The sequence below is a fragment of the Klebsiella sp. GL120222-02 genome (assembly GCF_003097195.1).
Classification (GTDB): domain Bacteria; phylum Pseudomonadota; class Gammaproteobacteria; order Enterobacterales; family Enterobacteriaceae; genus Klebsiella; species Klebsiella variicola.
The window spans coordinates 249188-305866 of the sequence record NZ_QEQO01000007.1 but is presented as its reverse complement, the minus strand read 5'-3'; the positions used below and the strand labels follow the sequence as shown (position 1 = coordinate 305866).

Below are 56679 nucleotides of genomic sequence, written 5' to 3'. Positions count from 1 at the left end.
TGCCGAGATAGTGGCCGAAGAACGATTTGAAGATGGCCACCAGGGCGATGATCGACGCGCCATACTCCAGCAGGGTGGCGAACGTGGATTTGGTGCCCGACATCGAGGCAAAGTGGTTCGCCAGATAGGAGAGCACCGGGATATTCTGCGCCTTGGCGTCCGCCATGTTCTGCGGCGAGAGGGTAAACAGGCAGCTGAAGGCGAAGAACATCACCACCGCCACCATCAGCATGCTGGCCCGGGAGATGATCTGTGAGCATTTGCGTTCGGTATACTCCCGGCCAAACTGCGCTTCATACTCTTCGCGTTTGGAGACCACAAATGAGGAGACGATCGGCGAGAAGTTAAAGGAGAACACCATGATGGAGATGCCCAGCCATACCGTCACCAGAATGCCGTCGTGACCGGTTAAGGCGATATCGCTGAGGTTGACCTGGTCAATCACCGCGCTATTCCAGTAAGGGATCAGGGACAGGGAGATCACCACCAGGCTGGCGATAAACGGCCACACCAGATAGCTCATCACCTTGACCATCAGGTCTTTACCAAACCAGATGACAAACGCCATCAGCAGCAGCAGGAGCAGCGCCACCACCCCGCGGTTGAGGGCCGGCATCTGCAGCTGGTTCTCCCAGAAGGTCATAAAGGTATTGGTGATCGTGACGCCATAAATCCACAGCAGCGGGCAAATGGCGAAGAAGTACAGAAAGGTGATCACCACCCCGCCGGTTTTGCCAAAATGCTCTTCCACCGTTTCGGTGATATTGCCGGAGGGGTTAGCCCCCGACAGGCATAGCCGGGCCAGCGCCCGATGGCAATAAAAGGCGATGGGATAGGCCAGCACCAGCATCACCAGGATCGGGATCAGCCCGCCGAAGCCAGCGCGAATAGGGAAAAACAGCACCCCGGCGCCGATAGCGGTGCCAAACAGGCCCAGGGTCCAGGTGGTGTCAGATTTACGCCAGGACGAAAGGCTTGTCTGGCTGGATGCAATGCTCTCAGTCGTACTCATATCCTGTCCTCACTTATGTATTGAATTAAGCGTCAACAAAACCCGTAATTTGCGATACCCGCGAGAGATCGATATTGCCCCCGGAAATCAGGCTGACCGTTTTGCGGTTCTGGATATAGCTGTCTAGTTTGCCGCTTAATAACGCGGCGCAGGCCAACGCCCCGGCCCCTTCGGTGATCACTTTATTGCGCTGAATTAAGGCGACCATGCTCTGGCGAATGTCGTCCTCACTGACCAGGACGATGTCATCCACCAGCTGGCGGGCGATTTCATAAGTCAGTTTCCCTGGCCGGGCGACATCGCAACCATCGGCTAAGGTGCCGGCGTGGCGATGGCTGGTGATCTCCCCGGCATACCAGGAGGCGGCCATCCCGTGAACATTTTCTGACTGCACGCCAATAATGCGGATCGTCGGGTTAATGGATTTAATCGCAATCGCGATGCCGGCAATTAATCCCCCGCCGCCAATCGGCACGATGACATTATCCACGTCATACAGATCTTCTAATATTTCGAGACCAATCGTTCCCTGCCCGGCAATAACCTGCGGGTCGTCATAGGGGGGAATAAAAATACGGCCCTCAAGTTCAACAATATCGCTGGCTTTGGCGAGGGTATCGTTAAAGTTATCGCCATGCAGGACTACCTCTGCCGAATAATCGCAAGTGGCGGCGACTTTCGATTTCGGCGCCCCTTTCGGCATCACCACTTTCCCGTCAATGCCGAGCATGGCGCAGGAGAGCGAGACCCCCTGCGCATGGTTGCCCGCCGAACAGGCCACCACCCCTTTGCGTTTTTCCGCCGCGGTTAAACCGCAGAGCTTATTAAACGCGCCGCGAATTTTAAATGAGCCCGTGCGCTGCATATTTTCGAATTTAAGGAATATTTCCCCCTGGCAGCGTTCGCTAAAATAATTCGAGCGGGGCATGCCCGTTTTATATATTTTTCCCGCCAGGCGTTGCTTCGCCTCGAGAATATCGTCAATGGATACCGGAAGATCGTAGGTAATATGCATGATGGCCTCTGTATCTTAATATAAAGTCAATGACCGGGCGTCATCCTGCTGATAACAGCGAGGACGTGTGTTGGGTTATTTAATCAATATCAGTCAGGCAATTTCTATTGGCTGCCAGTGGCGGTTTCCCTGCCCCGAAGAGTACTGTTTCGCCATCTCCACCAGCGACGCCGCCGCGGTTTTAAGCCGGTAATTCTTCGACCATACCGCCGCATAGCGCGCCACCGGCAAGGCCTCTTTAATGGGGATGGTGACAAACTGGCTCGAGCCGAACGGCGTGGTCATGTCGCAGGGGATCACCGTCAGAAAATCGGCATTGAGTACCAGGTTATAGATCGTCACCACCGAATCGGTATTGACGATATTTTCGCGGCGGATGCCGCTGCGCTGCAGGGTGGCCAGCAGTTCGCTGTAATAGCCCATATTGGTCTCCGGCAGCACCCACTGCTCATGCTGGAGCGAGGCCAGACGGACGGTGCCGTTGCCGATCCGCGCCCGGTTCGCCACCAGCACAAACTCAGACTCAAACAGCGGCTCGACGTGCAGGTCCTGCAGTTTCATCTCATCGCTCAGCGTCCCGATGGCGAAGTCGAGACGCCCGTCGCGGATCGCCGGTAAAAAAGCGGAGAGCTGCGCTTCATACATTGAGACCCGCGCCTTCGGGAAGGTCATTTTAAACTGATGCACCATCTCCGACATAAAGGTAAACCCGACCAGCGAAGGGAAACCAAAGGAGACATCCACCACCGCGCTGTTGGTCAGAGCATTCATTTCATTGACCATATTTTTCATTTCACGGGTGATCGCTTCTGACCAGTTGAGAAATACCTGCCCGGCCTCGGTGAGCGAGACGCCGGTATTTCGCCGGACGATTAATTCGCTGCCAAAATAACTTTCCATGTCACCAATGATTTTACTGACCGCCGGCTGAGTGAGTCCTAACGCTTTTGCTCCGGCCCCGATTGACCCACTGCGGATCACTTCCTGGAAAACCACCAGATGCTGTGTTTTAGGCAGAGAAAAAGTATTCATCGCGTCTCACTTTCATTCCTTTGTTGACGGCGGAAAGTGTAACAAATCGCGATCACCGGGTTATGTGAGAGCTCTCACAAAGGCTCCGCCGCGGAGGATAAGCAGGAGCCACGAGTCAGAATAAGTAAATTAAAATCAACAAATTACAAGCATCATAAACGCTATTTGCGCGCCTTTTACTGTGGTCGAATGCGGGGATAAAAATAATTGATGGCGATAACATCGACAGCGAAATGGCGATAAAAAATACGCCTTTTGTACGTTATTCGACCCGCGTTATCAGGGTGAGAAGAAAGCCGAAAATTAAATTAATGCTGTAAACAATAAAAAGCAGACGTAATAAACGCCGTTATTTAACGACAAGCCGGTCGGGCATCACATTTTATCCCCGGCGGTTGGGCAAAATGCGCGGTCATTATTTACACGATAGAAACATTAAATTCACAATCTTGTTTTTGTTTTGCGGCGGACGGCGCTGCTTTTTCCGCCATATCGCAGGCGGTCATACTTTGATTAAAATCAACCCTGGTAATTTATCTTTTACGGTGGCCAATGGAGAGTCATTTGTGTTGCCGATCACAAATCCATAAAACAACTTCCCGGCCTCTCTTCCATAGCAACTGATTAACCAGCTTTTCACTATGCAAATGCAAATAACGTATTTGCCCTCCCCGCAGGCGCTCTGTAGTTTGAGCCAGGATCCCGGCGCCACTTTATCCGGGTCAGGACTTTATTATTCAGAGTGTTGAATTCCGCCATGATTAAATTAACGCATCTTTTTAAAACCTATCCAGGCAGCGCCCAGCCGGCCATTCGCGACCTCAGTCTGGATATTGATCATGGCGAATTCTGCACCTTCGTCGGCCCGAGCGGCTGCGGAAAAACGACTATCCTGCGCATGATTAACCAGCTGGATATTCCCGACAGCGGCGACGTCTATATTCAGGGGGTCCGCCTCGCTGACGCTGATATTATCCAGATCCGCCGCCAGATCGGCTTCGTGATGCAAAGCGCTGCGCTCTTTCCCCATCGTACCGTGGCGCAAAATATCGCGACCGTGCCGCGGCTGGCGGGCTGGAGCAAAGCGCGCATCCGCGCGCGGATTGACGAACTGGTGGCGCTGATGTCGCTCGATAGTCATCTGCTGCACCGCTATCCGCATCAGCTCTCCGGCGGCCAGCAGGGGCGTGTGGCCATCGCCCGCGCTATCGCCGCCGACCCGCCCATTTTACTGATGGATGAGCCCTTCGCCGCCATCGACCCGGTGGTCCGCGAACGCCTCCAGGATGAGCTCTTGCTTCTGCAGCAGCGGCTGCAGAAAACCATTGTATTAGTGACCCACGACATCAATGAAGCGATCCGCCTCGGCGATAAAATCGCCATTTTCCAGGAAGGCGGCGTGCTGGCGCAGTTTGATACTCCCGACCGTATTCTGGCCCACCCGGCGAGCGAGTTCGTGCGCCGCTTTATCGGCCCGGAACCCAATCTGAAGCGGCTGGGCATGATACAGGTCGGCCAGTTGCCGCGTCACGATGTCCCCCTGCTCGACGAAGCGCTGACGCCGATCGCCAGCGCCCATCCACCGCTGGCCAGCCCGTTGCGTCTGGTGCTTGACCGCCAGCGACGCCCGCTACACTGGTTCGATCCGCAGCGGGGCCTCACCCTGCCGGTGGAGCGCCCGCTCGCCAGCAGCCACAGCCTGCGTTTTGCCTATAGCGCGCTGCTCGACGTGGCGACCGGCGTGCTGGTGCATGTGGATGACGAAGGACAATACCAGGGGGCGGTATCCCACACCCTGCTGCAGCAGGTGCTCGACGGCGCGGTGGGGGTGCGATCTCATGATTGACTGGAGCTGGGTTATCGATAACCGCGCGATGATCGGCGATCTGCTCTGGCAGCATGCGCGGATGGTCCTGCTGGCCCTGCTGTTCGGCTCCCTGCTCACCGGCGGCCTGTTAGCGGTGACCTTACGCTGGCCCGCAACGGCGCAGCCGCTCATCACCCTGTGCGGCGTGCTCTTTACCATTCCCTCGCTGGCGCTGTTTATTTTATTGCTGCCGTTTACCGGGCTGTCGCTGACCACCTCGCTAATTGGCCTGACGCTGTACTCCCTGCTGATCCTGCTGCGCAACGTGCTGGCCGGCATGGAGAAGCTGCCGCAGGCGGCGCTGGAGTCCGCGCGGGCGCTCGGCTATACCCGCGGGTTCCGCTTCTTCGATATCGAGCTGTGGCTGCTACTGCCCTCTCTGTTTGCCGGGCTGCGCATTGCCTCGGTGACGCTGGTCGGCCTGGTCACCGTCACTGCGCTGATCGGCCAGGGCGGGCTGGGGCAGCTACTGCTGGCGGGTTTTAATCAGGACTTTCTAACGCCGATAGTCGTTAGCCTGGTCCTGAGCCTGCTCCTGTCGCTGGTCTTTGACGGGCTGATTGCCCGTCTCGGCGACTGGCTAACGCCGTGGACGGAATGATGACCCTGCTTCTTGCTACTTTTCACTGGCTAACCCAGCCGGAGCACTGGCTGGGTGACGAGGGCATCTTGCTGCGCCTGGGCCAACACCTTTATTACGTGCTGGTCAGTATGGCCGTGGCCTGCGCCATTGCCCTGCCGCTCGGCATCGCGCTGGGCTACTGGCGCAAAGGGGCCTTTGTGGTGATCAACCTGTTTAATCTCGGCCGCGCCATTCCGTCGTTAGGGCTGATTTTATTATGCATCATCGTTTTTGGCTTTAACGATATCCCGGTGCTGGCGGCGCTTATCGCGCTCTCGATCCCGCCCATCCTCACTAACACCTGGGTGGGGATTTATCACGCCGACCGCCCGCTGTGCGATGCGGCCATCGCGCTGGGCATGACCCCCTGGCAAAGCCTGTGGCAGGTGCGGATCCCGCTGGCGGCGCCGCTGATCCTCGCCGGGGTGCGCACGGCGCTGGTTCAGCTTATCGCCACGGCGGTGGTCGCGGCCTATGCCGGTCTGGGTGGGCTGGGACGATTTCTGATTGACGGCCTCGGGCAGCGGGATATCCCGCAGGTGATCGGCGGCTCGCTGGTGGTTTCCCTGCTGGCGATAGGCGGTGAACTGCTTTTCGCCCGCTGCGCCGGCCGCCTGGTTCATCGCCGTATTGCCGCGCCTTATTAGCGTGAAACTGACATGACCCCAGCGCCTGGGGCTGATTAACCTGAAAATAAAAGAGGTATTATGAAGCAATTATTTGGCAAGGCCGTCACCGCCCGTCGATTTCGTCTCTCGCTGCTGGCCGCCGGGCTCTTCAGCCTGAGCGTTAGCACCTTTGCCGCCAGCGTCACGGTGGGCGGGGCCAATTTTACCGAAAGCTCCATTCTCGCCAACATCTACGCCAGCGCGTTAAAGAAAAACCATATCGAGGCCAACACCCGTCTCAACCTTGGCAACCGGGAAATTATTATTCCGGCGCTGCAGAGCGGTGAGATCGATATCGTCCCGGAATATCTTGGCGCCCTGCTCAATTTCTATAACGGCAAGACCGAGGCCACCAGCCAGCAGGCCGTTAGCGCTGAGCTGGCCCAGGCCCTGCCCGCCGATTTCACCCTGTTGAACCCGGCCCCGGCCACCTCGATCACCGCCTGGGCGGTACGTGCCGAGACCGCGGAGAAATACCATCTGCGCACCCTCTCCGACCTGAAGCCCGTCGCCCCGCAGTTGGTGATCGGCGGACCACCGGAGCTGGCGGTGCGCGCCCTGGGCCTGCCGGGGCTGAAGCGCGTCTATGGCCTTGAATTCAAAGCGGTGAAATCGCTGGACATGGGCGGGCCGCTGACCCGGCTGGCGCTCAATTCGGGCAAAATCGACGTCGCGACGGTCGTCTCCACCCAGGGCAACCTGGCGAAGGAGAAATGGGTGGTCCTCGAGGATGATAAACATGAACAACCGAGTCAGAACGTGGTGCCGCTGGTGCGCAAAGCCAGTCTGACGCCGGAGATCAGCGCCGTGCTCAATGAGGTTTCCGGCAAGCTGGACAATGCCACGCTGATTGCCCTCAACCAGCAGGTGGATCTCCAGCATAAAGATCCGGCAGCCGTCGCCGAGCAATGGGTTAATGCCAACCTCCCCCAACACTGACCGTCACCCCGCCACGGATGGCGTTCAGCCGCGAGTCCACGCTATGTCTACCCGACACATGATCCTGAACCTGTTCTTTTATAACCCGCAGGGGGATTACCGTTTCTCCTGGCGTCACCCTGACGCACCAGAAGCGGAAATATTTACCCTCAACTATTACGCCAGTCTGGCGCGCAAGGCCGAAGCGGCGACCCTCGACGCTATCTTTGTCGCCGACCATATCGCGGTGTGGGATACGGTGCCCAGCGGCCTGACCCACTATGCCAACGCCCGGCTTGAACCCCTGACGCTGCTCTCCGCCCTCGCCGCGGTGACGGAGCATATCGGTCTGATGGCCACCGCGTCGACCTCCTATAACGAACCCTATAACCTGGCGCGCTACTTTGCCTCGCTGGATTTCCTCAGTAATGGCCGGGCCAGCTGGAATGTGGTGACGTCGTGGCTGGAAGAAGAGGCGGCAAACTTCGGTCTGGAGCAGCTTCCCCGCCACGGCACCCGCTACCAGCGGGCCAGTGAATTCATCGACGTGGTCACTCGCCTGTGGGATTCCTGGGAAGATGGCGCGGCGATCTTCGATAAAGCGCACGGAGTATTCGCCGATGCCGGCAAGGTGCATCACCTCGACTATCAGGGCGAGTACTTTCGCGTGCGCGGCCCGCTCAACGTCCCTCGCCCGCCGCAGGGCCATCCGCTGCTGGTGCAGGCCGGCTCTTCAGAGGCGGGAAAAGCGCTGGCCGCCGCCTGGTCTGATATGCACTTCGTGTTTATTCACTCGATCGCCGAAGGGCTGGCCTATCGCGAAGAGATGAACCAGCGGCTGCGCCAGCACGGGCGCGATCCGGCCCATTTCAAAATTATCGCCGGGGTCCTGCCGGTGGTGGTGAACTCCAGCGAGGAAAAGGCGGCCCGCCAGCAGCTTAACGAGCAGCTGATGAGCGACCAGATGGCTATCGACCTGCTCTCCTCTTATCTTCGGATGGATCTCAGCACCCTGCCACGGGACCAACCCCTGCCGCCGCTCCCCGATGAAGAGAGCTTTGATGGCATCCGCACGGCGCTGAAGCTTATCCGCCAGTACGATCCGCGGCTCACCCTGCTGGAGTTGGGGAAATTGTTATTACAGAGTTCCGATAGCTGGCTGCTGCTGGGCAGCGCCGAGGAGATTGCCGCCGCCTTAACGGAGACCTGGCAGGCGGGCGCCGCCGATGGGTTCAACCTGATGTTCCCGCTGCTGCCGGGAGACTTTGACCGCTTTGTTGACCAGGTGGTGCCGATTCTGCAGCGTAACGGCGTCATGCGCGATCGCTACCCGCCCGGCACCCTGCGTGAAAAGCTCGGTCTGCCCGCGGTGGAAAACCGCTTCACCGCGCCGTAGCCCGACGTGGCCCGCCCCGGCACAGACCGCTGGCCGGGGCATTTTACCTATAGCTGGCTGACTCCCAGCGCCGCGGCCTCATCCCGCCACGCCAGCAGCGGCGCATAGGCCTCCCGCGGCATATCGCTATAGCCGCAGATCAGCAAGGCATCGCACAGGGGACGATAGCGCGCATCGCTCACTAACTGCTGGAGCGCCTCGCGCAGGCTATTCAGCGTCGCCGCCGGAGTGGCGCCGGCGGTGATCAGCGGCAGCCCTGGCGCGGCCGGGCTCCAGCCGATCGCCACCAGGCCTGCCAGGGCCTGCGGCTGATGGCGCTGCAGCAGCGCGTAGGTCACGCAGTCGATGGCGGCGATATCGGCGTTTTCCTGCTGCAGCTCGCGCAGCGACTGCCGATGGCTGCCGCTGAACACCACCGCCGAAAAAAATCGCCCCTCCCGGGAGAGCGGCGCGACCATTTTACGCAGCACGTTGTAGCCGGACTGCGAGTGCTCGGCATTGCACGCGGCCCGACGGCCAAAAAAGTCCCCCAGCATCCGATGACTATCCGCTTCGCGGGCCACCAACAGGCTGCGGTAGCGGCGCCCTTCACAACCGGGCGCGGCGTAGTGGAAACAGCCCACCGTCTGCACCTCCGGCAGCTGGGTCACCAGCGGGTAGCCGCAGGTCTGGCTCAGCAACAGCGTCGGCTGGCGCCAGTGGTCCAGCAGCTCCTCGGGGTCAGCCGCCGGAGGATCTCCCGTCACGGTCACGCCGCGTTCGGCCAGCAGCGACTGCACCGCCTGCCACAGGGCCTGGGTCTGTTGACGGTGGATGGCATACATCGGAAAGGTCATGCGTTCAGCCATGTTCTCCTCCCGCTTGCGCCTGCTCGCCAAAGCCCGGATGGGCGTTCACCGCCACCGCCCGGCGGCCAAAATGGCGTCGCCACTCGCCGTACCCACGCACCAGGAACCCCTGATTACGCTGCAGATAAGCCGTCTGGCGATGCAGATACAGCTGACGTAAAGCGTACCAGGGGACCCCTGGCAGGTCATGATGCACCGCATGGTAGTTGAGATTGAGGAACAGCACCCGCCAGGGGAGCCCGGCCTCGTTGATCACCGAGCGGGCCAGCGGGTCATCCGCGGCGCGGTGTTCGAGAAAAGAGCGCACTTTGGTCAGGGCCAGCGCCGGGTAGCTCACCGCCAGCACAAACCACAGTGGGGAAAAACCCTGCGCCGCCATCCAGGTCAGCAGGCCCGTCAGCAGCAACAGATGCAGACTCCACATGGCGATAGCGCGGCGGTCGCCCTCGCGGAAAGCCCGCAGCGCGCTGTTCAGGGTGTGAATAATATCCATCAGCGGCGCCAGCAGCAGACGCCCCCAGAAGGTGTTGCGCAGGTGGATAAGACGGCGCTGCCAGGCTGAGAAGCGCTGCCAGCTTTCCGCCGTCACATAGTACGATTCGGGGTCGTCCTCGGGGTGCGTCAGCAGATGGTTGCGATGGTGCGCCAGGTGGCTGTCGCGGTAGATGCCATAGGGATACCAGACCGCCAGCGGCAGCGTCCCCAACAGCTGGTTAAACCATGCCAGCCGGGTGGGATGCCCATGGATAAGCTCGTGCTGTAAGGACATATACCAGGTGGTAAACCAGATCAGCAGCAGCGTGGCCGGCATCAAACCCAGCGTCTGCCAGCCCGCCACGCAGGCAAACCAGCCGCCGTAAACCGTCACAATCAGCAGCCATGTCGGCAGCTCGCTGCGCCACAGCCAGCTGCGCGCCAGCTGGCGGATCAGGATGCGCTGTTGATCATCCACATAGACAGCCGTCTTCTTTTCCGTCACTTCCGATACCTTGCCGTGTTGCCTCATTCCCTCCGAAGATGTGAGATAACACGTTAAATAACAAAGTATTTAATTTACTTAGCTTTGCCAAAAAGCGCGTTTGTATTCACCGCTTTCATCAACACCTGAAACTGCGGATTAAATTCATCAAAGATTGGCAGCGCAGCGGCGCCCAGCGCGGCGGTATCGGTGCCGGTCATCCCCATTTTGACACGCTGCGCCGGCAGGTAACGCCCGCGCACAGACTGATACAGCGGCGGCAGCCGCGCCAGCACTTTCTCCAGCAAGGGGGCGGGCATCATACCGCCCACCACCACCGTCTCGGCATCGAAGACGCACTCCAGCAAATTGATCGCCTGACGCAACGGCGCCAGGATGCTGGTGATCCACTGGTCGAAAAGCGCAGCGTCCACCGACAGCAGATCTTCCGGCAGCGCGCGATAGGGGTCGAGGCCGCAAAACTCATAGGCCGCCTGCAGCGAAACATAGCGCTCAAGGCATCCCTCATTCCCGCAATAGCAAGGGCGACCGTTCGGCGCGACCACAATATGCCCGACCTCACCGGCGTTATGGGCATGGCCGGTATACACATGACCATCGGTAAAAATACCGGCGCCCAGACCGGTGCCAATATAGAGATAGACAAAAGAGTTGAGCTGCCGCGCCACGCCGTGAAAGCGTTCGCCAATGGCGGCCACCGTGGCGTCGTTTTCGAGAGTCACCGGCAGGCCGCTGAGTCGCCCGAGCTCCGCCGCTACATCGACCCCTTCCCAGCCGTTGAGCGTCGTGGGCCCCGTCGACGAGATCCCTTCCACGCCAAAGGGCCCCGGCATCACGACCCCCATCCCCAGCACCCGCGACCAGTCCAGCGTCGGCAGCGCACGGATCTCATCCAGCACCTCGGCGAGGCGGGCAAAGGTCGCACCAGGCTGGGGCTTTTGCACCAGAATGAGTCGGCGAAAATGGACCTCGCCGGCCAGATCCACCAGCACCACAATTAGCGTCTGATGATCAAGATGGATGCCAATTGACCAGGCGCTGGCGGGATTGAGGCTCACCGGCACCGCTGGCTGTCCACGGCCGCTGGCGCGCCGCGGTTGGTGGCTGGTCAGGATATCCATCTGCTCCAGCTCCGCCACAATATTCGACACGGTCTGCGGGGTCAGCGCGGTCAGCCGCGCCAGCTCGGCGCGGGTCAGCTCGCCATGTAAACGCACCGCCTCAATGATCACCCGGCGGTTATGCACCCGGGCATGTTCAAGGTTTGTACCTGATGTTTTCATCGTTTCCCTTCCAGGCTGGACTGGTGAAATTTTAGCCGGCATCACAGATCTGACAACGACCCGCGCAGGCGGGTCTTCGCGATGGCATACCCTTTGCTACGCTTAGTGCTGGGGCCCCTCGGGAGATGTCGCCGATATTGTCGCCCTGATTAAATCAATCAAATTGATTTAATAAATCATAACCCCTTTCAGTACAGCACAGCGGAGAGCAAAGATGAAATACCACAGCGCACTACGGGTCAACGCCTGTCTGCTGGCGATGCTCGTTATCAGCGGGAGCGTCAGCGCAGCGACCCAGATTAATGCCCTGTTCATGACCCAGGCGGCCTATAGCGAAAACGACATTCGCGCGATGACCAGTGACTTCGAAAAGCAACACCCTGACGTGAAGGTCAATCTCGAATTCGTCCCCTATGAAGCGCTGCACGACAAGATCGTCGCCGCCCGCGGCGCAGGGGGTAACGGCTACGACGTGGTGCTGTTCGACGCGATCTGGCCGGCGGAGTTTAGCCGCTTCGATCTGCTGCAGGATGTCTCCTCACGGATTGCCGCCGACGAGCGCGAGAAGATTTTCCCCGGGGCGATGAATACCGTGGTGTATCAAGGCAAAACCCTCGGCATGCCGTGGATCCTCGACACCAAATATCTGTATTACAACAAAGCCATGCTGGACAAAGCGGGGATCAAAACGCCGCCTGCCAGCTGGCAGCAGGTAATGGACGACGCCAAAGTGCTTAAGGACAAAGGGATTGTTAAATATCCTCTGGTCTGGAGCTGGTCGCAAGCGGAAGCGCTGGTCTGCGATTACACCACCCTCGTCTCCGGCTTCGGCGGGAGCTTCTACCAGAACGGCAAGCTCGATTTTTCGACGCCCGCCTCGCTGAAAGCGGTCACGCTGATGAAAACCTCGCTCGATCAGGGGCTGAGCAACCCGGCCTCACGTGAATATCTTGAGGAGGATGTGCGTAAGGCTTTCTCCAATGGCGACGCCGCCTTTGCGCTCAACTGGACCTATATGTACAACATGGCCAACGATCCGAAACAGAGTAAAGTCGCAGGTGATGTTGGCATTGTCCCCGCCCCAGGCGATACCCCGGATAAACCCGGCGCCGTCAACGGTTCTATGGGGCTGGGCATCGCCAAAGCCAGTCAGCATCCGGAAGAGGCCTGGCAGTATATTCACTATCTGACCTCCCAGCCGGTACAGGACAAGTATGCCAAACTGAGCTTGCCGGTGTGGAAAGCCTCGTACCAGGATCCTGCCGTTGCCAAAGGCCAGGAGAGCCTGATCGCCGCCGCCGACAAGTCGTTGAACGTGATGCTCTCTCGTCCCGAAACGGCAGATTACTCGCGCCTGTCAAACACCCTGCAACAGCAGCTTCAGTCGGTACTGCAGGGTAAAGCCACGCCCGACGTCGCCCTCAAGGCGGTCGACACCAGCGCGGCCCGTCTGCGTTAAGGAGGCATGATGCTGAGTCTGCAACGACGCGAGCATCGTCAGGCATGGGTGCTGTTAGCGCCCATGCTTATCGCGATGTTTATCCTCACCGCATGGCCGCTGGCGCGCACGCTGTGGCTGAGTTTTACAGATACCGCGCTGGCGGGAAGCGGCGAGGCGACCCACTACGTCTGGCTGGATAATTATCTTTATGCCCTGACCGACCCGGACTTTCGCGCGGCCTTCGCGCGAACGCTCTATTTCACCGTGGTCTCGGTGGCGATTGAGGGGGCGATCGGCGTACTGGTGGCGCTGTTGTTGAACCAGCGTTTTGTCGGGCGAAATGTCCTGCGGGTGCTGGTGATCCTGCCGTGGGCGTTGCCAACTATCGTCAACGCCATGATGTGGCGGCTTAACTTTAATCCCGACTACGGCAGCGTTAATGCTCTGCTCAGCCAGCTGGGGCTGATTGACAGCTATCGCAGCTGGCTGGGCTCGCCGGATTCTGCGCTGCACGCGGTGATGCTGGCGGATATCTGGAAAAACTACCCGCTGGTCACCCTGCTGGTGCTGGCCGCCCTGCAGTCTGTTCCCGACGATCTGTACGAGGCGGCGCGGCTCGACGGCGCCTCGGCCTGGCGGCGTTTTCGCGCCATTACCTTTCCGGCCATTGTGGGTCCCCTTGGCGTCGCGCTGGTGCTACGCACCATCGATGCCTTCAAAGTGTTCGACATTATCTATGTTATGACCCGCGGCGGCCCGCTCGACAGTACCAAAACGTTGAGCTTTTTTGTCTATCAGGAGTCCTTCAGCTACCTGCGCGCCGGCAGCGGCGCGGCCTACGCCATGCTGATGAGCCTGATGTGCGCCGTGCTGATAGCCCTGTATCTGTTTTTGCTGCTGCGTCAGCGGCGCCGGAGTGTTGATGATGAAGCGTAAAGGGTACATCGTACTGCGTTACCTGGCGGCGCTGGCGGTGGCGATCTCGATCCTCGCCCCGATGCTGTGGCTGTTTTTGATGAGCGTCAGCACCACCGCGGACCTCACCCGCGTCCCGCTGGAGTGGCTCCCGCGGCAGTGGGACTTCAGCCGCTATGGCCATCTGCTGTCGCTGGCCCCTGGCGAACCCGGGGCGCTGTTTCTTCCCGCGCTGGGCAACAGCCTGCTGGTGGCCGCCGGGGCGACGCTGGTGTCGTTGTTGCTGGCGATCCCCGCCGCCTTCAGCTTTTCGCGTTATCCCGGCCGCGACGGCTGGCTGTACGCCGGCCTCGGCATCTATATGGTGCCGCCCGTGGCCTTTGTGCTGCCGCTCTATTTTATTCTTGAACACTTTGGCCTGCTCAACACCCGCAGCGGGCTGGTGCTGGTCTACTGCTCGCTGATCGTGCCGTTTCTGACGTGGATGGTCAAAAACCAGTTCGATACCCTGCCGCAGGATATCGAGCAGGCGGCCCGGCTTGACGGTCTGCGCATCTGGCAGGTCCTGCTGCGCATTACTCTACCGCTGGCGAAACCGATGCTTGGCGCCGCCGCGCTGTTCGGCTGGCTGCTGGCGTGGGACGAGTTTTTCTATGCGCTACTGTTCACCAGCAACCTCGCCGCCCAAACGCTGCCGGTGACCATCGCCGGCTTCACCGCCGGCCGCGCCACCGATGACGGGCTGGTGGCGGCGGTGGGCATACTGGCCTCAGTCCCTCCGCTGTTGATTGCTATCTGGTTGCAAAAATCGCTGGTCAGCGGCCTCACCAACGGGGGAAGTAAAGGATAACTATGAATAACACCAGGACACCTGTGCTCTATATCGTGGGCAATTACAATATTGACTTAGTGATGGGAACCCTGACCCACTGGCCTGCCCAGGGGACTGAGATGATGCTCGAGCACAGCGCGCTGCGGCCCGGCGGCTCTGCCGGCAACTGCGCGCTGGCCGCCGCCGCCATGCAGCTTCCGCACTGCACGGTCGGCTGTCAGGGCGACGACGCGTTTACTCCGTGGCTGGCGGCACAGTTTCCCGGCGGCAGCGCACGCTGGCCGCAGTATCCCTGTGAAACTTCGCTGACGGTGGCGATCACCCATCCCAACAAAGAGCGCTCCTTCCTCAGCAACCACGGACATATTACCCGCCTGACCGCCGGGGATGTGTTGAGCCAGCTGCCGGCCGCCGCTGGCGAGGGCGATATCGTGTTGCTCTGCGGTACCTTTCTCTGTACCGGGCTGCTGTCCGACTATCCGCAGCTGCTCGCCACGCTCCGCCAGCGCGGGTTTACCCTTGCCGTCGATACCGGCTGGCCGCCTCAGGGCTGGAGCGACCCGCTGCGTCATGAGGTCGACCGCTGGCTGGGCGACTGCGACTGGCTGTTGCTCAACGACGTTGAAACCCTGCAGCTGGCCGGCCACCCGACCCTCGCCGAAGCCGCCGCAGCCCTGGCGGCACGGCTCAGCGGCCGCGGCGGGTGCGTGGTAAAGCGCGGCGCCGACGGCGCGGACTGCTGGACGACCGACGGCCATCACCATGCGCCGACCCGGCCAGTCACCGTGATCGATACCATCGGCGCTGGCGACAGCTTTAACGCAGGATTCCTTGCCGCGCTGCTGAGCGGTAAACCTGCGGCAGCCGCGCTGCGCTGGGGAAATACCGTCGCCGCGCAGGCGATCGGCACCTCCCCGCGCCGCTATCCCGACTGGCATACCCTGCAACATCACCTTGAGGAGGCCACCGATGGCCAGTGTTGAACTGATCGATGTCGCCAAGCGCTACGGCAAACAGACGGTGCTCCAGCCGCTGGACCTCACCATCCCCGACGGCAGCTTTACCGTACTGGTGGGCCCTTCCGGCTGCGGCAAGTCGACCCTGCTGCGCCTGCTGGCCGGTCTCGAAACGCTTTCCGGCGGCACCATTCTGATGAACAAGCGGCCGGTCAACGATCTGGATCCGGCCGACCGCGATGTGGCGATGGTCTTTCAGAGCTACGCACTCTACCCCCACCTGACGGTGGCGGAAAATCTCGCCTTTCATATGCAGGTCAAAAAGGTGGATAAGCAGTTACAGAAAAGCAAAGTGCAGCAGGTCGCCAGCCTGCTGGGGATTGATAAACTGCTGGCTCGCTATCCGCGAGCGCTCTCCGGCGGCCAGCGCCAGCGGGTGGCGATGGGCCGGGCCATGGTCAGAAACCCCCAGGTTTTCCTGTTCGATGAGCCGCTGTCGAACCTTGACGCCCAGCTGCGGATGGAGCTGCGCGCGGAGATCAAATCCCTTCACCAGCGCATCAATACCACCATGATCTATGTCACCCATGACCAGGTGGAGGCGATGACCCTGGCCGATCAGATTGTGGTGATGCGCGACGGGCAGATCGTCCAGCAGGGGGCGCCGCTGGCCATTTACGACCAGCCCTGCAATACCTTCGTCGCCCGCTTTATCGGCTCCCCGCCGATGAATCTCCTGCCCGGTCAGCGCGCCGTGCGCGACGGCCAGCCCGGCGTCGCCTGCGGCGCGCTGTGGTTTCCGCTGGCCGAACGCTGGCATCAGGCCGTGGCGCAGCAGGGCGATGCCCCGCTGATTGTCGGTCTGCGCCCGCAGGATATTCTGCCGGATGCGCATGGCGCGCCGGCAACGGTAAACATCATGGAGGTGACGGGGGAATCCACCCTGCTGCATCTCGACTGGCAGGGTTTTCCGGTGCATGTGCAGGTTGCCGGCAGGGTGGCGGTCGCGGCGCAGCAGACGCTGGGGCTGACTCTCCGCCGCGAAAACCTGCATCTGTTTGATGCCGCCAGCGGCGAGCGGCTGGCGGAGACGCGCTAAGGGCGAAGGGAGCCGGTCATCATCCGTGTGGCCGGGCTCCGGGCGAGGTCGTGTTCCAGGGCTACTCCTCTTCCCGCTCCGCTGGGGTCCAGGTCGGCAGCGTCTGGAAGGTGTGCAACAGCCCTTCGGACCACGCCTTGCGGATGCGGTTGAAGTAGGGATCGCTGTCGGTGATGCGATGCTGCCCGGCACTGCTCAGGCTGCCGCTGCGGTAGAGCAGCGTATCCAGCGGCAGGCCGACGGACAGATTACTGCGCAGCGTCGAGTCAATGGAGATCAACGCGCAGCACATCGCCTGCTCCAGCGGCGTATCGATGGTCAGCACCCGATCGATGATCGGCTTGCCGTACTTGCTTTCGCCGATCTGGAAATAAGGTGTGTCGCGGGTGGCTTCAATAAAGTTGCCCTCCGGATAAATATGGAACAGACGATGGGTTTCGCCGGCGATCTGGCCGCCAAGCAGCAGGTTGCAGTTGAAGTTGGTGTTACTGCAGTTCTGCTGGTTGCTGCTGTCGCGCTGGATCACCTCCAGCAGCGTTTTACCGATCAGCATCGCGGCGTCGTAGAGGGAGGTGACCTGCATCAGATTCGGCTCCTGCTGGGTGCGGATGCGCGCGCTGAGCAGGCTTATCACGCTCTGGGTGGTGGCCAGGTTGCCAGCGGATTGCAGCACCAGTACCCGTTCCCCCTCCTGATGGAAAACGTGCAGCTTTTTAAAAGTGGCAATATGGTCGACGCCCGCGTTGGTGCGGGAGTCGGAAGCAAACACCAGTCCATCCGCCAGGCACATGGCCACACAGTAGGTCATTGCGGTTTTTCCCGTATTATTGCTGCTGCGCCTGCTGGCTGTGTTCGCGCACTTCAGCGTTGGTTAACATAATCTCCCCGCCGCCGCCCAGCCGGGTGCCCCGTACCGGGCAGGCGTCGAGATAATCCAGCCCGGTCGCCAGCCGCAAATGCTGATTCAGGCGACGGGTATTATTGGTGATATCAAACGACAGCCAGCGGCCGTCGAGCCAGACTTCCGCCCAGGCGTGCATCGCCACATGCTGAGCGTTATCGCTGTAAACATAGCCGCTGACGTAGCGCGCCGGGATCTCCAGTGCGCGGCAGCAGGCCAGAAAAACATGGGTATGATCCTGGCACACTCCCTTCGCGCGGGCGAAGGCGTCGGCGGCGGAGTCCTGCACCTGGGTCGCGCCGGGGGAGTATGGCATTCTTAACAGCAGATCCGCCATCAGTTGATTCAGACTTTCTTCCGCCGCATCGGGACGATAGAGGCGCTGGGCAAACTCACGGATCGCCGTATCGGCGCGGGTTAGCGGCGTACAGCGCAGAAAAACCAGCGGCGACAGCAGCTCGGCCTCTTCATCACGCGTCTCCTCCCCTTCATCGGCGATATCGACAATCCCGCTGGCGCGGATAGTGATCTCCTTGTGCGGGTTATCCAGCGTCAGCACATGCAGCACATTGCCCCAGCCGTCGGTAGTGGTCACCGCCGCCCCGTCCGGCAGGGTCAGCGTCCAGGCGGTGATGGTCTGCCGGCCGGTACTGCGCGGCGTCAGGCGCAGATACTGGGTGGAAAACTTCACTTCTTCATCGTAGCCATAGCGGGTGAGATGATCGATGACCAGTTTCATAAGGCCTCCAGATAGGTTTGTCTGATGCTGTCGGACAGCGCGTTAATTCTCGCCAGCAGGCCGTTAAGGGTGGTCTGCAGGTCCGCCTGCGCCAGGTCGTCGCGGGTGCTGAAGCGCAGGTCAACGTTGAGCTGATGGGCCAGGCGCAGCGGTTGATAGGAGCGATCGTTGGCGATCTTCTCCAGCTCGCCGACCAGATCGGCAATGCTGGCGCGCAGCGAACGCGGAATATCGTTACGCAGGATCAGCAGCTCCATCACCGTTTCGCGACTGACTGGCTGGCGATAGAGGCTGTTGTAGGCTTCGCGGGCGCTGACCGCATTGAGCAAGGTATCCAGTCGATAGTATTCCCGCACCGGATCCGGGTCGTTGGTCAGTTGTTGATCCTTAATCAGCAGCAGCTGGGTGGTGGCGAAGGCGCGCTCTATCAGCGTGCCGATACCGATAAAGCTCAGCGCGTCGTTGCGCAGCAGCGTGCCAATCACCGCCCCGCGAAACAGATGCACCCGCTCTTTCACCCACTCGAAAAAGCCGTCGCTGCCGAGTTCGCCCAGCCCCTGCTGGCGCAGGGTTCGCAGCTCGATTCGGGTGGCGTTGATGCTCTCCCACACCTCGGCCGACAGACTGCCGCGCACCGCGTGCGCATTGTTCCACGCCATCTCCACGCAGCTGTAAATACTGCAGGGGTTGTTGCCATCGAGGGCAAAAAAGTTGAGCAGGTTGCTCATGGTAAAGCGGGCATGGCGCGCCTGAAACAGCTCGTGGGTCATCGACAAATTCAGCGGCAGCGCCAGATCCCGCGACTGCTGGCTGTGCCGGGGGATCATCGATAATTTCCAGGTCACGTCCAGTACCCGGGCGTAGCTTTCCGCCCGCTCGAGATAGCGGGCCATCCAGAACAATTCACTCGCCGTACGACTTAGCATGATGCGTCATCCTCCATCACCCAGGTATCCTTGGTTCCGCCGCCCTGCGACGAATTGACCACCAGCGACCCTTCGGTCAGCGCCACGCGGGTCAGGCCGCCGGGCACCAGCCGCATCTCCTGCCCGGACAGCACGTAGGGCCGTAAATCGATATGTCGCGGCGACAGACCTTCATCAACGAAGGTGGGGCAGGTCGACAGCGCGAGGGTGTCCTGGGCGATATAGTTGGCCGGATTGGCCAGCAGGCGCTGGCGGAAGGCCTCTCGCTCCTCTTTAGTCGAACGCGGGCCAACCAGCATGCCGTAGCCCCCGGCGCCATGGACCTCCTTGACCACCATCAGCTCAAGGTTACTCAGCACATAGCGCAGGTCCTCTGCTTTCCGGCACTGCCAGGTGGGGATATTGCTGAGGATCGGCTGTTCGCCGAGGTAAAAGCGGATCATTTCCGGAACGTACGGGTAGATTGATTTGTCGTCGGCGACGCCGGTGCCGATAGCGTTGGCCAGCACCACGCCGCCGGCGCGATAGACTGACAGCAGCCCCGGTACGCCGAGCATGGAATCGGCGCGGAAGGCCAGCGGGTCGAGCCAGGCGTCGTCGATGCGGCGATAAATCACATCCACTCGCCGCGGCCCCTCGGTGGTCCGCATATACACCGCGCCGTTCTTAATGAACAGGTCGGCGCTCTCCACCAGCTCGACCCCCATCTGCTGCGCCAGGAAGCTGTGCTCAAAGTAGGCGCTGTTGAAGCGCCCCGGGGTCATCACCACGACGCAAGGGTCATCCACCAGCGAGCTTTCGCGCAGGGTCTGCAGGAGGTAGCTCGGGTAACGCTCCACTGGCGCAATGTGATGCTGCTCGAACATCTCCGGATAGAGGCGCATCATCATCTTACGGTTTTCGAGCATGTAGGAGACGCCGGACGGCGTACGCAGGTTATCCTCCAGCACGTAGTATTGACCGTCGTTATTGCGCACCATATCGACGCCGGTGATATGGGCATAGGTGTTGTTTGGCAGGTTGATGCCCTGCATGCATGGCTGATACTGCTCGTTGGCCAGCACCTGCTCGGCCGGGATCAGCCCCGCGCGCAGAATATTCTGCTCATGATAGATGTCATAGAGGAAGGCGTTCAGCGCTTTCACCCGCTGGCGAATGCCGCGGTCAATGCGCTGCCACTCCCCGGCGGGTATGATCCGCGGCACGCTATCAAACGGGATCAGCCGCTCGGTTCCCTCATCCTCGCCGTACACGTTAAAGGTGATGCCGATACGGTGAAAAAGCAGTTCCGCTTGCGCTTTTTTCTGCCGGATAGAGAATTGATCGGTGTTGCGAAACCATTGCCACCAGGCATTATAGTGCGGCCGCTGTTCACCCTGCGCGGTCAGCATCTCGTCATAATAATGCCCGTCAGGTAGCGTAATTTTAATCATGGCTATCCCCTCCGGTTGTACTCACTTTGTGGTAATCCCGGTAAGAGATAAGCATTAATTATGCCAGGTCATCTACCGTCGCGGCGTTGTGCAAATCTGTTCTGACCCGCCGTCTGATTGTGCAAAAAATCGCCAGAACAGCCGCCCGCGCCCGGCTGCGGTTGCACCGTCGTGAGGCAGCGCTACGATTTTTGCGCCATCGTGGACGCCAGCGCCTTCAGCCAGGCGGCATAGGCCGTGGGCCAGGCGGTCGTCGGCGTTCCCGGGCGCCCCATACCAAAGCCATGGCCACCGCGGGTATAGCGGAAAAGCTGCACAGGAACCTGATGCTGGCGGCAGGCGTCAGCCATCAACAGCGTATTGTGCGGATTGGAAATCGGATCGTCCTGCGCCTGTACCAGAAAACAGGGCGGTGTGGCCGTTGTCACCCAGGTTTGTACCGACCAGGCGCGGTCGGCCGCCTCGCTCGCCTGCGGCCCCACCAGCAGACGATGGGTCGCCGTATGGCTCCAGGGCGGCAGGAGCGTGATCACCGGATAGATCAGCGCGGCGCCGTCGGCGGTGGCGGGCTGGTGGTCCAGCGCATCCTCCGGCGGGTAGCTGGCGAACGCCGGCCGACAGGCGGCCATCCCCAGCAGATGTCCCCCCGCCGAAAAACCGAGCACGCTGACCTGCGATTCCCGGGCGCGGATCAGCCGCAGGGCCCGCTGCGCATCCTGCAGCGGCGCCAGCGCACCGGCCTGCCAGCCCTCCCCCGGCAAGCGGTAGCTCAGGACATAGGCGGTATAGCCGTGCGCCGTCAGCCAGTGCGCCGCAGGCCAGGCCTCACTGCCCATCTCGATCCGCTGGTATCCGCCGCCGGCCGCCACCAGCACTCCGTGGCCAGTGGCCCGGGCGGGTTGCCAGACCGTCAGCACAGGACGAGGGATATGGCTCAGCGCGCCGCGGGCGGATAACCGAGCCTCGCCCCCCGGCCCGCCTCCCCCCGGCGGTTGATCCGGCCACAGCGGCAGCGTCAGCGCCGGAGCAGTGGCCGCCGCGCCCCGCACCGCAGACAGCGCAGCGGCGCTAAACAGCAGAAATTGACGTCGATTCATGACTGGCTCCCGGGCGCGTTGGCTTGCCTGTAAACCTAACCGCTTTGCTGGTGGTTATATCAGAAAACCTGGCAGGTAAATCCTCTGTTTTCGCGCAAAATGTTACCCCTGACACGCGCAGCGGCAGATATTCGTCTAAGGTTTCTGGATGGCCAAACGTCGTGGCCCGCAGTCGATAATGATAAGGAGAACTCCCCATGACGAGTACTGATGCACATCGTCCCGCTGCTTTGCCCTGTACCCTGCGCCTGGCGATCGGCGGCGCCCTGCTCGCCCTGATGAGCCTGAATGTCCAGGCGGAAGAAGACAAAACCGCGCCGCCCCCTTCGCCGGATATTCTGCTGGGCCCGTTGTTCAATGATGTCCAGAGCGCGAAGCTCTTTGCCGATCAAAAAACCTTCGCCGACGCGATCCCTAACAGCGATCCGCTGATGATCCTTGCCGATTACCGGATGCAGAAAAACCAGGCCAGCTTTGACCTGCGCCACTTCGTCGAGCTGAACTTCACGCTGCCGAAAGAAAATGACACCTATGTGCCGCCTAAAGGGCAAACCCTGCGTCAACATATCGATGGCCTGTGGCCGGTCCTGACCCGCAGCACCGTCGAGGTGGAAAAATGGGACTCGCTGCTGCCGCTGCCTAAGCCCTACGTGGTCCCCGGCGGACGCTTTCGCGAAGTCTATTACTGGGACAGCTATTTCACCATGCTGGGTCTTGCCGAAAGCGGTCACTGGGATAAAGTCGAAGATATGGTCGCCAACTTCGCCGCGGAAATTGACACCTGGGGCCATATCCCCAACGGCAACCGCACCTATTACCTCAGCCGTTCGCAGCCCCCCTTCTTCTCCTTTATGGTGAGCCTGCTGGCGACGCACGATGGCGACCAGGTACTGAAAACCTACCAGCCGCAGCTGGAGAAGGAGTATCGCTACTGGATGGCCGGAGCGGACGCGCTGGCCCCCGGCAGCGCTGACAAACGGGCGGTGCGGATGGCGGACGGCGCGCTGCTCAACCGCTACTGGGACGATAACGACACCCCGCGCCCCGAGTCCTGGCTTGACGACGTCAAAACCGCCAAAAGCAACCCGAATCGTCCGGCAACCGAGATCTATCGCGACCTGCGCTCCGCCGCCGCCTCCGGCTGGGATTTCAGCTCCCGCTGGATGGATAATCCGCAGCAGCTCGCCACCATTCGCACCACCTCGATTGTCCCGGTCGATCTCAATGCCCTGATGTTCCATCTGGAGAAAACCCTCGCCCGCGCCAGCAAGGCATCCGGGGACAGCGCCGGCGCTACGCAGTACGATGCGCTGGCTAATGCCCGCCAGCAGGCCATCGAGAAATATCTGTGGAATGATAAAGAGGGATGGTACGCCGATTACGATCTGAAAACCCGCAAGGTGCGCAATCAGCTGACCGCGGCGGCGCTGTTCCCGCTGTACGTCAATGCGGCGTCACGCGAGCGGGCGACGAAAGTGGCCGCCGCCGCTGAGTCGCGGCTGCTCAAACCCGGCGGGCTGACCACCACCACCGTCAACAGCGGTCAGCAGTGGGACGCCCCGAACGGCTGGGCGCCGCTGCAGTGGGTGGCGGTCGAGGGCCTGCAAAACTACGGCCAACAAAAGATCGCCATGGAGGTCAGCTGGCGCTTCCTGAGCAACGTTCAGCATACCTATGACAGCAAGCAAAAGCTGGTGGAGAAGTATGACGTAAGCTCGACCGGAACCGGCGGCGGCGGTGGCGAATATCCGCTACAGGATGGCTTTGGCTGGACCAACGGTGTCACCCTGAAGATGCTGGATCTGATCTGCCCGCAGGAGAAACCCTGCGATGCCCTGCCCGCCACGCGCCCGGCGGCGGCCCCTTCCGCGCAGAGCAAGCCAGCCGCCAACGACCCCGCACCGGCGGCAGCGCAAAAAACCGGCGCCTGACGCTTTTCACGCACCCCCTACCAAATTCGGTAGGGGGTAGTCGTCTCCCTGCTGACAACGTCCCCGTGCAGCCCCGCTCTGCGGCCCGCGGGAAGCACGTCACTCCCCCCATCGCCCTGAACCGGTCACCTTTCGCTTGATCACATAAATACAAACAATAATAATTCGCATTACTTTTTAACGAACAATGACAGATTCGTTTTTCCCGCGGCGGCGTACAGGAGTACCAGACCGCGTTGGTTCAGGATGATCTTATGAACGTGGCTATTTTCCGAAAACGCCCGAGGCTGCTGTACGCCCTCGTGGTCGCCCTTCCCCTCACCGCGCAAGCTGAAGAGACCGTGGTGGTCACTGCCAGCCCGCCGGCGTCCGCCAGCGCGCCGACTGAAGGCTACAGCGCCAGCACTTCGCTCGGGGCGACGAAAACCGACCAGCCGTTAATCACCACCGCCCAGTCGGTATCGGTGGTCACCCGCCAGCAGATGGCGGACCAGGGGGCGAATACCATCAGCCAGGCGCTGGAATATACCCCGGGGGTCTACTCCAGCTTCGGCGGCGGCGCGACCCGGTTCGACGCTATCTCCCTGCGCGGCTACCACGGCGGCGACGTCGATAACCTGTTCCTCGACGGTATGCGCCTGATGAGCGACGGCGGCAGCCATAACGTTGTGCAAATCGACCCGTGGTTTATCGAACGGGTCGATGTGATCCGCGGCCCCTCCTCCGCGCTCTACGGGCAGAGCGTGCCGGGCGGCGTGGTCAACCTGACCTCCAAACGCCCGCAGTTTAGCCAGCAGGGCCACGTCCGCCTGACCGGCGGTACGCAAAATACCAAAGGCGCGGCCTTCGATTACACCGACGCCATCAACGAGCAGTGGGCATGGCGGCTGATCGGGATGACCCGCAGCAGCGACACGCAGTATGACCATACCCGCGAAGAGCGCTACGCGATTTCGCCTTCCCTGCTGTGGCAGCCGGACAGCGACACCTCGCTGCTGCTGCGCGCCTATCTGCAAAAAGATCCTTCCGGCGGCTACCACGGCTCTTTGCCGCTGGACGGCACCCGCTACGCGCATAATGGTCGTAAGCTCTCCCCCAGCATCAACGAGGGCGATCCGGGAGATGGCTATCAGCGCCGCCAGCAGATCTACAGCTATGAGTTTGACCACCAGTTCACCGACGTCTGGTCGGTCTATTCCGCCGGGAGCTACACCCACACCAACGTCTCCCTCGATCAGGTCTACCAGGTCGGCTGGATAGATGACAGCGACATGCTGACCCGCGGCTACAGCGGTTCGCGCGGTTCGCTGGACGGCTGGTCGACCGATAACCGCCTGCGCGCCGATTTCAATACTGGCGACCTGGCGCATACCCTGATCCTCGGCGCCGAATATCATCGCTTCCGCAACGATCTGTGGACCGGCGCCGGCGGTGCGGCGCCGCTAAACCCGTTTACCGGCTATACCGCGCAGACCGGGCATACCGTCACCTACAGCGATGACAATCATCGCCGCTACTACCAGACCGGGCTGTATCTGCAGGATGAGATGGTCTGGAACCGCTGGCATGTGGATGTTTCCGCACGCTACGACCGCATCGTTTCCCAGCAGGTCAGCGATACCTTCGGCACCTCAAACCGCCGTTCAGACGACCATATCAGCGGCCGCGCCTCGCTGTTGTACGCCCTGGATAATGGCCTTTCGCCTTATCTGAGCTACAGCCAGGCGATCACCCCGGCGATGCTGCCGGGCGCGGACGGCAAACCGCTGAAACCGACCACCGCCGAGCAGGTCGAAGCCGGTCTGAAGTTCCAGCCGCCGGGCAGCCGCGACCTCTATAGCATTGCAATTTACGACCTGACGCAAAAGGATGTCGCCACCCGCGACCCGAACATCGCCACCGCCACCTATATTCCGGCGGGTAAGGTCCATTCCCAGGGCGTTGAGCTGGAAGCACACCACCAGATCACCCCGCAGCTGAGTACTATCGCCTCGTATACCTGGAATCGTCTGCGCTTCCAGGACACCAGGGACGGTACCGATAACAACACGCCGCAGCTGACCCCGGATCAGATGGCCTCCTTCTGGGCGCGCTATCAGTTCCCGGCGGGGATCTCGGTGGGCGCTGGCGTCCGCTACATCGGCAAACAGTGGGCGGATGATGCCAACACCGCGCGGCTGCCGTCGGTCACGCTGATGGATGCCATGATGCGGGCCGACCTCGGTGTCTGGTCGCCAACGCTGAAAGGCGCTTATGTGCAGGTTAACGCCAACAATATCGGCGACCGCGAGTATATTTCCGGCTGCTACGGCACCGGCAACTGCTACTGGGGAGCAGAGCGCAGCGTCATGGCCACCGTGGGCTACGACTTTTAACTGACCGCAGCAATATAAGCCTCCGGCCATGACGGCGGAGGCTTTCATGAAGACTTTTGTCTCGCTTTTATTGCTGAAATTAACTTAAAAATGCCACCCCATTATTTCACTTGCCCCCCGTGGATGAGAAAGCTTACTATGCTGGCGCAAACCGGTTATAGCGCTCACAAGGAATAAAAGTGAACCCCGTCATTAGCTATATCGCCAATTTACACCCGTTATCATTTATGGGTTATTATGTATTATCCACCACAGTGATATATATTCTGCTGAATATGATTATTGTGAAGACCCGCCCCGCTAAAAATACCACCGCCGTTCCGGCGCCCTATTCTATCTCCCCCTCTTTTTTAGCCTGGCTACGTCATCGCGCCACCCGCGTCATTCAGCTGGCCATGTTCCGGCTGTTAAGAAAAAACTATGTCACCCTCATCCATTCTGCTGAAGATATTCAGCTCTGCGCCAATCAGCAGTATGCCGAATGCAAAATGACCTGCGTGGAAAAAATACTGTTTGACCATTTCGCTACGCCAAAATCCTGTCACCAGGATCTCCCGCTTTCTCTGCACGTCGCTGAACAAAACCACTGGGCTACCGATCCCCACTGCAGTGGGCTACGGCTAAGCCCAACGCACCAAACGTGGAACATGATAGTGATTGCCGCCCCCTCCCTGCTGTTAATCGCTGTGCTCGTCTGGAAAACACTATTTGATCATCAGGCGATAATTCACTCCAGCGTATTGAGCTGGCTGGTGATGTTTATGGTTTCCGGACTGTGGTGGCTGTGGCTATTATGCATCACCTTAAATGCCACCCGGCTCGACCGGGAGGGGATCGCTATTAATATTCTTCACCACTATATTGATACCCTGGAAGAGACGCTTATTGCTGACGCAGATACCCTGACCGATGAAAACGCCGATTATTGCGTGGCGATTGGTACAACCACCCTGCTTCCCGAAAGATTTGCTGAATATGTAAAAATCATCAACCTTATTCAGTATCCCTTTTGTCTGCAGCGCCTGGATTAACGAGGGGACAGTATGTGGAATTTTATGATGCATCTGCATCCACTGCTGTTTCTTGGCGGATTTATGTTTATCGTCCCGGGTATCTATATTGCTATCGGTACGACGATCGTCGTGACACGGCCAGCGGCTCAGCCCCAGCCGCACGCGACGGAGGTCAGTCCATGGCTGCTGGCCTGGCTGACCGGAGAAGGGACCCGGGTGATCCAGCTGGCGATGTTCAGCTTACTCAGTAAAAAGTATCTGTGGATCCCGGAGGCCGGGCAGGTTTTGGCCAACGGACGCTATGCAAACCAGGAAATGAACGTCATTGAAAGAATACTGTTTGACCATTTTGAGGTGCGAAAGCCGTGTCATGAAGATCTGCCCTGCAGCCTGAGTATTGCCGGACGTAACCTCTGGCAGGAACAGATAGCGAGCGCGGGCTTAGCCTTAAGTCCGCTGCGCCGCGGGTGTAATATGCTGGCCATCAGCATCCCTTCGCTCGCCCTCGGCATTATCGTTGTGAGTAAGACCTTTATCTGGCTCGACTTCACCGCGTACAGCATCTTTAGTTGCCTGCTCATGCCCACGGGTTGCGTTTTGTGGGGCGGGTTATGGATAGAAGCCATTAGCAAAACCATTCGTCTCGATATCTGCGGCATCTCACATCATGACGCCCATGCCTGCATCGATGCGTTACGAGAAGCGTTAGCGCTGAAAGGCGATCAAGAAGATGACGCGACAGCCATGCTCTGCGTGGCGGTGAACGGCCCAGGATCCCTTCCCGAGCGCTACCGGGACTATAAAACGCTCATTGCGCCGATGAGCGCTATCTCCTCGCTGCGTACCGAGGATTAGGCGAGTGAGAAGCACTCACCCCGCCAGGCCAGCGGGGTGAGCGTAGGCCTACATGGCGTCCAGCGCTTTCTGCAGTTTCCAGATATAGCGCGGCGCCTGCGGTGCCGGGTGTTTTTTCACCACATGCTCGAAGAACTCATCGGCGTCGAGATCGTTAATCTCATCGATGGCGTCCTGGCGATCCGACGAGAAGGTGCGCAGCAGGGCGCCGGCACCGTTGGCATAGGAGACCACCACCGCGTAGCGCATCACCTGCGGGTCTTTGATCCCCGCCAGCGGACCGTTCTCCAGAATGCTCAGATAGGCGGCCCCCATCGAGATATTACGTTCCGGGTTTTTCAGCTCACTGACCGACGGCTCGCCGCGCCAGCCCATCCGCCGGTAGACATCGCGTCCGGAGGTCGACGGCTTGAGCTGCATCAGCCCGACGGCGCCGGATTTACTCACCACCGCAGGGTTACCGCCCGACTCGATGGCGATGATCGCCGTGATCAGCTGCGGGTCCACGCCCCAGGCGGCGCCGGCTTTTTCACTGATCGGCATCCACTGCATCGCCCGCTTCACCGGGACCTCGGGGTTCCACGGCGGGTTAGTGTAATCATGTTTCGAACTACAACCGGCCAGAAAAACGACTAAAATAAGCAACCATCTCAATTTCACACATCTATCCTTATCTACCCAAACGCCATCATGCTGCAGAACGACGGCAGCGGTACGTCCCCCGCCCGCCGACAGCCTGAAGGATGACGGGTGCGGACTGAAGTTAGCCACCTGGAGATGACAATCGCCATTCCAGGCGGCATCATAACCCTTTCATTCATAGCAAGGAATTATCATGTCTCAGTTTTATCTGGTCGCGCCTTCGGGTTATTGCATTAACCAGCAGGCGGCAGCCCGCGGCGTCGAGCGTCTGCAGCAGGCCGGACATGAGGTGGCCCACCAGCAGGTCATTCCCCGCCGGCAGCAGCGTTTCGCCGGGACTGAACAGGAGCGCCTGGCCGATATTAACCAGCTGGCCCAGCTGCCCGGGCGCAACCGTATCGTCTTCGCGGTGCGCGGCGGCTACGGCGCCAGTCGCCTGCTGCCGCATATCGACTGGCAGGGACTGATTGCCCGCCAGCAGCGCGACCCACTGCTGATTTGCGGCCACAGCGATTTCACTGCTATCCAGTCGGGCCTGCTGGCTACGGGCAACGTCATCACCTTCAGCGGGCCAATGCTCGCGGGCAACTTCGGCGCGGAGACCCTCGATCCGTTTACCGAGCACCATTTCTGGCAGGCGCTACGCCAGGCGGAATTTACCCTCGAATGGCCGGGCGAAGGGCCGAACTGCCAGGTGGAAGGCACCCTGTGGGGGGGAAATCTGGCGATGCTGACCTCGCTTATCGGCACGCCGTGGCTACCGTCGATCCGCGACGGCATCCTGGTGGTGGAGGATATCAACGAACACCCGTTCCGCGTCGAGCGCATGCTGCTTCAGCTGCTGCATAGCGGCGTGCTGGCGGCGCAGAAAGCAGTGATCTTCGGCAGCTTCACCGGCAGCGCGCCAAACGACTATGACGCGGGGTACGATTTGCCGCAGGTCTTTGATTACCTGCGCCAGCAGCTTTCCCTGCCGTTGATTAGCGGACTGGAGTTTGGCCACGAGCAGCGCACGGTGACCCTGCCGCTGGGCGCCCGCGCGCGACTGGTGAATCAGGCAGCTACCACCACTCTGACGATCAGCGGCCACCCGGTGCTGACAGAATAAATTTCCCGGACGCATAGGCGGATCCCCTGCGAATTGTTAAAATAGTGTCACTTTTAGCCATTTTTTCACGCCAGTCAGGGAGTACGTGAACATTGGACGCCGCTGCGGTCATTAGTCTGTTTATTCTGGGTTCTGTTTTAGTAACCTGCAGTATCTTATTGAGCTCCTTTTCTTCGCGCCTTGGCATCCCGATTCTGGTCATCTTTCTGGCCATCGGGATGCTGGCAGGCATTGACGGCATCGGTGGCATCCCCTTCGACAACTACCCCTTCGCCTATATGGTGAGTAACCTGGCACTGGCGGTGATCCTGCTGGACGGCGGGATGCGCACCCAGGCCAGCTCCTTTCGTGTCGCACTGTGGCCTGCGCTGTCGCTGGCGACGGTCGGGGTACTGATCACCTCGGCGCTGACCGGGATGATGGCGGCCTGGCTGTTCAAGCTGGATATGATCGAAGGCCTGCTGATCGGCGCCATTGTCGGCTCCACCGACGCCGCGGCGGTCTTCTCGCTGCTCGGCGGCAAGGGGCTCAACGAGCGCGTCGGCTCAACGCTGGAGATTGAGTCAGGCAGTAACGACCCGATGGCCGTCTTCCTGACCATCACCCTGATCGAAATGATCCAGCAGCACCAGACCGGCCTCAGCTGGATGTTCGCCGTGCATATCATCCAGCAGTTTGGTCTCGGGATCGCCATCGGCCTCGGCGGCGGCTACCTGCTGCTGCAGATGATTAACCGCATCGTGCTGCCCGCCGGGCTCTATCCACTGCTGGCGCTGAGCGGCGGGATCATGATTTTTGCCGTCACCACCACCCTCGACGGCAGCGGTATCCTTGCCGTCTATCTCTGCGGCTTTCTGCTGGGCAACCGGCCGATCCGCAACCGACACGGTATCCTGCAGAACTTCGACGGCCTGGCGTGGCTGGCGCAGATCGCCATGTTCCTGGTGCTGGGCCTGCTGGTGACGCCCTCCGACCTGCTGCCGATCGCCATCCCGGCGCTGCTGCTGTCGATGTGGATGATTTTCATTGCCCGCCCGCTGTCGGTGTTTGCCGGCCTGCTGCCGTTTCGCGGCTTTAACCTGCGCGAACGGGTGTTTATCAGCTGGGTTGGCCTGCGCGGCGCGGTGCCCATCATTCTCGCGGTGTTCCCGATGATGGCCGGGCTGGACAACGCCCGCTTGTTCTTCAATGTCGCCTTCTTCGTGGTGCTGGTGTCGCTGCTGCTGCAGGGCACTTCGCTGTCGTGGGCGGCGAAGAAAGCCAAAGTGGTGGTGCCGCCCATCAGCTGGCCCATCTCCCGCGTCGGGCTGGATATTCACCCGGAAAACCCGTGGGAGCAGTTTGTCTATCAGCTGGGCGCCGATAAGTGGTGCATCGGCGCGGCGCTGCGCGATCTGCATATGCCGCCGGAGACGCGGATTGCGGCACTGTTTCGCAACAATGCCCTGCTGCACCCCACCGGCAGCACCCGCCTGCGGGAAGGCGATATCCTGTGCGTCATTGGTCGGGAGCACGACCTGCCGGCGCTGGGCAAAATGTTCAGCCAGTCGCCGCCGGTGGCGCTCGATCAGCGCTTTTTCGGCGACTTTATTCTTGATGCCGAGGCCCGCTTCGCCGATGTGGCGCAAATCTACGGCCTCGACGGCGGAGAGGAGTTCCGCGAGCATCAGCAGTCGCTCGGGGAAGTGGTGCAGCAGCTGCTGGGCGCGGCGCCGGTGGTGGGGGACCAGGTGGAGTTCGCCGGGATGGTGTGGACGGTGGCGGAAAAAGAGAACGATCACGTGCTGAAGGTTGGGGTGCGGGTCGCGGAAGACGAGGCGGAGTGATCCGCCTCAAATTACCACATAACCAATTGTTTTAATTAAAATTTAAAAAAATAAAGACCACAAAAAGACCCATGCTGGTTATTGGTTTATTTAAAAGATCGCTCCTTCAACTAAGCAGCAGCAAATAGTTGAGTGTTTTGTTATCAAACTCTGGATTAATTAAACAATGAAAAAATTCTTTCTCTTACTGCTGCTAGCCTCGGCTAGCGTTACGGCTCAGACATCTAACGAATCCGTCTTGCAAAAATCTCTTAAACCTTGGCGGCCCCTCTCGATAAACGACAATGGTGGCATCATCACTATGGTCACGAACGAAGACCGTGTTACACCTCAGGTTTACGAATCCATAATTCTTATGGGGGTTTGCGTGCCTTTTCTATCACAAAATGCCCATGTCTGGTATTTAAAGAATACCAGCGAAGTGCGTGTGCTGAATCGCTTTGGGCACAATGGATTTGCATTCGAATCGCCAAGGAAATCATGTAAAGAAGTCGCCAAATCCAAGAGGGATGATGCGGGATTGGTTATATCAACCTACACTCATAATCTTTAGAACCAGCCCCGCAAAGCGGGGCTTTTTCATATAGCAAAAGTAAGCTGATCGTTGCCGTAATGCGAGGCAGGAAACGCATCTGCGGGGATAAAGCCAGGTGGCAACTTTTCGCGATGACCACGCTTTGTCACCAGTTTTTCAACACTGTTCAGGGTGGTGAAAGTGATGCTGCACTCGAAGTTCTGGCACTGGTGATAATGCCGAACGGTTGTGTTACTCAATGGACGACTGGTGCGCGTTTTGGCAACGGCACCGCAAATGGGACACTTGAACATGATGGCCTCCCAGGCGGGAGTTGAACTCGCTCATATTATGGCCGTTAACTCTCACTTTCTGCAATCCATTCAGGTATTTTCGCTTCAAGCTCAAGTTGCGTTTTAAACCCGCCCTCGTCGATCGTGTGTGTGGCCTTCGCAATTATCCAGTCCTGATTATTAATATCTGCTTTAAAGCCCGACACGGTGCCATGCATTTCTGGGTACAGATCCGCGCGACCACGGGCGAGCGTCATATTAAATTCAGCAGCGCCGCGTTTGAGTTGTTGCCATTTTGCTGCGGCGGCGCGTTGAGCAGCAGTCTCGCTGGCGTACGTTGTCCGTAATACAAAAACGTTACCGTCTTCGCCCGCGATATAATCCCCTTCCCTGGCGCTACTGCGCGGCTTCTTCTGGGTCTTCTTCTTGCGAGTTTTCACAGTCACTTTTTTCTTTTTGCCAAACTCCATATCCAGCCAGTACGCCTGCACGCCGGTGTAAGCGTCACGGTCGGCAATGCGGAATGAATGCCTGTCACCGTTGGAGCGGGTGATCGCAAACTCTGGTAACGCTTTGCCGTTCGCACTGACGCCTCCCCCGGGGAGAATGAACAGCAGACAGCCGTTTTTGATGGTAGCAATCGCACCCAGCAGGTCGGCCATCCTCGTCAGAAATGACATATCGCTTTCCTGGGTCTGATCAGCGTGGTCAATCTCGGCATTCATCAGTTGCTCTGAAATCACCGGCGTCAGCTTGTAGCGTCGGGCAATGGCCGACACAATCCGCTCGACCGTCACGTCGTGCCAGGACACCTCGTGCTTGACGTTAAACTCGTCCCGAAAATCCGCGCTGCGGGCGGTTATCTCCAGCCTGTCCGGCGGCCCCGAATGGGCGACCTCGTCAACAGTGTAAACCCCTTTGTAAACCAGCGGCTCGCCCTGCCACCCCAGGGATACCGACAGCTCGGCACCGCGCGGCGGTAGCTCGATCAAGCCGTCGCTGTCGTCGATAGCAATGGTCAACTCGTCGGCCTCAAAGCCGCGGTTGTCGGTCAGCTCCAGTGAAATGATGCGAGGATCCAGCTGCGTCAGTGCTTTGCCGCCCATCAAGATGCTGAACGCTGGCACGCGCGACAGTTCGGACTGATAGTCCTGGAATCGCTGCGCCCCATCGTCCAGTAGCGCTTTTGCTTTGTCGATAGTGCCTGTTGTCAGTGCCATATTCATTCCCCCACACCGATGGTTTCATGCGCGCGCGATACTGGCGATGGCTTTTTGTTGTGACGGAATGGGCACAACCCTGAAGGCACGACAGCGCCCTGTATCCCGGCGAATATGACCACGAACTCACTCAACATGATGGCGGTAGAGTATGACCGACAACTTTTTCCACGGGGCGCGCGTCAAAGAAAATACCGACCTCCAGACCGCGATCAATGACATTGATTCAACGGTCATTGGTCTGGTTGCGGTAGCCGAAGATGCCGACCCTCTCGCTTTTCCACTTAACACTCCGGTGCTGGTGACACGTGTTATCAGCGTACTCGGCAAAGCAGGTAAAACCGGTTCGCTTTACAAATCGCTGAAAGCTATTTCTGACCAGGTCAGTACCCGCGTGATTGTCGTTCGCGTTGCTGAAGCCGAAGCCGGTGAAGGCAATCCAACGCAGTCGCAGCTGATTATCGGCGGCACACAGGCTGACGGCAGTTATACTGGGATGTTTGCCTTTCTGACGGCGGAGCAGAAAACAGGCTATCGCCCTCGTATCCTCGGCGTACCAGATTATGACACTGCCGAAGTTACCGCGCAGTTGCGGGTTATCGCGAAGCAGTTGCGGGCGTTCTCGTACAGCTACTGCGACGGCTGCGACACCATTGCGGAAGCGAAGACTTACCGCGAGACATTTGCGGAGCGCGAGGGAATGCTGATCTGGCCGAACTTCATCGCCTATAACCCGCTGACCGGTGTGAATGAAGAATTCCCCGCCGTGGCTTATGCGCTGGGTCTGCGGGCGCTTATCGATAATGAGCAGGGCTGGCATAAATCGCTGTCTAATGTGCCGGTGAAAAATGTGCTGGGTATTGCGAAGGACGTGTTCTGGGCGTTGCAGGCGGAAGACTCTGATGCCAACGAGCTGAACGCCAACGAGATCACCACGCTGATTAAGCGCGATGGCTTCCGCTTCTGGGGCAACCGCACGACGGACACCGAAGAATTCATTTTCGAGGTGTACACGCGAACCGCGCAGATCCTGGCTGACAGCATCGCGGAAGCGCAGTTCACCACCGTAGATACCCCGCTGACGCCTGCGAACGTGAAAGACGTGGTGAGCGGGATTAACGCCAAACTTCAGGCGCTGGTCACGGCGGGCAAGCTGATTGGTGCAGCGTGCTGGTTTGATATCGTCGATAACCCAACCGTTGGCCTGCGGCAGGGTAAAGCCATCGTGCGCTACAACTACAGCCCGGTGCCGCCGCTGGAAGATCTGACGATGATCCAGACGTTCACCGATCAGTACTACGAATCCGCTTTTGCATCGCTAGGGGGTGAATAGTGGCTATTCCTAAAAAACTCCGGCTGTTTACCCTCTTTGTTGACGGGGAAAACTTCATCGGGAAAGTACCAAGCGTCACGCTCCCGAAACTCACCCGGAAAACGGAAGACTACCAGGGCGGCGGCATGGTCGGCTCGGTGGCGGTAGATCTGGGTCTTGACTCCGGGGCGCTGGATGCGTCGATGGTGGTCGGCGGTGTGGTCGAGGCGCTGATCCTGAAATATGGCGGCGATATTGACGAAGTGCGCCTGCGTTTTGTTGGTGAGATTTACAGCGGCGGTACCAGCTCATTGCTGGAAGTTGAGATGCGTGGTCGCATTACCGAAATCGATCCGGGTGATGCGAAACAGGGTGATGACACCAACCACACTTACGCGATCAAAAATACCTACTACAAAGAGTCGGTAGACGATAAACCGCTGCTGGAAATCGACCTGCTGAACTTTATCTACAAGCGCAACGGTGAAAATCTTTACCCGGATCGCATTATGTCGGCGCTGGGCCTCGGCAACTGATAACCCTTTTTACTCACCTTTAAGGCGGCCTGCTGGCCGCCAGGAGAAAATGCTATGTCCGTTATTCTCAGTAAGCCGATTAAGCGCGGCGATCAGGAAATTACCACCATCACTATTAACGACAATATCAAGCAAGCTGGCTCCCTGCGCGGGCTGCGCCTGGTTGATGTGCTGAACTTCGATTTTGATGCTGTATCCACCCTGCTTACGCGCATCACCACGCCTTCGCTAACCAGCTCTGACGTCGGCTCTATGGCAACCGGTGACTTCACCGCGCTCTGTGAAGAGATCACGCCTTTTTTGACGAAACCGGCGCCGTCCGTACCGAACGCGGCGGAGACGGAGAGCGAGTAAGAGAAGCGGTATTTTCTGAGGTCGACGATCTGATCGCCGACATTGCAGTTATTTTTCACTGGCCGCCCTCCGAGATGTACGGCATGGAGCTGCGCGAGCTGATGGCCTGGCGCGAGAAGGCGGCCATCAGAAGCGGCAACCATGAACAGGAGGATGACGACGATGGATCTTAGTATTCGCGTTGCGTTCAGTGCTATTGATAAGCTCACCCGCCCGGTCAGTGCCGCCAGTAAAGCGATTGGCGGCCTTTCTGACTCCCTCAAAAAAACACAGTCTTCCATCAAAGACCTGGAAAAAGGTGCAGCGTCTTTCGACAAGTTGCGCTCGCAAGCTAACGACACAGCTCTGAAGCTCCAGAACACTCAGCGCGCCTTTGACGGTCTCAACCAGAAGCAGCGCGAAGGCGGTCAGCTTACCGAGGCTCAGGCGGCACGTATTGAAACGCTGCGCAACAAGCTCTCACGCCTGACGGATACCTACAACAAGCAGACTACCCAACTACGCTCTGCCGGGCAGGCGGTGCGCCAGCACGGCGTCAACCTGACCTCTGGCGGTGGGGCTATTCAAAGCGCCATCCGGAGAACCGAGCAATATAACCAGACGCTCGAGCGTGAGCGGCAGCGCCTCGCGGCGGTAACTCGCGCGCAGGCAAGCTATGAGAAGGCAAAAGAAACCGGCGCGAAACTTCGTGGCGGTGGCACGATGGCGGTGGCCGGTGCGGCGGCTGCCGGATACGCAGGCGGGCGCTTTCTTGCTCCTGCTGTTGGCTTTGATGAGGAAATTTCGCGCGTACAAGCACTGACACGGCTTGATAAAGGTGATTCTCAGCTTGCTGCACTGCGCGCGCAGGCGAAAAAGCTTGGCGCGGAAACGGCCTTTACTACCCGTGATGCCGCCAGTGGCCAGGCGTTCCTTGCGATGGCTGGCTTTACTCCGCAATCAATCCAGGCGGCCTTACCTGGCGTACTGAATATGGCGCTAGCTGGCGGGATGGAGCTGGGTGAAAGTGCCGATATCGGGTCAAACATCCTTTCTCAATTTACCCTCCCCGCTGGCGAAATGAATCGCGTCAGTGACGTACTGACCGCCGCATTCACCCGCACCAACACCGATCTGCGAAGTCTGGGTGATACGATGAAGTATGCCGGGCCTGTCGCGTCAAAGCTAGGTATCAGTCTGGAGGAGGCGGCCGGGATGGCAGGCATCCTGGCCAACAACGGGCTTCGCGGTAGCGATGCTGGTACAGCTATGCGTGCTTCGCTGGCCCGCCTCGCATCTCCTACAGCCGGGGCGGCAAAGGCATTAAAACAGCTCGGCATATCAGTATCTGATGCCGGTGGCAAAATGCGGCCAATAGAAACTATTCTTTCCGATCTCTACAAGGCGACAAAAAAATACGGACAGGTTGATCAGGTCAGCTTTTTTAAAGATATCGCAGGGGAAGAGGCTTTTGTTGGTCTGCAAACACTGGTTGCTGGCGCTGGAAGCGGGGAGTTGCAAAAGCTCGTTCGCGAACTAAAGGTCGCGGGAGGCGAGGCATCCGCCGTCGCTAAAAAAATAGCTGACAACCTGAGCGGCGATCTAAAGAACCTCGACAGCGCTTGGGAAGGATTTCGCATTCAGATTGAGGAGACCGTTGATGGCCCGCTTCGCAAATTAACGCAAGGTTTAAGCGATGCGATTACAACAGCGATTGAATGGGTTAAAGCCAACCCACGTCTCGCGCAGACCCTATTGCTTGTTGCGGGCGGTGCGCTGGCGTTGACTGTCGCTGTTGGCGCGCTCTCGCTTGCTGTCGGCATTCTGATTGGCCCACTGGCCAAACTACAGCTCGGCTTCACAGTGTTAACCGGTGGTCGGGGTATTCTCGGCACAATTGCCGCATTCCGCACTCTGGGTACTGCCGCTGGCCCGGTGATGGCAAGTATGCGCGGCTGGCCCGTCGTTGTATCGGGTGTCGCATCCGGTTTCGGGAGGATCTCAGCAATACTTCCCGCTATCCGTGCAGGATTGTTAGGTGCATTTCTCGCGCCTGGTGCTGCGTTGACCTCTCTGGGTAAAAACCTTGCCATGCTGATGCTCAGACTTACCGGGCTCCCTGCATTGTGGGGGATGATTACTGGTGCGGTATCTGTGCTGGGTGGCGCACTGTCTTTCCTGTTAAGCCCAATAGGGCTGATTGGTGCAGCATTTGTCGCCGCCGGGCTGCTGATCTGGCGCTACTGGGAGCCTATCACAGCCTTTTTCTCTGGCTTCTTTTCTGGTGTGTGGCAGGCGCTAACGCCTGTCAGAAGCGCCTTTTCTGCACTGTCGCCTGTTTTCTCCGCTCTGGGTAATGGCATCAAGGCTATCTGGGAGTGGTTCAAAAACCTGCTGACCCCGATGCAGACCAGTAAAGACACGCTGGATAAGTGCGCGTCAGCGGGTGAAACCTTCGGGCGCGTGATGGGGACAGCACTTAGCGTTCTGCTCTGGCCGCTTCAACAATTAATGAATGGCGTCAGTTGGTTGCTTGAAAAGCTGGATCTTATTCCTGACGGGATCGAAAGAGCTAGGCAGCAGGCTGACAAAGCCCAGCAGGCGCTTGAGGCATCAGCGGTCGCGCTGGCCGGACATCAGCTCCCCCTCGCGCAGGCTACCGTGTCCGCAGGTACTAAGCCACCGGTTATCACTGGCGACAACGGCACTCTGCGACGCCTGAACAGCATCGCTGATAACACAAAAGCGACGGCGAATAACACGAAGAAGATCGGCCCCGGCGATATTGTCTTTAAAAACCTGCCGCGTGCGCTGGCGCTGCGTGGACCCTATCAGGAAGCGCGGGTTATTCCGCAACCGGTGCCGCGCGTTTCTGCGACGGCGGCTGGCGGCATTCTGTCGGTGCCGACGGCAACGCAAGGGGCGACGTCTGCTCCGGTCGCTGCCGCGTCGGGTGCCGCGCCGTTCTTCCAGTTGGTCTTTAACGACGTCGGTAAGCGCTCGGATCAGGAACTTGAAAAAATGGTTCGCAACGCGGTGCGTGATGCAATGGCCAGCACCCGCAAAACTAACCGTGGTTCATTCCGCGATCGGGAGTAAGGAGATCTTTTATGATGATGGTTTACGGAATGTTTGTTTTTACGCTGCGCACTGTGCCGTATCAGCAGTTGCGTCACGCGCAGGAGTGGCGTCACGTTAAGAATGACCGGGTTAATCAGTCAGCGGCCTGGCAGTATATCGGGCCGGGTGACGACACAATCACGCTTGACGGCGTGCTCTACCCTGAAATCACCGGCGGACGGTGGTCGCTGTCAGTACTTGAGACAATCGGCTTTGCCGGTCGCCCGTGGCCGCTTATTGAGGGTGACGGGCAGATTTACGGGATGTACGTCATGACGCGGCTGGAGCGGGGAAAAATGGAGTTTGATCGCTATGGCAACCCGAAAAAAATTGAGTTCACTATCAGTCTGAGTCGGGCGGATGCGGATTTTCGCGAGAAGCTACAGACTTCATCGGTCAGTGATGTACTGGATGATCTGAAGACCAGCGCGACCAAAGCTGTTAACTCTGTGTCAAACTCCCTCAGTAGCCTGTTTTAACCAGCAAAAAAGCCCCTGGATGCAGGGGCTCTCACTACCGGCAGATACTGCCATTTCTGGCCGTGATGGTACCGCACCGTCATTCCCGGCGGTGCTGTCCTGAACTGCAGCACTGCTATTTTTGACGGTGCTCGATACTACGCCACCCGCGCCCAACACATCAGCAGAGTGTGAGCCTCAACCACGCTAATTGCCTGGCCATCGCCGAGATTTGCGGTTTTACCGGTGACCTCGTGGTCGTGTGGCGGGATCACAAACTCATGTTCATGATCTTCGACCTCGTCCGTCTCCCCCAAATTCGCCGGGTTAAAACGCTGACTGATATCACCGCCAATCTCCCACGGGTTATCCCGGCTCGGCACGCCGCCGTGCTTATGTTTACCGGCGGGCTTCGTGGTCAATGTCTCTTCTGGCTGCTCGCTGGTTTTGCCACTGACGTCAATCTGCACAGTGGGCAGGTTAGCCCGCTGGAGCGTGACGGTATCGCTGCCGTCGGTCTGCCCTACGTCCGAACCGTCAGCCTTGCCGACGCGGATCGTTTTGTTCTCACCGGTGTAAACCCACTCCGACCACGGATAACGCTCGTTAGGGTCAATATTCTGCGCGTAAAACTTCACCGTGCCGACCGGGTTATCCTCTTCCCAGAAATCACGCTTTGCCGCTGTGATGGCACTGCTGATGGCCAGCTGAATATCAGTATTCAGCGAACCGGCCACCTCATCGGTATAATCTTTTGCCTCAGCCTTAGCCTTGTTCAGCTCTTCAATCGTCGCAAGAATGACCGACGGGTCGGCTTTTAGCTCCACCTCCGCAGTATTATTGACCGCAATCCAGATATTAACCGACTGAAGGCGCCCCGACCCCTCCGCAAGCTGTGGCTTGTAAGAAGGAGGCAGGCTGGCAACGACCAGGCACTCTCCACCACTGCTGTATAGCGCGGCCTCCCTCAACCAGAACCCCCCAACCTGTGGAAGCATGATCATTTCAGCGCGAATGATGTTCGCCGCATCATCAGCGATAATCAGCCTGTTCAGTGGGGCGCGAAAGACTTCATTAATCAGCTGCGTTTGCGCCGGGTCGACGCCGGGGGTCGATCCGCCCCCGTCGCCTACGGCCATTTCAGCAAAATCTACAGGAACGCCGGTTATCGCGGCCTGTGCAAAGCGTTCCTTACCCTTGTCGGTCAGTATTGAATAATATTTTTCAGCCATATCATGTCCACCTGAGTAAATCTTTAATCCGGTGAGGCGGCCATGTGGTCGCCCTGCCGCGCGCGTGGTGGATCAGCTAAACAGCCCGCTCACTGCATCCATTTCTGTAGCGATGATCGTCAACGCGGAACTCTCAGCCAGCGTTAAATCATCCATGCGCGCACGATAGAATCTGCCGGCAAATGCTGCCGCATCAGCGCGATCGGAACCTACGCCGTTATAGGTAATGGCCGCTGCCGGGTAGGCAATTTTCGCGACAAAGGCCCCCTCATAGACAAGCGCGCCATCCAGATAAACCATCCCCTTTTGCTGCGTACCGTCTGACGACTCGACATAGCGCACGCTCAGGCAGTGCAGGTTTCCGTCAACCAAACCACTGAGGTACGGCAGAATTGAATAGTTAACCCCGCGCACACTTACGGTAAGCGCCGTAATGACACCATTGGTGATCGTCGGGAAAACCTGCATCAGGCGGTTGGCTGTGGTGGCATAACTGGTGGCAGCAATGCCTACGATAACGTTATTAAACCCCGCATTACCCGCATTGGCCGGGTCGATTTTCAGCCAGAACGTGTGCATGTAGTCCGTCATGTCAGCGGTCGGTATAAAGCCAGCGGGCATCTGGAAATACTGGCGAGACGTTTTATCGAAAACCATTCCATTAGCGACCCCGTCGTAAGCCAGGGAAACCGAGCCGACTACGGCGGGGTCATTATCAACCCAGCACAAATTATTTAATGGCGTGCCTGACGGAAGATCCTGGCCGCCCCCCGCCCACCCGTGACTGACGTCAATTAATCCCAGCGTTCCGGCATTAATTGCCGGATCCCGGTACATTTTTAGCTTTGTTTTGACGGACAACGATAAAAACTGCTCTGCTTTACCGGCCATTATTTTACCCACCCTTTACTTTTAAAAAATAGATAGTTGAATTCAGCATTGACCTCTGCACCGATATAAAGCGCGTCACTTTTTAATACCTGTGATGGATGCAGCGTGTCAGTTCGCAGTGATGTTGGCGTGGTATCATTTTCAATATCAGCTACGTCCTGGGCGGATGCCGGGTTGTGGTGATTTTTGAAATTCTGCAATAAATCCACGCCGTCTAACTCAACGTAATTTTCAGGACATAACAATCGGGCTTCTTCATTAATCCTGTGGATGCGTTGATATCCATCCGTTCCGCGAATCTCACTGGCCTGCGTAAACTGCGGCATGTAGGCAAAGCGAATACCGCGAGGCTTGAGGTAGCCCACCATACTTTTGAGATCGTTAATAACCTCCCACCAGAGCGTCGTGTTGTTTCGCCCGCACGTCAGCAACACAATGGCCTCGTCGTGCAGGTCATAACGCGTGCCTGCCGCAACAGAACCCACGACCGTTGAGGTGGTGTATGGATAAACAAACAGAGGGAGCAAAGCGGGAACGTTGACCGCTACGCCTGCAACATCACGGGTAAAATACGCCTGAGAGCCCGACCAGTTAAAGGTTCCGTCAACGCCTGCGAGGCTGCACTTAATGCCTGTCATGGCGCCATTCGATGCAGAAGCGGCTGGGCCCGGAAGATTTGGCAGCAGGTTTACTGAGCCGCTGGCGGGAATAACACCACCATCAGGCATGCAGTGGAATGGAGCCCCACCTTGTCGCGCTGCGACAGCTGTCGATCGCAATCCTGACTTGCCAAAGTTATATGTGGTTAACCCCGTCAGCTCGCGCAGCTTATTCATCATCACGGGCTGTTCCATGAACGAATCACCCCAGCCAACCAGAATATTGCGAGAAATGAGGGGACGAATAATCCCGGACTCATCAAGGAAATACCGGCCGCCGGGCACATTATCTTCTCGATCTGAGTGCCAGGTTAGCAATCCGTCAGGCCCAACATCAGGCAGGCTCTCATTAGCGGTGCCGTCGGTTAACTGCGTTTGTGCGCCGGTCACTGTATCCAGAGTGAAAATCTGACTTCTGCCTTCCACCTCCTCGGTGTAAGGGATTTTTAGCATGCGGCTTTTACCAAAAAGCTGAGCTGCGTCGACGCCGCCAACATATAACTTGTCAACGTTAATCTCCGAGAAGGAATGATGGGGCAGGATGTAGTGGATGCCGTTTTTGACATAAGAGAGAACATTCCCTTCTTTGTCACAGGTGATATTGTCGTACCCGGCCCATGATTCCATTTCCCCGCCCTTATTGAAGATCCCGGGGTCAAGCAATTTACTGGCGCCTTCGTGCGTCAGTGATCGCGTGGTTAATTCGTCCGTCTCTACCGGAATAAAGAAAACACGCTTCCCGTCACGGATGCATTCCAGGATATATTTATCTTTATCCAGCTTAATATCCTCGTCCTTTATCGACGCCAGCTCCCCGCCGGGTTTGAATACCTCTGGATCTAAAAATTTACTGGACTTTGCCAGCCCGATCAGGTTCTCAGCCATGATGGCGGGAGGAATTGCGGCAGGATCGATGGCGATACCGTTAATTTCCAGCTCGTCGGTTGTGATCTTTTCTGACCAGACGGGAACAAAAAACATTCTCATACCATCTCTGATGCATTCCAGGATGAAGTTATCCTTATCGAGCTTAATATCCTCATCGGTAACCCTTGCCAGTTCCGATCCCGCCGCCCCGACCTCAATAAATCGGGAGGTGTTATTAAGAGGGAGCAGGTTGGCTACGGATTCCGACACGGCGTCAACGGCGGCCTTGCTGACGGTCTCCGAAAGCGGGATCGCCGTACCATTATCATTGCGGTAAAGCACCTCGCGCCCGTCGGTCTCGCCAGAAAAAACAACGCGAAACGTCTGGCCGGTAAATGTCGCGGCAATTCCCGTTATGGTACCGTCTGGATCCTCGTCGGTGGGGAAAATGGTTACTGTGAACGACTGGCCATCGAGTATCTTTTTACCGGTAGATACTGCAACGCCATCAGCATTCCTGAATTCTTCAGCCCACACTCTGGCATCTTCAGATCTGACGGAAAAAATCGCCCCCTCCGGAATTTTTCCGGCAGAGATTGCAGCCTGCGCATCCGGCAGCGATGTAAACGGTAGCTCCCCCGACTTAATTAGCGTGTTGTAAGCCTCCAGTTGCCCTTTGAGATACTGAGTTCGGTTCGCCAGAATAGTAGCCTGAACATTCACCAGACCCGTTTTCCCTCCGGCAACCTTGTCCGTCCGGGCAATGAGCGGGATTTCATTTCCCCATTGAGATTCTTCGTTAATCGCAGACATATTCAGCCCCCGGAGTAATAATAATTGCCGTCATAATTAGCCATTTCGTCGTAATAAATACTGTCATCAGGTTTATAGCCCTGCGGGTAAACCGTAATAATTTCGCCATCAAAAACGCAGGAACCGAGCCATGCCGTGCCTCGCGAGCTGGCCGCGATTTTCAGCTGGGCCAGGTGACGACTCACCGGCTTTGCATCGCCGATAAGGCGGCTTAATTCATCCAGGGTTCTCGGCGTCAACCCGACCTCGTTAACGTCCACCTCCAGCCGGAATGTGCCCGGTTCGTCGCCGACGTCGAACCATTCCGCGAATGTGGAAGAAAAACCCATGTCCTCGATCACCCGCCGAACAGCTGCGCGCGTACCCTTTCGACGGTGCAGCCAGTAGGATTGCTGGATAGCCGCAATTTTTCGCTCTGCTGGCCAGTCCTTATCCCACCGGTCTACTGACAGTGCCCAGGCAAGATACGGCAGCAGATCAACCGGGCAGGCGGTGGGCGTCCAGAGTGTGCGAAGTGCTACCGTTATGGCTGACAGCCTGGCGGCAGCGCCCTCGGCGCTGCGCATCCATGCCGTTGAGGATGGCGGGAGAAGAGAGTTATTCATCCGTCCCGCCATTGTCCACGGTGTAACCGGTATTGCGGGCCGCCTGGGTGTTATCAATCTGGAGATCGTCAGCAGGCGTGTTAATCACCACTCTCTGCACACCCTGGACATGCAGCGCCGCCGAAATAGCGGAGCGCACGATATCGCGGCCAATTTTCTTATCGTTATCAGCGAGGAACGCCTGAAGCGACGCCATGGCCGCATTAATAATCGGCTCCGACTCCGGGCCGGGATAGAGGTACAGCGTGGCGTCGATCTCGTACTCGACGATCTCCGCGCTCTGCACTGTTACTCTGTCTCCCAGAGGGCGCACCTCCTCATCATTGACAGCTGTGGCAACGGCGGCCAATAGTTCCGCCGATGCGGTACCGTCGCCTTCAGTTGACAATACCGCCACGACCACTTCAGCCGGCGACGGGCTGGTTGCCCGCGCGTCAGAGACCTGGCCACTGGCGCTGCGGGCAAAATACTCATACGCCGCCGACGGCCCGGCAACGCTCATTCCCTCAAACGCGGCCTGCGCGCGCAGGCGCAGGGCTTCATCACCTTCCGTTACTGCGTCCGCCGTATCGGTCGCCGCGGTGATAACCAGGCGCTCCGTGTCCAGATTGGCGGCGATATTGTCCAGATCGTCGCCGGTGGCATGACTCAGCATGCAGGCCGCCGCCCCTTCGTTAATGCGCTGGCGTAACAGCAGCTCACGGTAGGCTATCGCCTGAGCGATGATGGTTAACGGCTCCGATTCCAGCGTCAGCGCCGCCGCAACAGCGGCCTGCTGATCCTCAGGGAATGCGGCCACCATTACCGCTTTTATCTCAATGAGGATGGTCTCGAAGTCCAGCGCCTCAATAATGGTCGGTGATGGCAGCTGAGACAGGTCAATTGTTGGCATTGGCATCTCCCTTTAACGTCACCGCGCGGGTGCTCTTTTCCATCGTTTCGGTCAACATGCCTGACAGCTCAGCGGTTACGGCACCACTGGCGGAATACGTCACGTTGATCGTATCCAGCACAATGCGCGGCTCCCACGCCGCCAGCGCTATCACCGCCGCGCTCATCAGTTGCAGGCGGGTCACGTCGTTTTGTGGACTGTCGATAAGATCAGGGCACAACGAGCCGTAGTTACGGCGCATCAGGCGGCTACCAACCGGCGTCAGCAGAATGTCGTTAACCGACTGCCACACATGATCCTCGTCGGTCAGGGTGCCGGTGCCTGCGGCATTCATGCCGCGATAGCGTTCTGTCATTTTGTGCCCACCGTCCAGTCGCCACCGCGCTCAACCTCGCCGTGATTGTGGTCATCCACCTGCACGCCGTTAGATTTGAACGCTCCGCCGGTGTGATTAAAATTGCCGCGCATCTCCCCGCCCTCGGAAATATCCAGACTTTTCGCGCGCAACAGGTTGGTGCAATCCACCTCCGGTGTATCCAGGGTGATTTTGACTGACGCTTCAACCACGGCAGATTGAATGCCCTTCACCTGCAATGCGCCTGCCTCCGCGTCGTAGCGAAACGTCGCGCCGTCCGGTGCGGTCACCACCATCTCATTACGCGACGCTCCCGGCGCCGGGTTATCGTCGCTATAGAGACTGCCGCCGATAAAGGCAACGTCGGTATTGCCGCCCAGGCACAGAAACCAGACCTGCTCGCCGATGGATGGCGGCACCCAGACTTTAAACACCCCGGCCCGCTGCGCGTTCCAGCGTAACCAGGTGGTTTCCAGTCCACCGCTTTGCACACGAACGCGCCATTTGTCCTCGTCAATCTCCGTCACCGTACCGGTGCGGGCGATGTTCTCAATCAGTCGAAGCAGCCCGGCAATCTCCATCAGCGTACCCCCAGCGAGTCAATCACCTGGCGGGCTATCGCCATACGGTCGGCCTTACTCAGGCCCAGCAGCTCGCGGCGGGGATAGGTTCCCATTGCGCCGCTGCCGTTGATTTTGTCCCGCAAACCGAACTGATGGACGCGGGCGATACGGGCGGCAACACCGGAAAAACCCACTTCGACACCGTCAGGTGTGGCGCTGGTTTTGAGAAAACGAGCGGTACGCAGGCGGCGGAACATCGGATCGGCTTTCGTGGTATTGCGGCGCGTCTCGTTAAAGTTGATATCGAGATAGCGCTCAATGTCTTCTCTGTAGAACGAGCGAACCGCGCCGCGCTCTTCGTCAAATCCGGTCAGCATGCGACCATGGCGGCCACGAATGGCCCGCCAGTTGCGCAGACGACGGTTTTCACCCTGCCAGACAAAACCGATCCCGGCCTGTGAGCGCAGCACGCGACGGCGGCGGGTCGGGAACGTCGAGCCGTCCGGTGCTTCCTGTCTGCCGATGCGCTGGCTTTGACTCCGGCGCAACATGGTGCCGACGCTGCGGGCGGTACGCTGCCGTCCTGCCGGAGACATGCCCGACAGGATGGTCGCAAATACCTCATCAAGCTGGCTGAAGAGTGCGTCGTTATTGCTCATGCCAGCGTACCTCCCGATTCTGGATTGAAGACCATCTCCCACTCACCACCGCTAAAGCGGGGGCGCGATTCTGCCAGGTGCTCCGCTTTCTGCGTACCGTTTTCCGTGGTCACTATGACGCGCTCCCAGACCGGCACTTTAAACAGAATGTCGGCGACGTCGTCGTTGATAATATCGGCGTCAAACTCCACCTTGCGGTTATTGTCAGGATTCAGCAGCAAATCGGGCTGCTGCTGCCAGATCCACGCCAGCAACGGCAACATCAGATCGTCAATCTGGCCGGGAAAATCCATCGCCAGCACCTGGATGGTGTAGTGATACATGAACGACGATTCGCCGGTCGCCTCGATCTGGATATGGCCTTTTTCCACCCATACGGTGATTTGTTCCGGGTTGGCTTTGCACCAGGTATTACCGGCGATAAGCGCAGCGCGCAGCAGTTCGGCTTTTTTCACTTTATCCCCCTGGCGGTGCGACGTAATTCCAGTTCACGAATACCCGCTTTATCGGCGTTACAGGTATCCAGTGCGTCAAGCAATGAATCTGTCCAGACAGCAAGCCCGCCCCACGTCATCGGCCTGTCCGGTGGTGGTGGAACGTCAGTTTTTGCCGTCAGACTTTCCGGTAAAGGCTCCTGAATAATCTGCGGCGCTGACTTCTTCGGCTCGCTGGTACAGGCTGTCAGCGCCAGCAGCAGGCACAGGAGCAGCGGCGCAGCCGTTACCGGCCAGTGCTGTTTTGATGTTTTCACGTCTGTTCTCTCCCGTTGCTGCTCGCTGTTGATTTAGTTTCTTCAGTCCGGCCTCAACCTGATTGACGTCCTGGCGTAGCGCCCTGACCTCGACCAGCACATCGCCGGTCTGTTTCAGTTCTTCCCGGGTGCTGGTCAGTGATTTCTCTGCCTGTTCGCGCTTATGACTTTGCCACGCAAGGCCGCTGACGGCGGCAATCAGCAGGGCAAACATCACGATGGCGAGAATGGCTGTCGCTTTCATTTCGCCCCCTTCAGCGCAGGGTCGGATAAGCACCACGCCTGAAAATCTTCCCGGCGGTTAACCAGTCCCTGCGAACGTTTACCAGCGGAATTGACAAAGTCCGTCAGCCGTTCGCAAACGCCCTTCCAGTTGCCCGCCTGCGCATGGCGCCAGAGGGTGGTTCGTACCTTCTGGCCTTTGCTGTTGGTGTACCACCCCAGCCCGGTGCAGCCGACGTTAAAGTTGCCATCGGTCATGCTTTCAAAAACCTTCTGCGGTGCTGCGGCGCCGTTAAACTCGCGGTTCGTGCACTTTTCGGCACGCATTAAATCGTTAACCCAGCGCCCGGCGATCTCACCCTCGGCGTACTGGCGATTCTCCACTTTCGACGTTGAGCCGATCCCCACCGTCAGCACACCTGCCGGGCAGTAGTACGGGGTCTTACGGCAGTCCTCGTACTTCGCCATCTTCAGTTGCGCTTCCAGGCTGGTACGCAGTGACTGCGGCCATAGCGTGGCGGCCAGCGAGATGATCGCCGCAGTTGAGCAGGCAATTATGCGTTTTTTCATCGTTGTGCCCCCCGGATACTGCGGATCAGCTCTTTAACGTCCTGCCGGTTCTCTGTATCGTCGCGAATGGCGTCGATCAGTTCGTTCAGCAGCGTGTTGTTTGTCTCCTGGATGCGTGCCATGCGACGACGATGCAGCTCGCCGAATACAGCGGCAGCAATACCGATCAGCACACCAATGGCCGCCAGCCAGTCCTTTTGCGTCATCACGCCGATGCTGGTCAGCAGCGTTGACCAGGAGTACGTCACGCCATTCCAGATGCGATTGATTAAGTCCATAGCTGTACGCTCTCCTGTGCTGCCGTGGTGCTGATTTCTGGCAACTCCACTACCTGCCCCGCCTCAAGGAAGATTTGACCGGCCAGCGCCTTATTGGCGGCCAGCACAATTTCGGTCACGCCCTGCGTGGTGCCGTAGTGCCGCTGGCACAGCAAATCCACGGTGTCGCCCTGCAATGCCTGCACTTTCATCAGAATGCCTCCGCAGAATTGCGCACGGTGCCGCGAATATCGGATATTGCCCAGCGTGCATCGCGCCACATATCATCTGCCTGCGACGCCAGCGCAACGGCGCGCTTCTCGCCCGCATCACCGGTGGTGTCCACGTCCCGATTCGTTCCGAGGATGTGCGCGCGGGCGATACTGAATACTGCCCGACGGAAGCGATGAACCTTAATACTCTCGTTGTTAACCCTGACCGCCGGGACGTCAGCCAGTCGGGTATAACCCGCCGCCTGCTGGGCGGCTTGCCAGTCAGCGAGCTGATCGAGGGCGTGGGATACCCCTTCAATAACGGCTTGCTTCAGGCGCGAAGTCGTCACCGCGCCATTGATGCGCATCTCCATGCGCACATCGCTCAGGGCGATTTCCGGCCAGAACTCCCCGGCGGTAACTTTCTCGCCACCGTCGTCAGTGTCCGGCACGTCCTCCGAAGAGGGGGTAACAGTGCGACCGGCTACAAGGCTCATCGAGTCGTCTCCTGAATGGGTGGCGGTGAGCAGACGGAGAAAAGAAAACGCAATGCGTTGCAGATCTCCGCCCGCGCCGCCAGCGCACGGGGCGCAAGTCGGTTATTTTTTAGCGGCAGGCGTTTTTTTCGCTGTTGTTTTGCGCGCCGCCGGTTTACGGGTTGTGCTTTTGCGGGTGGTTCTGGTTGCTGTGGCGCTGGCCACTACCGCCGGTTCTGGCGTTGCTGCAGCGTCGCCTGCGCCGGTGTCGTCCACTGCGGTATCGCCGCCAGCATCGCCAGCGCCTTCAATGCTATCGCCGCCATCGGTACCATCAGCATCACTGCCCCCACCTGCGCCCGCCTCTGCGGAGGCTTTTTTCACCACGCGAGCCAGTCGCTCAATCTCTTTTTTCACCCCGGCGCCCGCGTCCAGCGTCAGCGCCTGTCGCAACAGTGCCAGCGCAGTGGTCTGCTCTTCGGTTGTGCCATTGCGCAGCGCGAAGGCGCGGGCTTTACAGAGCTTGGCGCGAACCACATCGGGCATATCGCTGCCGGCGGTGAACTCTGCAACCTCATCGAGCACCACCAGATAGGACGTGACGTCGGTCGCATCGTCGGCCTTGACCTGCACCAGGATCGGATCGCAAATTTCATCAACCAGGGCGGTTGCAGCAGTGCGGTTGAACCGGTCAGGCATCAGCAGCCCATGCGTGACAACGTAGCGGCCAATACGGGCGGCCAGCGCGTAATCACCGGCATCAATCGCCCACACCATCAGAGTGACAATCACCTCATCCTGCCTGCCGCTGTCGCCGTCGAGCGTACCCTCTATCCAGCCCTCGTAATGCGGGAGTAACTGGCGTTTCATCGCCGCTTTCGCCTGGTCAGACTGCACTCGCCTTAATGCACTCTGATCCATGCGCAACCGGTGCATGATTTGCTCGTGAGCCGTTCGGGCTGTGTCCGACTGCTCGTCGGTTTTGCCATGACGTTCCGCCATGACCTTCTGAAAATGTTTTTGTGCCGGTGTCAGCATGGTTTCTTCCCCGATTAACGGCGGGCCGTAGCCCGCCAGTGCGCGGTTACTCGCCGCCCGGTGCTTCGGCAAAGGTGATGCCGTCGATAAAGGCCACGGCGCCGTAATCCTCAACAATGAAGTCGTCATTCGAGGACTGGTACGTTGCCACGCGGTTGTACTCCGGCTCCTCTTTGATCGTCCGGCGCAGACCGCCGCGCTGGTAGTAGACCGAGAGGTTTTTAAACGGCGTGATGAGGATCGCGTTACCCGGCATGTAAGGCGCGATAAAGGTCGGCATGTTGCCTACGCGCTCCTGCGCCACAATCAGCTGACCGGCCAGCATTTCGGTGTTCGGGTTGGTCTGGCTCATGGCGTTGATGGTCGGGAAGTTGCTGGTTGTCAGCAGATCGCCGGACAAAATCACCACGTTGTCAGGGTTACGCTTATGCCACTCGTCCATGAGACTGTTTTTAGCGTCATAGACCGCCGCCGCGACGTTGCCGTAGGTGCCCTGGGCGACAATGGCGTTGTTCTGGTCACGCGAGGTGATCGTCACGCCGGTAATGCGACGGTGTGCAGCTTCATTACGAATTTTTTGCAGCCAGCCGATGCCGCAATCCTGCAACAGCGGATTCGCTGCGCGGTCTGATGGGTCGGCGTAGCTGGTACCGTTAAAGCCGATCATGATGCGGTCGAGCGACATCTGACGGGCCATAGCAGAACTGATAAGCGGCTGGAAGTTCGGCTGATGCGCCCACGCATCCATTTGCGCGTAGCTGACGGCGTAGTCGTAGTTGGTTTTGCGGCACAGGTAGTTGTACGCGTCCATCTGGTCATTAGCGCCGGGATTGCGGCGATTGGTTGTGCTGTTGTTGACGCCCGCCAGCGGGCCTTTGCTGCCGATCAGGATTTTCTGGCCGATCTGCTCTTCCACGCCAAAGACGTTAATCAGCTTCAGAAAAGCATCATCCTGCTGTGCGGCCGCCTCAAGGCGCTGCTGTACGGTCGGGTCAACGCTGAACTGTGCCGCAACGGCGGCGGCGCTGACGCCGTTAAGCTGCGCCTGCCGGGCAACGTAGCTGTCAAACAGCTTACGGGTAGGGTTTCTCATGTGCGGGATCTCTCGTTATGGATATCAGTAGTCAGCAAGCTGCGCGTTATTGCCACCGCCAGCCGCAGGGCGCTGGCTGAAATTGCCGTCTGTACCTTCAAGCTGTCGGTGCAGTGCGGCAAGGTCGGTTGTCAGCTTCTGAATGGCGGCTTTGTCCTGCTGGCGCTCCTGCTCGGCAGCACTGAACTGCTCGCCCAAATCAACCTGAGACTGCGCCACAGCCTCAACAGCCTGATGCACCTGACCGAAGCGCTGATCGTCGGTTTTCTGGCCCTTGCCGAGAATACCCATCACCCGGTTAAACCACTGCTTACCCTCATCGCTGCGCTGGGCGGCCAGATCGATCACCTCGGCTTCCAGAGCTTCGGTAAACATTGGTGCCTCACCCTGCTGATTGTTAAAGGCCATCACCGATGCGCGTTGCTGTGCCGCAAACTTCAGACGATCGGTACCTAGGCTCGCCGGGGTGTCGGTCATTGCCAGTCCTACGACATAGGCCTTACCGTTGAGAGCGAACTGCGGGTGCAGCTCAATGCTGGAATAGACCTTCTGGCCTTTGTTAGTCAGCTGCACCATGCGATCAGATGGTTCGATCTCAGCATAAAGCGCCGTACGCCCGGCTAACGGGCCGTCGGTAATATCTTCTGTGCTGAGCGCCACTACATCGCCCATTGCGCCAAAATCGCTACCCGGAAACATAGAGAGATAGTGCTCAATGTTGACGCGTGCGCCGTACACCTCCTGGCTGTAATTCGCCGCCGCATCGCGGAGGTGTTGCGGCTGAATTTCGCGGCCATCCACGGTATTCCCGGAGACGGCAACGCGAAACTTCTTACGGGTTTTAGCTGTGCCTGCCATGTTCGTTTACTCGCTGTTTTTTGAGTTCCCGGAGATGATGGCAGGGGCTGGCGCACGCGCTCAACGCGTTGTTGTTGTGAGGGGATCACCACAACCAAAAGCGGGCGAAAGCACCCGCGCGCGCGGGTTAATCTCCCCGGCAGGAAGCGAGGAGGATTAATGGCGACTGAAGAAGCATTCATCATGCTGCGGGCACGGCAGCTCTACTGGCAGGGGTACCCCCCGGCGGAGATCGCGCGCCTGATGGGTATCAATCAGAATACGATTTACTCTTGGAAAAAACGTGACGAATGGGACACCACGCCACCGATCCAGCGCGTTACGACGTCCATTGATGCACGACTGATCCAGCTCACCAGTAAGGACACAAAAACCGGGGGCGACTTCAAGGAAATTGACCTGCTGACGCGACAGCTCAAGAAGCTGGACAACGGAACGCCAGCGACGCAACCGAAGAAGAAGATCCGCAAGAAACAGAACTTCTTCTCAGAGGCGCAGATCTCCGCGCTGCGGGCCAACATTATCGACTCACTGCACTGGCATCAGAAAACCTGGTATGAGAACCATCACCACCGCAACCGGGCCATTCTGAAGAGCCGACAGGTCGGCGCAACATGGTACTTTGCCCGTGAGGCGCTGTTGCGTGCGCTGTCTGACGATGTGAAGTACAAGCATCAGCTTAACCAGATATTTCTGTCGGCCAGTCGCCGCCAGGCGTACCAGTTCCGCAGCTTTATTCGTGCCGCTGCTGCTGAAGTTGATGTTGAGCTAAAGGGTGGTGACATGATCCAGCTGTTCAACGGTGCGGAGCTGCATTTTCTCGGCACGTCAGCCGCAACCGCGCAGTCGTACACCGGCAACCTGTATTTCGATGAGTTTTTCTGGGTCGGGCAGTTTGCCAACCTGAAGAAAGTGGCTGGCGCGATGGCGACCCTGAAGGGGTTGACACGCACCTACTTCTCCACGCCATCGGCTGAAAGTCACGAGGCGTACCCCTTCTGGTCGGGTGAAGCCTTCAACAAAGGCCGCAGCCATGGTAAGCGCGTGGAATTCGACACGTCCTGGAAGACGCTTAACAGTGGGGTGATGTGCCCGGATAAAATCTGGCGCCAGATCGTCACGTTGCAGGATGCGGTCGATAACGGCTGGGATCTGACTGACATTGACGAAATCCGCGAGGAAAACAGCCCGGAAGAGTACGACAACCTCTACGCCTGCACCTTCATCAAGAACGGCGAAACGGCCTTTGACTACAACATGTTGCTGAGCTGCGGCGCGGACGGCTATGACGAGTGGCCGGACTGGAAGCCCTACGCCATGCGCCCGATGGCCGATCGCCCGGTGTGGATTGGCTACGACCCCAACGGCTCCAGCGGTAAGGGCGACAGCGGGGCCATCTCTGTTAACGCGGCGCCACTGATCCCCGGCGGCAAGTTCCGCACTATTGAAACCATTCGCGTGCGCGGCATGGAGTTTGAGGCGCAGGCCGCCATGATCATTAACATGCTCACGCGCTACAACGTGCAGCACATCGGCATAGACGGCAGCGGCATTGGCGAGGCGGTTTACCAGCTCGTGAAGAAGCGCTTTCCGGCGGCGGTGTGCTACCAGTTCTCGCCAGCCAGCAAGCGCATGCTGGTACTGAAGATGCTGCAACTGATTCGCGCCGGTCGCTGGGAGTATGACCGCGGCGAATATGACCTGATCACCGCTTTCTGTGCCGTGCGCAAGGTGGTCACGCCCGGCGGTGTCATCACCTACGACACCGATCGCGCCCGTGGTGTGAGTCACGGCGATCTCGCCTGGGCGACCATGCTCGCCACCGTTAACGAGCCGCTGGGTCAGGAAGGCGGCAACACTATGACTGTTATGGAGTACTGATGAGCAGACGAAAATCCCCGCGCGGCAGGCAGCATGCCAGGGAGCAGGCCGACCTCGCCGACGCGCTGAAGTCAGCCCCCGGCCTGAGCGCGTTCACGTTCGACGGCCCGTGGCCGGTGACCGGTGCTCATGACCTGCTGGATAACATGTGCTGCGCCAATAATGGCCGGTACTACGAGACACCGATCAGCTGGTACGGACTAGCCCGCCAGTTCGGCTATGCGAGCTGGCACCAGTCGGCGCTGTTCTTCAAGCGTAACGTGCTGGCCGGGTGCTTTATCCCGCACAAGCTGCTATCGCGCCAGGCGTTCAGCGCCTTTGCGCTCGACTGGTTTGTGTTCGGCAATGCGTACCTTGAGATGCGCCGTAACCGCCTGAATGGGCCAATGGGTTTTCGTAACTCACTGGCGAAGTACACCCGCCGAGGTTCCGACCTCGATACCTACTGGTTTATTCAGTCCGGGCTTGATGATCACCAGTTCAAAACCAGTTCCGTGTGCCATGTGATCAACCCGGATATTCACCAGGAGATCTACGGCATGCCGGAGTACTTCGCTGGTCTGCTGTCGGCCAACCTGGCCCACTCCGCCGACAAGTTCCGCAAGCTCTACTACGACAACGGGTCGCATGCCGGCTGTATTGTCTACGTCAGCAGCGCAGTGGCCGACGGCGAGAGTCTTGAGAACCTGAAGAAGACGTTGACCGATACCCGACGCGGCGGGGCATTTAAAAACATCCTGCTGAGTGCGCCCGGTGTCGGCAAAGACGCCGTGCAGATCCTGCCGTTCAGTCAGATATCGGCGAAGGATGAGTTTGTCGGCGTGAAGTCCTCCACGCGTGATGACATGCTCGCGGCTCACCGCGTACCGCCGCAACTGATGGGTGCTATCCCGGAAGGTAACGGATCATTCGGCGACGTCGAGAAGGCGGCGAGGGTATTCGCGGTGAATGAGCTGACGCCGGTGATGGAAGCGATGAAGCATGTTAACGACTGGCTCGGCGAAGAGGTGATCCGCTTCAACCCTTACGCCCTGCTGGAAATCCCGAAGTAATCTGAAGGTACCGCACTGCCATTCCCGGCGGTGTGGTACCGACCTGCAGCACCACCATTCCCGGCCATGTCGGCCAACCTGCAACACCTCAATGTCATATCACCAACCAGACGCAGCCAGCGCCATTCTGGCGGGCTTTTGCCTGCCCGCTCGCCGGATGCACCGCGAAAGTGCGCGCCCGGCAGGCGGCTTTTGGCGAGGTATGCTGACCCCTTCCCTACCCCCAAAGCGCGCGCTTGCTCCCCCGCCTCGCCTGCGCGCTAAACCTGCATCTTTTTGTGCACTTTGTGCAAGCCGCCAAAGCCTCGCCAGTGCTGGTGCTGCGTAACAAAAACAATGTTTCAAAAATTGTGCAAAATTGTGCATTTTTGTGCACCCAATCATAAAGTGCGGCTCGATGTAACGGCAATCGTTTTGCCGTTACATCCAACCAAAGTAATTTAAGCTGGATCTGCATCTTTAGGCTTGGCTTTTCTATCGTAATTATTAATTTGCTCTAGAATGGCTTCACCTGTTTTGACTTCCTTCAGAAGTTCTGATAGCGCAAGCTCAAGCTCCTGCTTGTTAGAGCAAAACACTTTTTCGCCACTATATCTAATTGAACATGGATACCCAGAATCATCCTCTGACCATTCAGCAATTTCTATCCCATTCTTCCCTTCACTATCAAATATTCCTAAACCTTGATACTTCTGCGCCCCCCCAGACAGCTGCTGCGCAAGACTGAAAAAAGCTTGCGCTGTTGAATTCTCATGCTTTCGATAAAAAGTAGCATATCCAAACCTAGCTTTATTATCACTAATTTCTTTAACCTGTTCGCTTAAGTTGGAAAAAACAGAACGTATTTCCCTCTTATTATCTTCCGCTTTTTTAGCCGCAGCAATCCCTGCTAACAACGAACCTTTAAAATCTTTCATATCAACGCCTCTCGATTGATGAAATCACAGGTAAATGGTCAAATTTAGATTTTGAATTATAAATAAATCTAACAAATGTTTCATCATAAAAAACCTCTGTATTAGCCTCATCAAGAAACCAGTTACCATCCCTCACAAAACTTGATGAGAATATTATTTGATCAAACGTTCGCCAGCGATGAATCTCATCACCTTTATGATAATATGTTCCACACCCTTCAAATTCTTTATGTTCAGGAAACATTTTTCCATTAACCAAATGTCTCCAGAATGGATTATACAAAAGCCTCGGCGATTTTTT

Annotated in this window: 58 protein-coding genes (2 of these 58 only partly in view); 25 read left to right on the top strand and 33 right to left on the bottom strand. The window is 58.5% G+C overall.

Annotated elements, in window-relative coordinates; all coding sequences use genetic code 11:
• From tdcC to tdcA, 3 genes are all read right to left on the bottom strand, one after another.
• Positions 1 to 1012, bottom strand: partial view of a threonine/serine transporter TdcC gene (tdcC, locus tag N438_RS20935; protein ID WP_004200322.1) — the 5' portion only. Its footprint begins 320 nt before the window's first position; only the first 1012 of its 1332 coding nucleotides appear in the window; its start codon is at positions 1010 to 1012; the stop codon falls past the left edge of the window.
• Between the two features lie 25 nt (positions 1013 to 1037).
• On the bottom strand, positions 1038 to 2027 hold the full coding sequence (tdcB, locus tag N438_RS20930; RefSeq protein WP_002910762.1) for a bifunctional threonine ammonia-lyase/L-serine ammonia-lyase TdcB: 990 nt from the start codon (positions 2025 to 2027) through the stop codon (positions 1038 to 1040).
• A 93-nt stretch (positions 2028 to 2120) separates the two neighbouring features.
• A complete protein-coding gene (gene tdcA, locus N438_RS20925) occupies positions 2121 to 3059 on the bottom strand; it encodes a transcriptional regulator TdcA (RefSeq protein WP_008804334.1) in 939 nt (312 codons plus the stop codon).
• A 179-nt stretch (positions 3060 to 3238) separates the two neighbouring features.
• Between tdcA and N438_RS28345 the strand changes: the two genes are divergently transcribed.
• From N438_RS28345 to N438_RS20895, 6 genes are all read left to right on the top strand, one after another.
• Entirely contained in the window at positions 3239 to 3379 is a 141-nt protein-coding gene (locus N438_RS28345; RefSeq protein ID WP_163595297.1) for a hypothetical protein, read from the top strand.
• Between the two features lie 437 nt (positions 3380 to 3816).
• Complete coding sequence (locus N438_RS20915) at positions 3817 to 4905, top strand: ABC transporter ATP-binding protein (protein ID WP_032700915.1); 1089 nt, start codon at positions 3817 to 3819, stop codon at positions 4903 to 4905.
• On the top strand, positions 4898 to 5527 hold the full coding sequence (locus N438_RS20910) for an ABC transporter permease subunit (protein WP_023341812.1): 630 nt from the start codon (positions 4898 to 4900) through the stop codon (positions 5525 to 5527). Before N438_RS20915 ends, N438_RS20910 begins: the two co-directional genes overlap by 8 nt.
• Entirely contained in the window at positions 5527 to 6195 is a 669-nt protein-coding gene (locus N438_RS20905; RefSeq protein WP_004203269.1) for an ABC transporter permease, read from the top strand. Before N438_RS20910 ends, N438_RS20905 begins: the two co-directional genes overlap by 1 nt.
• Before the next feature lie 60 nt (positions 6196 to 6255).
• Positions 6256 to 7155: an ABC transporter substrate-binding protein gene (locus tag N438_RS20900; protein ID WP_023297855.1), complete on the top strand. Its 900-nt coding sequence runs from the start codon at positions 6256 to 6258 to the stop codon at positions 7153 to 7155.
• Positions 7133 to 8530: an LLM class flavin-dependent oxidoreductase gene (locus tag N438_RS20895; RefSeq protein ID WP_306810967.1), complete on the top strand. Its 1398-nt coding sequence runs from the start codon at positions 7133 to 7135 to the stop codon at positions 8528 to 8530. The genes N438_RS20900 and N438_RS20895 overlap by 23 nt, the downstream gene beginning before the upstream one ends.
• A 47-nt stretch (positions 8531 to 8577) precedes the next feature.
• On the opposite strand, the gene N438_RS20890 is transcribed toward N438_RS20895, so the two are convergent.
• From N438_RS20890 to N438_RS20880, 3 genes are all read right to left on the bottom strand, one after another.
• Positions 8578 to 9378 (bottom strand): PhnD/SsuA/transferrin family substrate-binding protein, encoded by an 801-nt coding sequence (locus N438_RS20890; RefSeq protein WP_060619411.1) that lies wholly within the window; start codon positions 9376 to 9378, stop codon positions 8578 to 8580.
• Positions 9371 to 10357 (bottom strand): fatty acid desaturase, encoded by a 987-nt coding sequence (locus tag N438_RS20885; RefSeq protein WP_032730714.1) that lies wholly within the window; start codon positions 10355 to 10357, stop codon positions 9371 to 9373. Before N438_RS20885 ends, N438_RS20890 begins: the two co-directional genes overlap by 8 nt.
• Before the next feature lie 74 nt (positions 10358 to 10431).
• Positions 10432 to 11640 carry an ROK family transcriptional regulator gene (locus tag N438_RS20880; protein ID WP_039103940.1) on the bottom strand — a complete coding sequence of 403 codons (1209 nt, stop codon included), beginning with the start codon at positions 11638 to 11640 and terminating at the stop codon, positions 10432 to 10434.
• 214 nt (positions 11641 to 11854) lie between these two features.
• Here N438_RS20880 and N438_RS20875 point away from each other — a divergent pair, with 214 nt between their 5' ends.
• The 5 genes from N438_RS20875 to ugpC are packed head-to-tail and all read left to right on the top strand — an operon-like array spanning position 11855 to position 16883.
• On the top strand, positions 11855 to 13099 hold the full coding sequence (locus tag N438_RS20875) for an extracellular solute-binding protein (RefSeq protein ID WP_008804325.1): 1245 nt from the start codon (positions 11855 to 11857) through the stop codon (positions 13097 to 13099).
• A gap of 9 nt (positions 13100 to 13108) precedes the next feature.
• Positions 13109 to 14017 (top strand): sugar ABC transporter permease, encoded by a 909-nt coding sequence (locus tag N438_RS20870; protein WP_012541290.1) that lies wholly within the window; start codon positions 13109 to 13111, stop codon positions 14015 to 14017.
• Positions 14007 to 14846: a carbohydrate ABC transporter permease gene (locus N438_RS20865; protein ID WP_008804323.1), complete on the top strand. Its 840-nt coding sequence runs from the start codon at positions 14007 to 14009 to the stop codon at positions 14844 to 14846. Before N438_RS20870 ends, N438_RS20865 begins: the two co-directional genes overlap by 11 nt.
• A 2-nt stretch (positions 14847 to 14848) precedes the next feature.
• A complete protein-coding gene (locus tag N438_RS20860) occupies positions 14849 to 15811 on the top strand; it encodes a carbohydrate kinase family protein (protein ID WP_094955181.1) in 963 nt (320 codons plus the stop codon).
• Positions 15798 to 16883 carry a sn-glycerol-3-phosphate ABC transporter ATP-binding protein UgpC gene (gene ugpC, locus N438_RS20855; RefSeq protein WP_008804321.1) on the top strand — a complete coding sequence of 362 codons (1086 nt, stop codon included), beginning with the start codon at positions 15798 to 15800 and terminating at the stop codon, positions 16881 to 16883. The genes N438_RS20860 and ugpC overlap by 14 nt, the downstream gene beginning before the upstream one ends.
• A gap of 61 nt (positions 16884 to 16944) precedes the next feature.
• Here the strand turns inward: ugpC and N438_RS20850 are convergent, their stop codons facing one another.
• From N438_RS20850 to N438_RS20830, 5 genes are all read right to left on the bottom strand, one after another.
• Positions 16945 to 17691: a proteasome-type protease gene (locus tag N438_RS20850; RefSeq protein ID WP_008804320.1), complete on the bottom strand. Its 747-nt coding sequence runs from the start codon at positions 17689 to 17691 to the stop codon at positions 16945 to 16947.
• 16 nt (positions 17692 to 17707) lie between these two features.
• Positions 17708 to 18523 (bottom strand): transglutaminase family protein, encoded by an 816-nt coding sequence (locus N438_RS20845; RefSeq protein ID WP_008804319.1) that lies wholly within the window; start codon positions 18521 to 18523, stop codon positions 17708 to 17710.
• Positions 18520 to 19449: an alpha-E domain-containing protein gene (locus N438_RS20840; RefSeq protein WP_002910835.1), complete on the bottom strand. Its 930-nt coding sequence runs from the start codon at positions 19447 to 19449 to the stop codon at positions 18520 to 18522. The genes N438_RS20845 and N438_RS20840 overlap by 4 nt, the downstream gene beginning before the upstream one ends.
• Entirely contained in the window at positions 19443 to 20882 is a 1440-nt protein-coding gene (locus N438_RS20835) for a circularly permuted type 2 ATP-grasp protein (RefSeq protein ID WP_004180417.1), read from the bottom strand. Before N438_RS20835 ends, N438_RS20840 begins: the two co-directional genes overlap by 7 nt.
• A 182-nt stretch (positions 20883 to 21064) precedes the next feature.
• Complete coding sequence (locus N438_RS20830) at positions 21065 to 21979, bottom strand: alpha/beta hydrolase (protein WP_016161368.1); 915 nt, start codon at positions 21977 to 21979, stop codon at positions 21065 to 21067.
• 197 nt (positions 21980 to 22176) lie between these two features.
• Between N438_RS20830 and N438_RS20820 the strand changes: the two genes are divergently transcribed.
• The 4 genes from N438_RS20820 to N438_RS20805 all read left to right on the top strand — a co-directional run bounded on the left by N438_RS20820 (position 22177) and on the right by N438_RS20805 (position 28153).
• Complete coding sequence (locus tag N438_RS20820) at positions 22177 to 23910, top strand: alpha,alpha-trehalase (RefSeq protein ID WP_116696479.1); 1734 nt, start codon at positions 22177 to 22179, stop codon at positions 23908 to 23910.
• A 254-nt stretch (positions 23911 to 24164) separates the two neighbouring features.
• Positions 24165 to 26285: a TonB-dependent siderophore receptor gene (locus tag N438_RS20815; protein WP_116696478.1), complete on the top strand. Its 2121-nt coding sequence runs from the start codon at positions 24165 to 24167 to the stop codon at positions 26283 to 26285.
• Positions 26286 to 26464: 179 nt separating this feature from the next.
• Positions 26465 to 27316 (top strand): hypothetical protein, encoded by an 852-nt coding sequence (locus N438_RS20810; protein WP_116696477.1) that lies wholly within the window; start codon positions 26465 to 26467, stop codon positions 27314 to 27316.
• Positions 27317 to 27328: 12 nt separating this feature from the next.
• Entirely contained in the window at positions 27329 to 28153 is an 825-nt protein-coding gene (locus N438_RS20805) for a TIGR04222 domain-containing membrane protein (protein ID WP_043875074.1), read from the top strand.
• A 48-nt stretch (positions 28154 to 28201) separates the two neighbouring features.
• On the opposite strand, the gene emtA is transcribed toward N438_RS20805, so the two are convergent.
• Positions 28202 to 28813, bottom strand: a complete 612-nt coding sequence (gene emtA, locus N438_RS20800; RefSeq protein ID WP_008804313.1) for a membrane-bound lytic murein transglycosylase EmtA — start codon at positions 28811 to 28813, stop codon at positions 28202 to 28204.
• Positions 28814 to 28988: 175 nt separating this feature from the next.
• Between emtA and ldcA the strand changes: the two genes are divergently transcribed.
• Both ldcA and N438_RS20790 read left to right on the top strand, forming a co-directional pair.
• Positions 28989 to 29903 carry a muramoyltetrapeptide carboxypeptidase gene (ldcA, locus tag N438_RS20795; protein WP_116696476.1) on the top strand — a complete coding sequence of 305 codons (915 nt, stop codon included), beginning with the start codon at positions 28989 to 28991 and terminating at the stop codon, positions 29901 to 29903.
• Between the two features lie 92 nt (positions 29904 to 29995).
• Entirely contained in the window at positions 29996 to 31729 is a 1734-nt protein-coding gene (locus N438_RS20790; protein ID WP_008804311.1) for a potassium/proton antiporter, read from the top strand.
• Positions 31730 to 32308: 579 nt separating this feature from the next.
• On the opposite strand, the gene N438_RS20780 is transcribed toward N438_RS20790, so the two are convergent.
• On the bottom strand, positions 32309 to 32557 hold the full coding sequence (locus N438_RS20780; protein ID WP_116696474.1) for an ogr/Delta-like zinc finger family protein: 249 nt from the start codon (positions 32555 to 32557) through the stop codon (positions 32309 to 32311).
• A 44-nt stretch (positions 32558 to 32601) separates the two neighbouring features.
• Positions 32602 to 33756, bottom strand: coding sequence for a phage late control D family protein (locus tag N438_RS20775; protein WP_116696489.1), 1155 nt, complete (start codon positions 33754 to 33756; stop codon positions 32602 to 32604).
• Positions 33757 to 33907: 151 nt separating this feature from the next.
• Here N438_RS20775 and N438_RS20770 point away from each other — a divergent pair, with 151 nt between their 5' ends.
• Genes N438_RS20770 through N438_RS20745 form a run of 6 tightly spaced genes read left to right on the top strand, consistent with a single transcriptional unit; the run spans position 33908 to position 39536 of the window.
• On the top strand, positions 33908 to 35089 hold the full coding sequence (locus N438_RS20770) for a phage tail sheath subtilisin-like domain-containing protein (protein ID WP_116696473.1): 1182 nt from the start codon (positions 33908 to 33910) through the stop codon (positions 35087 to 35089).
• Positions 35089 to 35604 (top strand): phage major tail tube protein, encoded by a 516-nt coding sequence (locus tag N438_RS20765; RefSeq protein ID WP_116696472.1) that lies wholly within the window; start codon positions 35089 to 35091, stop codon positions 35602 to 35604. The genes N438_RS20770 and N438_RS20765 overlap by 1 nt, the downstream gene beginning before the upstream one ends.
• 54 nt (positions 35605 to 35658) lie before the next feature.
• Positions 35659 to 35958, top strand: a complete 300-nt coding sequence (locus N438_RS20760; protein WP_116696471.1) for a phage tail assembly protein — start codon at positions 35659 to 35661, stop codon at positions 35956 to 35958.
• Positions 35959 to 35987: 29 nt separating this feature from the next.
• Entirely contained in the window at positions 35988 to 36131 is a 144-nt protein-coding gene (locus N438_RS28890) for a GpE family phage tail protein (RefSeq protein WP_101827480.1), read from the top strand.
• A complete protein-coding gene (locus tag N438_RS20750; protein WP_116696470.1) occupies positions 36112 to 39036 on the top strand; it encodes a phage tail tape measure protein in 2925 nt (974 codons plus the stop codon). Before N438_RS28890 ends, N438_RS20750 begins: the two co-directional genes overlap by 20 nt.
• 11 nt (positions 39037 to 39047) lie before the next feature.
• Complete coding sequence (locus N438_RS20745) at positions 39048 to 39536, top strand: phage tail protein (protein WP_116696469.1); 489 nt, start codon at positions 39048 to 39050, stop codon at positions 39534 to 39536.
• A 137-nt stretch (positions 39537 to 39673) separates the two neighbouring features.
• On the opposite strand, the gene N438_RS20740 is transcribed toward N438_RS20745, so the two are convergent.
• The 17 genes from N438_RS20740 to N438_RS20655 form a co-directional block, all read right to left on the bottom strand.
• Positions 39674 to 40747 carry a phage tail protein gene (locus tag N438_RS20740; protein WP_116696468.1) on the bottom strand — a complete coding sequence of 358 codons (1074 nt, stop codon included), beginning with the start codon at positions 40745 to 40747 and terminating at the stop codon, positions 39674 to 39676.
• 72 nt (positions 40748 to 40819) lie between these two features.
• On the bottom strand, positions 40820 to 41638 hold the full coding sequence (locus N438_RS20735) for a hypothetical protein (protein ID WP_116696467.1): 819 nt from the start codon (positions 41636 to 41638) through the stop codon (positions 40820 to 40822).
• Positions 41638 to 43977: a hypothetical protein gene (locus N438_RS20730; protein ID WP_116696466.1), complete on the bottom strand. Its 2340-nt coding sequence runs from the start codon at positions 43975 to 43977 to the stop codon at positions 41638 to 41640. Before N438_RS20730 ends, N438_RS20735 begins: the two co-directional genes overlap by 1 nt.
• Positions 43978 to 43979: 2 nt before the next feature.
• On the bottom strand, positions 43980 to 44582 hold the full coding sequence (locus tag N438_RS20725) for a phage tail protein I (protein WP_116696465.1): 603 nt from the start codon (positions 44580 to 44582) through the stop codon (positions 43980 to 43982).
• Positions 44575 to 45474, bottom strand: a complete 900-nt coding sequence (locus N438_RS20720) for a baseplate J/gp47 family protein (RefSeq protein ID WP_116696464.1) — start codon at positions 45472 to 45474, stop codon at positions 44575 to 44577. Before N438_RS20720 ends, N438_RS20725 begins: the two co-directional genes overlap by 8 nt.
• Positions 45461 to 45829 (bottom strand): GPW/gp25 family protein, encoded by a 369-nt coding sequence (locus N438_RS20715; RefSeq protein WP_063106280.1) that lies wholly within the window; start codon positions 45827 to 45829, stop codon positions 45461 to 45463. Before N438_RS20715 ends, N438_RS20720 begins: the two co-directional genes overlap by 14 nt.
• Positions 45826 to 46410 (bottom strand): phage baseplate assembly protein V, encoded by a 585-nt coding sequence (locus tag N438_RS20710; RefSeq protein WP_116696463.1) that lies wholly within the window; start codon positions 46408 to 46410, stop codon positions 45826 to 45828. The genes N438_RS20715 and N438_RS20710 overlap by 4 nt, the downstream gene beginning before the upstream one ends.
• Entirely contained in the window at positions 46410 to 47051 is a 642-nt protein-coding gene (locus N438_RS20705; RefSeq protein WP_116696462.1) for a phage virion morphogenesis protein, read from the bottom strand. The genes N438_RS20710 and N438_RS20705 overlap by 1 nt, the downstream gene beginning before the upstream one ends.
• A complete protein-coding gene (locus N438_RS20700; RefSeq protein WP_116696461.1) occupies positions 47048 to 47506 on the bottom strand; it encodes a phage tail protein in 459 nt (152 codons plus the stop codon). Before N438_RS20700 ends, N438_RS20705 begins: the two co-directional genes overlap by 4 nt.
• 144 nt (positions 47507 to 47650) lie before the next feature.
• Positions 47651 to 48046, bottom strand: coding sequence for a DUF2570 domain-containing protein (locus N438_RS20690; RefSeq protein WP_116696460.1), 396 nt, complete (start codon positions 48044 to 48046; stop codon positions 47651 to 47653).
• Complete coding sequence (locus N438_RS20685) at positions 48043 to 48594, bottom strand: lysozyme (protein WP_116696459.1); 552 nt, start codon at positions 48592 to 48594, stop codon at positions 48043 to 48045. Before N438_RS20685 ends, N438_RS20690 begins: the two co-directional genes overlap by 4 nt.
• Positions 48591 to 48872 carry a hypothetical protein gene (locus N438_RS20680; RefSeq protein WP_044784790.1) on the bottom strand — a complete coding sequence of 94 codons (282 nt, stop codon included), beginning with the start codon at positions 48870 to 48872 and terminating at the stop codon, positions 48591 to 48593. The genes N438_RS20685 and N438_RS20680 overlap by 4 nt, the downstream gene beginning before the upstream one ends.
• Positions 48863 to 49063: a tail protein X gene (locus tag N438_RS20675; protein WP_116696458.1), complete on the bottom strand. Its 201-nt coding sequence runs from the start codon at positions 49061 to 49063 to the stop codon at positions 48863 to 48865. Before N438_RS20675 ends, N438_RS20680 begins: the two co-directional genes overlap by 10 nt.
• Positions 49063 to 49560 (bottom strand): head completion/stabilization protein, encoded by a 498-nt coding sequence (locus N438_RS20670; protein ID WP_116696457.1) that lies wholly within the window; start codon positions 49558 to 49560, stop codon positions 49063 to 49065. Before N438_RS20670 ends, N438_RS20675 begins: the two co-directional genes overlap by 1 nt.
• Positions 49561 to 49662: 102 nt before the next feature.
• Positions 49663 to 50577 carry a phage terminase small subunit gene (gene gpM, locus N438_RS20665; protein ID WP_116696487.1) on the bottom strand — a complete coding sequence of 305 codons (915 nt, stop codon included), beginning with the start codon at positions 50575 to 50577 and terminating at the stop codon, positions 49663 to 49665.
• A gap of 46 nt (positions 50578 to 50623) precedes the next feature.
• Positions 50624 to 51670: a phage major capsid protein, P2 family gene (locus N438_RS20660; RefSeq protein WP_116696456.1), complete on the bottom strand. Its 1047-nt coding sequence runs from the start codon at positions 51668 to 51670 to the stop codon at positions 50624 to 50626.
• Positions 51671 to 51694: 24 nt separating this feature from the next.
• Positions 51695 to 52528, bottom strand: coding sequence for a GPO family capsid scaffolding protein (locus tag N438_RS20655; RefSeq protein ID WP_116696455.1), 834 nt, complete (start codon positions 52526 to 52528; stop codon positions 51695 to 51697).
• Between the two features lie 159 nt (positions 52529 to 52687).
• On the opposite strand from N438_RS20655, the gene N438_RS20650 reads away from it, so the two are divergent.
• Together N438_RS20650 and N438_RS20645 are read left to right on the top strand one after the other, a co-directional pair.
• Positions 52688 to 54409: a terminase family protein gene (locus N438_RS20650; protein ID WP_116696454.1), complete on the top strand. Its 1722-nt coding sequence runs from the start codon at positions 52688 to 52690 to the stop codon at positions 54407 to 54409.
• The gene (locus N438_RS20645) at positions 54409 to 55461 is read left to right on the top strand and encodes a phage portal protein (RefSeq protein WP_116696453.1); all 1053 of its coding nucleotides are present in this window, start codon (positions 54409 to 54411) and stop codon (positions 55459 to 55461) included. Before N438_RS20650 ends, N438_RS20645 begins: the two co-directional genes overlap by 1 nt.
• Positions 55462 to 55901: 440 nt before the next feature.
• Here the strand turns inward: N438_RS20645 and N438_RS20640 are convergent, their stop codons facing one another.
• Both N438_RS20640 and N438_RS20635 read right to left on the bottom strand, forming a co-directional pair.
• The gene (locus tag N438_RS20640; RefSeq protein WP_116696452.1) at positions 55902 to 56378 is read right to left on the bottom strand and encodes a hypothetical protein; all 477 of its coding nucleotides are present in this window, start codon (positions 56376 to 56378) and stop codon (positions 55902 to 55904) included.
• A gap of 1 nt (position 56379) precedes the next feature.
• On the bottom strand, positions 56380 to 56679 hold the 3' end of the coding sequence (locus tag N438_RS20635; RefSeq protein ID WP_116696451.1) for an endonuclease/exonuclease/phosphatase family protein. It continues 609 nt past the right edge of the window; 300 of the gene's 909 nt are visible here — the last part of the coding sequence; its start codon lies off the right edge, out of view — the gene reads right to left on this strand; the stop codon is at positions 56380 to 56382.

Excerpts from the sequence above, each read along its gene's own strand:
- tdcB (WP_002910762.1), bottom strand. The coding sequence starts at position 2,027 with ATGCATATTACCTACGATCTTCCGGTATCCATTGACGATATTCTCGAG.
- tdcA (WP_008804334.1), bottom strand. The coding sequence starts at position 3,059 with ATGAATACTTTTTCTCTGCCTAAAACACAGCATCTGGTGGTTTTCCAG.
- N438_RS20915 (WP_032700915.1), top strand. The coding sequence starts at position 3,817 with ATGATTAAATTAACGCATCTTTTTAAAACCTATCCAGGCAGCGCCCAG.
- N438_RS20910 (WP_023341812.1), top strand. The coding sequence starts at position 4,898 with ATGATTGACTGGAGCTGGGTTATCGATAACCGCGCGATGATCGGCGAT.
- N438_RS20905 (WP_004203269.1), top strand. The coding sequence starts at position 5,527 with ATGACCCTGCTTCTTGCTACTTTTCACTGGCTAACCCAGCCGGAGCAC.
- N438_RS20900 (WP_023297855.1), top strand. The coding sequence starts at position 6,256 with ATGAAGCAATTATTTGGCAAGGCCGTCACCGCCCGTCGATTTCGTCTC.
- N438_RS20895 (WP_306810967.1), top strand. The coding sequence starts at position 7,133 with ATGCCAACCTCCCCCAACACTGACCGTCACCCCGCCACGGATGGCGTT.
- N438_RS20890 (WP_060619411.1), bottom strand. The coding sequence starts at position 9,378 with ATGGCTGAACGCATGACCTTTCCGATGTATGCCATCCACCGTCAACAG.
- N438_RS20880 (WP_039103940.1), bottom strand. The coding sequence starts at position 11,640 with ATGAAAACATCAGGTACAAACCTTGAACATGCCCGGGTGCATAACCGC.
- N438_RS20875 (WP_008804325.1), top strand. The coding sequence starts at position 11,855 with ATGAAATACCACAGCGCACTACGGGTCAACGCCTGTCTGCTGGCGATG.
- N438_RS20870 (WP_012541290.1), top strand. The coding sequence starts at position 13,109 with ATGCTGAGTCTGCAACGACGCGAGCATCGTCAGGCATGGGTGCTGTTA.
- N438_RS20865 (WP_008804323.1), top strand. The coding sequence starts at position 14,007 with ATGAAGCGTAAAGGGTACATCGTACTGCGTTACCTGGCGGCGCTGGCG.
- N438_RS20860 (WP_094955181.1), top strand. The coding sequence starts at position 14,849 with ATGAATAACACCAGGACACCTGTGCTCTATATCGTGGGCAATTACAAT.
- ugpC (WP_008804321.1), top strand. The coding sequence starts at position 15,798 with ATGGCCAGTGTTGAACTGATCGATGTCGCCAAGCGCTACGGCAAACAG.
- N438_RS20850 (WP_008804320.1), bottom strand. The coding sequence starts at position 17,691 with ATGACCTACTGTGTGGCCATGTGCCTGGCGGATGGACTGGTGTTTGCT.
- N438_RS20845 (WP_008804319.1), bottom strand. The coding sequence starts at position 18,523 with ATGAAACTGGTCATCGATCATCTCACCCGCTATGGCTACGATGAAGAA.
- N438_RS20840 (WP_002910835.1), bottom strand. The coding sequence starts at position 19,449 with ATGCTAAGTCGTACGGCGAGTGAATTGTTCTGGATGGCCCGCTATCTC.
- N438_RS20835 (WP_004180417.1), bottom strand. The coding sequence starts at position 20,882 with ATGATTAAAATTACGCTACCTGACGGGCATTATTATGACGAGATGCTG.
- N438_RS20830 (WP_016161368.1), bottom strand. The coding sequence starts at position 21,979 with ATGAATCGACGTCAATTTCTGCTGTTTAGCGCCGCTGCGCTGTCTGCG.
- N438_RS20820 (WP_116696479.1), top strand. The coding sequence starts at position 22,177 with ATGACGAGTACTGATGCACATCGTCCCGCTGCTTTGCCCTGTACCCTG.
- N438_RS20815 (WP_116696478.1), top strand. The coding sequence starts at position 24,165 with ATGAACGTGGCTATTTTCCGAAAACGCCCGAGGCTGCTGTACGCCCTC.
- N438_RS20805 (WP_043875074.1), top strand. The coding sequence starts at position 27,329 with ATGTGGAATTTTATGATGCATCTGCATCCACTGCTGTTTCTTGGCGGA.
- ldcA (WP_116696476.1), top strand. The coding sequence starts at position 28,989 with ATGTCTCAGTTTTATCTGGTCGCGCCTTCGGGTTATTGCATTAACCAG.
- N438_RS20780 (WP_116696474.1), bottom strand. The coding sequence starts at position 32,557 with ATGTTCAAGTGTCCCATTTGCGGTGCCGTTGCCAAAACGCGCACCAGT.
- N438_RS20775 (WP_116696489.1), bottom strand. The coding sequence starts at position 33,756 with ATGGCACTGACAACAGGCACTATCGACAAAGCAAAAGCGCTACTGGAC.
- N438_RS20770 (WP_116696473.1), top strand. The coding sequence starts at position 33,908 with ATGACCGACAACTTTTTCCACGGGGCGCGCGTCAAAGAAAATACCGAC.
- N438_RS20760 (WP_116696471.1), top strand. The coding sequence starts at position 35,659 with ATGTCCGTTATTCTCAGTAAGCCGATTAAGCGCGGCGATCAGGAAATT.
- N438_RS20750 (WP_116696470.1), top strand. The coding sequence starts at position 36,112 with ATGACGACGATGGATCTTAGTATTCGCGTTGCGTTCAGTGCTATTGAT.
- N438_RS20745 (WP_116696469.1), top strand. The coding sequence starts at position 39,048 with ATGATGATGGTTTACGGAATGTTTGTTTTTACGCTGCGCACTGTGCCG.
- N438_RS20740 (WP_116696468.1), bottom strand. The coding sequence starts at position 40,747 with ATGGCTGAAAAATATTATTCAATACTGACCGACAAGGGTAAGGAACGC.
- N438_RS20735 (WP_116696467.1), bottom strand. The coding sequence starts at position 41,638 with ATGGCCGGTAAAGCAGAGCAGTTTTTATCGTTGTCCGTCAAAACAAAG.
- N438_RS20730 (WP_116696466.1), bottom strand. The coding sequence starts at position 43,977 with ATGTCTGCGATTAACGAAGAATCTCAATGGGGAAATGAAATCCCGCTC.
- N438_RS20725 (WP_116696465.1), bottom strand. The coding sequence starts at position 44,582 with ATGAATAACTCTCTTCTCCCGCCATCCTCAACGGCATGGATGCGCAGC.
- N438_RS20720 (WP_116696464.1), bottom strand. The coding sequence starts at position 45,474 with ATGCCAACAATTGACCTGTCTCAGCTGCCATCACCGACCATTATTGAG.
- N438_RS20715 (WP_063106280.1), bottom strand. The coding sequence starts at position 45,829 with ATGACAGAACGCTATCGCGGCATGAATGCCGCAGGCACCGGCACCCTG.
- N438_RS20710 (WP_116696463.1), bottom strand. The coding sequence starts at position 46,410 with ATGGAGATTGCCGGGCTGCTTCGACTGATTGAGAACATCGCCCGCACC.
- N438_RS20705 (WP_116696462.1), bottom strand. The coding sequence starts at position 47,051 with ATGAGCAATAACGACGCACTCTTCAGCCAGCTTGATGAGGTATTTGCG.
- N438_RS20690 (WP_116696460.1), bottom strand. The coding sequence starts at position 48,046 with ATGAAAGCGACAGCCATTCTCGCCATCGTGATGTTTGCCCTGCTGATT.
- N438_RS20685 (WP_116696459.1), bottom strand. The coding sequence starts at position 48,594 with ATGAAAAAACGCATAATTGCCTGCTCAACTGCGGCGATCATCTCGCTG.
- N438_RS20680 (WP_044784790.1), bottom strand. The coding sequence starts at position 48,872 with ATGGACTTAATCAATCGCATCTGGAATGGCGTGACGTACTCCTGGTCA.
- N438_RS20675 (WP_116696458.1), bottom strand. The coding sequence starts at position 49,063 with ATGAAAGTGCAGGCATTGCAGGGCGACACCGTGGATTTGCTGTGCCAG.
- N438_RS20670 (WP_116696457.1), bottom strand. The coding sequence starts at position 49,560 with ATGAGCCTTGTAGCCGGTCGCACTGTTACCCCCTCTTCGGAGGACGTG.
- gpM (WP_116696487.1), bottom strand. The coding sequence starts at position 50,577 with ATGCTGACACCGGCACAAAAACATTTTCAGAAGGTCATGGCGGAACGT.
- N438_RS20660 (WP_116696456.1), bottom strand. The coding sequence starts at position 51,670 with ATGAGAAACCCTACCCGTAAGCTGTTTGACAGCTACGTTGCCCGGCAG.
- N438_RS20655 (WP_116696455.1), bottom strand. The coding sequence starts at position 52,528 with ATGGCAGGCACAGCTAAAACCCGTAAGAAGTTTCGCGTTGCCGTCTCC.
- N438_RS20650 (WP_116696454.1), top strand. The coding sequence starts at position 52,688 with ATGGCGACTGAAGAAGCATTCATCATGCTGCGGGCACGGCAGCTCTAC.
- N438_RS20645 (WP_116696453.1), top strand. The coding sequence starts at position 54,409 with ATGAGCAGACGAAAATCCCCGCGCGGCAGGCAGCATGCCAGGGAGCAG.
- N438_RS20640 (WP_116696452.1), bottom strand. The coding sequence starts at position 56,378 with ATGAAAGATTTTAAAGGTTCGTTGTTAGCAGGGATTGCTGCGGCTAAA.